We start from the raw sequence: 55,892 nt of genomic DNA on the forward strand, positions 1-55,892 counted from the left end.
CCTTCTTGCCGACAACCTTCTTGGCGGCGGCAGTCTTCTTGGTGGCGACCTTCCTGGTGGCGGCAACCTTCTTGCCGACAACCTTCTTCGCAGCCACGGCCTTCTTGGCGGCGACGGTCTTCTTGGCCACAGCCTTCTTGGCGGTGGCGACCTTCTTGCCAACCGCCTTCTTGGCGGCCGCAGTCTTCTTGGCAACGGTCTTCTTCGCGACAGCAGCCTTCTTGGTGGCGGCCTTCTTCACGGTGGCGACCTTCTTGCCGGCAGCCTTGGTGGTGGCCTTGGTGGTCTTCTTGGCAGCGGCGGCCTTCTTGGTCACGGCCTTGCCCGCAGCCGCCTTCTTCTTCGCCACTTCCTTCTTCAGGGCAGCAGCTTCGGCCTTGGCGTTCTTCTTGGCCGCTTCCAGCTTCTTCCTGGCGTTGGCAACCGTCTTGCCGACCGACTTGGCAGCCTTCTCGGCCTTCTTGGCAACGGTCTTCTCGACCTTGGCCACGGCCTTCTTGGCCTTGGCAACGCGGGTACCGGCAGCCTTGCTGGCGCGCTTGACGGTCTTCTTGACCGACTTCACTGCGTCTTCGGCGGCGTGGGCGATGGTCTCGCCGACGTTGGTGGCGGCTTCTTTCACGTTCTCGACAGCGTCGGTCACGACCGACACACCATTACCGTTGCTCATGTTGCCCTCCTGCGGGCCTTAAGTATCAAAACGGGGCGATGCTATACCGACATTGACGATCGTGGAACGGGGCATGTGCCGGCAATCGCATCTGTTGCGACGCCGATGGTGTACGCAGCAGCCCCTGTTGCCACCTGCGGTTCGCAGCAAACCCCTTTTTTTCAGTGCTGCGCTAAGCGAACCCAGCATTGTCTGGCCGTCGCCGCGCGCACGTGCACGGAGGCAGCGTCCGGCATCCGTCGTGGCGCATTGCGGCACCCGCCTGCGCGGAACTGCGCACGTATCCGCCTGTGCCAGTGCGGCGCGCGTTGGCCTTGAATGGCGCACCCATCACCTGCCCGGGTGTCGCCACAAGCGCGTTCTGGCCCCCGCGCTCCCCCCTTCGAGGCACCCGTTTTCATGGCGCATTTATCCAGATCGCGACACACTCATTCAGCTTGTTCTACCGTAGGGCCGTACCGCCCCCACCCACGCCAGCGAACCGACTCCCATGCGACCGCTTCCTACCCTGCTCACGCTCGCAATCGCCGCCGCCTTCGGTGGCTTCGTTGCCACCGGCATCAATGCCCACCTGGACAACCGTGCCGACGCCGCGCCGCTGCCGGCGGTCCTGCCGACCACTGCAGCGTTGCCGGCCTCGGTGGCCGGACAGGCGGTACCGTCGCTGGCACCGATGCTGGAGAAGGCGATGCCGGCGGTGGTCAGCGTCAACACCAAGCAGGTGATTCGCGTACGCAATCCCTTCTTCAACGACCCGTTCTTCCGCCGCCTGTTCCCGGATACCCCACAGGAACGCATCAACGAATCGCTGGGCTCGGGCGTGATCATCGACGCCAAGGAGGGGCTGGTGCTGACCAACCACCATGTCATCGACAACGCCGATGACGTCCAGGTGACACTGGCGGACGGGCGCACGGTCAAGGCCGAGTTCCTCGGTTCGGACCGCGATACCGACATCGCGCTGATCCGCATTCCGGCGCAGAACCTGACCGACATCAAGCTCGGCAACAGCGACCAGCTGCGCGTAGGCGACTTCGTGGTGGCCATCGGCAACCCATTCGGCTTCAGCCAGACGGTCACGTCCGGCATCGTCTCGGCGGTGGGCCGCAGCGGCATCCGCGGGCTGGGCTACCAGAACTTCATCCAGACCGATGCGTCGATCAATCCGGGCAACTCCGGTGGCGCGCTGGTCGACCTGCAGGGCCAGCTGGTCGGCATCAATACCGCCAGCTTCAACCCGCAGGGCAGCATGGCCGGCAACATCGGCCTGGGCCTGGCGATTCCTTCCAACCTGGCGCGCAGCGTGGTCGACCAGCTGGTCAAGCACGGCGTTGTGGTGCGCGGCACGCTGGGCGTGGAAAGCCAGAACCTGACCGCGCAGATCGCGCAGGGCCTGGGCCTGGGCGAAACCCGCGGTGCGCTGATCACCCGCGTGCTGGCCGGTTCGGCCGCTGCCGCAGCCGGGCTGAAGCCGGGCGACGTGGTGGTGTCGGCCAACGGCCAGCGCGTGGACAGCGCCGAGGCCCTGCACAACGTGGAAGGCCTGGCGGCCGTCGGCAGCGCGATGACGCTGGACGTACGCCGTGAAGGCAAGCCACTGCAGATCAAGGCGACGCTGAAGGAACAGGCGCGCGCGGTCACCGGTGAGAGCCTGGACCCGCGCCTGACCGGTGCGACCTTCGTCGACCTGCCCGAGTCACTGCGGCAGTCTGGCGTCGGCGGCGTGCTGGTCAGCGAGGTCAAGCGCGGCAGCCGCGCCGCCAGCAACGGCCTGCAGCAGGGCGACATCATCACCGACGCCACCGTGGGCGAATTCGCCGACCTGGCCAGCTGGCGTGCCAATTTCCAGCAGCGCCCGCCGACCCTGGTGGTGCGCGTGCTGCGCAACAATGGCCAGCAGCAGGGCCAGCTCGTGATGCGCTGATCGCCCTGCCGTAACACCCCCTATACCCCGGCAATGCTATTGCTGTCAGTCCAGGTCGGCACCGCCGACGCCCGTTCCCCCATCGCAACAGGAGTGATTCGATGAGCCCCACCAATACCGAGAACCTGAAGGAACACCTGGGTGAAGCCGGTTCCCACCTGAAGCAGGCCGCCAGCGCCGCCGGCGGTGCGATCAAGGGCGCCACCGGTGCGGCCACCGACGAACTGCGGATCGGCAAGGCCAACGTCAAGGCTGAACTGTCCGACAGCGCGCTGTCCGGCCTGGCCGCTGCCGAGTTTGGTGGTGCCGCCGCCAAGGAGCAGGTCGATGCGCTGATGGACAAGGGCAAGGACCTGATCGACAGCGCCGCCGAGCTGATCCGCGAACGTCCGCTGGCCTCGTTCGGCGTGGCCTTCGCTGCCGGCTGGATCATCGCCAAGCTGGCCCGCGGCAGCAGCGACAAGTAAGCCGCGGCGTGAGCGAAGACAACGCGCAAGCCCCTGATCCGGCGGCTACCCCGCCGCTGGATGAGAGCATCCGCCAGGTCGGCGCGGCCGGTCGTGCCGCTGCCGACTCGGCCAAGCACTCGCTGCGTTCGCTGCGCCGGTTGGCCTCGGCCGACTTCGCGCTGGCACGCAGTGCCTTCGGCCGCGCGCTGGCCTGGGCCGGCGTAGCGATCGTATTCGGAGCGTCGGCCTGGCTGCTGATGGCCGCCACCCTCATCGCCCTGCTGCAGAGCTGGGGCCTGAGCTGGCTGCAGGCCCTGCTGATCACCTCGCTGCTGAGCCTGGCCGTCACCGGTTATGCGATCTGGCGGGTGTCCTACTTCTTCCACCACACCGGCATGCACGCCACCCGGCGCCAGCTGTCCCGCCTGGGCCTGTTCGACGAGCCCAGCGAAGACGACCCCGATGCCGATGTGCAGCTGCCAGAGGGCAAGCCATGAAGTTCGGTGCGCTGCAGCGGCGGGTGAAGCGCTGCGAACAGGTGGTGACCGTACGCCTGGTCGAGACCCAGGACCACTGGTCCACGCTCAGCCAGGTCTGGCGCCAGGGCTGGTCGCCACTACGCATCGTGGTAGTGGGCCTGGCCGGTGGCTTCATTGCCGGCAAGCTGGAAATGCCGGGCAAGGTCAACGGTGCGCGCTGGCTGCAGATGGTGGGTTCGGTCTCGAACCTGTTCGCCAGTGCGCAGGCAGCGTTCGCCACGGCGATGGCGGCGCAGGCGGCGGCCACCGCCGACGATGCGGCCGAAGAAGCCGGCGATGCCAGCGAACAGGCACACGCAGCGGCCTCCGCCGCTGAAGCGCGGCCCGCAGCGGCGGCGCGAGCTGTGCCGGAGGCGGAACCGGACCTGCGCGAACCGCGCCCGGCCGAGGCGGCCACCGAACTGTCCGAACGTTGATCCATGGAATCCGCCGCGCCGATGGCGGCCGGCGGATAATGCGCTCCCCTTTCCGGCTGATGCGTCGATGAGCGAGTCCTCCCTGTCCCCGTCACCAGCCGATCCACAGGACCCGGAGGCACCGCTGCCGCCTCCGTCTCGCCCACGCGGGCCGATGTCGCTGGTGGTGCTGGCGACCCTGGCGGTGGGCTACACGCTGTGGGCGGCGCAGGACATCATCCTGCCGGTGCTGCTGGCGATGTTCTTCGCACTGGTCGGCAACCCGATCCTGCGCCTGCTGCAGAAACTGTGGATTCCGCGCGCGCTGGGCGCGCTGCTGATTCTCGGCGCCGGCCTGGGCGTGACCGGTTCACTGGCGGTGCAATTGATCGGCCCGGCGATGGAATGGGCGCAGGAAGCCCCGCAGCAGCTGCGCAAGGTCGCCCGCCAGGTGCAGGACCTGACCAAGCCGGTGCAGCAGGCCAACCAGGCGGCGGAGAACTTCGCCCGCGTGGCCGGTGGTGACAGCAACCACAAGGTGCAGGTGATCCGCACCCAGCTCGACGACCCGTACCGCATGCTGACCCGCGCGCCACGGCTTGCCGCCTCGGTGCTGGCCGTGGTGCTGCTGACCCTGTTCTTCATGATCTATGGGCAGAGCCTGCAGCGCGCGGCAATCGCGCTGTTCCCGAGCCGCCAGCAGCAGCGCTTCACCGCCGACATCCTGCGGTCGATCGAGCGCGAAGTCTCGCGCTATGTGCTGACCATCAGCGTGATCAACACCCTGGTCGGGCTGGTGTTCGCCGGCGTGCTGATGCTGCTCGGCATCGGCCTGCAGGAGGCGCTGCTGTGGGGCACGGTGGCCGCGCTGCTGAACTTTGCCCCGTACGTCGGTCCGCTGATCGGCGTGGCACTGATGCTGCTGATGGGCTTCGTGGAACTCCGCGACCCGCTGCAGGCGCTGCTGCCGGCGGCCGCGTACCTGGCCCTGCACACTCTGGAAGGGCAGATGGTGACCCCGATCGTGCTGGGCCGGCGCATGAAGCTGTCGCCGCTGGTGCTGATCCTGGCGCTGATGGTGTTCGGCTGGGCCTGGGGCATGATCGGCCTGCTGCTGGCGGTGCCGCTGCTGGTCTGCATCAAGCTGGTGCTGGCACGGCTGGAAGGCATGCAGGGCTGGGCACGGCTGCTGGAATGAAAGCCCGCGCGGGCAGGCGTAGAATGGAGGGGTGAATTTCCCCGTCCAAGCCATCACTCTCGACCTTGACGACACGCTGTGGCCGTTCGCTCCGATTGGCGCCCGCATCGACCTGGTCCTGCACGAGTGGATGCGTGAACACAGCCCCGCCACCGCCGCGATGTATCCGGTGGCGGCGATGCGCGAACTGCGCGAGCGCCTGTACCACGCCCATCCGCACCTCCACCACGACCTGAGCGCGCTGCGTCGGTTGACCCTGCACGAAGCGCTGCACGCCAGTGGCGCCAGCCTCGATCTGCTGGAGCCGGCGTACGAAGCGTTCTACGCCGCGCGCAATCAGGTCGAGTGCTATCCCGATGCGATCGATGCGCTGGCGAGGATTGCCGCGCGGGTGCCGGTGGCAGCACTGAGCAACGGCAACGCCGATCTGGAGCGGATCGGCCTGGCCCATCATTTCGCCTTCCAGCTGGGCGCGCGCGAACACGGCGCGGCCAAGCCGGAGGCAAGCATCTTCCACGCCGCCTGCACCCGCCTGGGTGTGGCGCCGGCACAGGTGCTACATGTCGGCGACCACGCCGAAATGGACGTGGCCGGGGCGATCGCCGCCGGCCTGCGCGGGTGCTGGATCAACCGCGAAGCAGCCACCTGGACCCATCCGAAACTGCAGCCGGACCTGCAGTTTGACACCCTCACCGGCCTGGCCGACTGGTTGGACGCCAACCTCGACGCCGCCGCATCCCGGAGTACCTGACGCATGAGCGAGATCACTGGTTTCACCGCCGACACCACCGCGGCGCTGCCGCTGTACGTGCTGGACCGCGAGCAGTTCGCCGCTTGGAAGGACGGCCAACCGGCCGCGACCCAGGCCTGGCTGGCCTCGCAGGGTTTCACTGCCGGTGCGCACAGCGTGGCCCTGCTGCCCGGCAGTGAGGGCCTGGCCGGCGCGGTGATCGGTGTCGGTGATCGCGCCGATGCCTACAGCTATGCGCATGCGCCGCACGCCCTGCCGGAAGGCAGTGTCTGGCAGCTGGCCAATGAACTGCCTGCCGCCGAACAGGCGCTGCTGCAGCTGGGCTGGGGCTTGGGCAGCTACCGCTTCGACCGTTACCGCAAGCGCAACCGCGCCCCGGCGCAGCTGGTGGCCGCACCGTCCGGCGAAGTGGCCGACCTGATCGCCGCCAGCCTGCGCGTGCGCGACTGGGTCAACACCCCGACCGAAGACATGGGGCCGCAGCAGCTGGAAGACGCCGCGCGTGCACTGGCCGATGCACATGGTGCGCAGGTCGAGGCGATCACCGGCGATGAACTGCTGAAGCAGAACTTCCCGGCCATCCACGCCGTGGGCCGCGCGTCGCACCGCGCGCCGCGCCTGGTGGTGCTGCGCTGGGGCAAGGAAACCGACCCGGCACTGGTGCTGGTCGGCAAGGGCGTGTGCTTCGATACCGGCGGCCTGGACATCAAGCCGGCCGACGGCATGCGCAACATGAAGAAGGACATGGGCGGCGCCGCGCACGCGCTGGCCCTGGCCGGCCTGGTGATGGCGCGCGGACTGCCGGTGCGGCTGACGCTGCTGGTGCCGGCGGTGGAAAATGCGATCGGTCCGGATGCGTTCCGCCCCGGCGAAGTGATCGCCACCCGCAAGGGGTTGAGCGTGGAGATCGACAACACCGATGCCGAAGGCCGCGTGATCCTGTGCGACGCGCTGACCTTCGCCGGTGAGCAGAAGCCGGACCTTGTGCTGGATTTCGCCACTCTTACCGGTGCCGCACGCATCGCGCTGGGTCCGGATCTGCCGGCGCTCTTCAGCAACGACGACACGGTGGCGCAGCAGTGGCTGCAGGCCGGCGACGCAACCCGTGACCCGGTCTGGCGCATGCCGCTGTGGCGCCCCTACCTGCGCTATCTGAGCAGCGGCATTGCCGACCTGGCCAATGCCGGTTCGCGCATGGCCGGCTCGGTGACCGCCGCGCTGTACCTGGAGCGCTTCCTGGAAGACGGCCAGCGCTGGGCGCACCTGGACGTGTACGCCTGGAACGACGGCGAACGCCCGGGCCGTCCGGCCGGTGGCGAAGCGCTGGCGCTGCGCTCGGCCTGGGCGATGCTGAAGGCGCGTTACAGCTGATCGGGTGGGTGCCGACCTTGGTCGGCACGCTGTCCCCGGCAAATCTGACGAAAAATTGAATTTCGGCCTCGGCCGGGTTCTGCGAGGATGTGTGGGTCGACCACCCACACGCTCCGTGAAGGCAGGACTCCGACCATGTCGCTCTTCGGCTACACCCGTGCCGGCCAGACGCCGGGCGCACCGCGCAAGCATTCCCCCCTGCTCTGGATCGCGCTGATCGCGCTCATCCTGGGTACCGTGGCGCTGGCCTTCGCCTGGCTGGCCGGCTGGATGGGCGACCGCCTCACCGCGCAGCGCTTCACCGACACCATCGAGGCCACCGGCCCGGCCCATCCGGGCTTCCGCCGTGCACACAGCAAGGGCATCTGCGTAAGCGGCTGGTTCGAACCCAGCGCGCAGGCCCCTACCCTGTCCAGTGCCCGGGTGTTCTCGCAGACACGTGTGCCGGTGATGGGCCGCCTGTCAATCGGTGGCGGCGACCCCTACGGCGCCGACAACACCGCACGCGTGCGCAGCCTGGCGGTGCAGATGGTCAGCGATGATGGCCAGGAATGGCGCATGGCGATGAACAGCTTCCCGTTCTTCGCGGTACCCACGGCCGAGGCGTTCTACGAGCAGACGCGCGCCTCGATTCCCGACCCGGCCACCGGCAAGCCGGACCCGCAGAAGATGGCGGCAGTGCTGGCGAAATACCCCAGTGCGCAGGCGTTCCAGCAGTGGGCGAAGACAGCGCCATGGACCAGCAGCTGGGCCGACACCACTTTCAACAGCGTCAACAGTTTCTGGTTCACCAATGCGCAGGGCCAGAAGCGTGCGGTGCGCTGGCGCTGGCAGCCGCTGGCGCCGGTGGTGGAGATGGATGCGGAAGCGCGCAAGCAGGCCAGCGTCGATTTCCTCAGCCAGGAACTGCAGCAGCGCCTGGCCCGCGGCCCGGTACGCTGGAACCTGGTCGTGACCACCGCCGAGCCCGGCGATGCCATCGATGATCCGTCGGTACCGTGGCCCGAGTCGCGTGACCAGGTAGTGGCGGGCGTACTCAGCCTGGACCGCATGCAGTCGCAGGAAGAAGGCGCCTGCGGCCAGATCAACTTCGATCCGCTGATCCTGCCCAGTGGGGTGCGCGGCAGTAATGATCCGATCCTGGCGGCCCGCTCGGCGGTGTACTCGCAGTCCTTCAACCGCCGTGAACGCGAGCGCGCCGCCGGCAATGTCGAACAACCGAAGGAGGCCGCACGATGAGCACCGGCAACGGCCACTTCAACCTGCTGGCGCGGGTGCTGCACTGGTCCATGGCGCTGATGATCGTCGCCATGCTGTTCATCGGCGTGACCATGGTCGCCTCGCTGCACCTGCGTCCCGCGCTGATCGACCTGCACCGCCCGCTGGGCATCGCGATCCTGTTGCTGGCGCTGCTGCGCCTGTACAACCGGCTGCGCCATCGCCCACCGGCGCTGCCTGCCGACCTGCCGGTCTGGCAGGGGGTAGCGGCCAAGGCCTCGCACTGGGTGCTGTACGCGCTGATGCTGGCGATGCCGTTGATCGGCTGGGCGATGCTGTCGGCCGGCGGATACCCGATCGTGCTGTGGGGTGGATTCCACCTGCCATCGATCGTTCCGCACACCCCGGCGCTGTATGCCGCGCTGCGCAATGCGCACAGCCTGCTGGCCTATGTGTTGTTCGCCACGGTGCTGATGCATGTGGGTGCGGCGTTGTTCCACCTGTGGGTGCGGCGGGACGGGGTGTTCCAGGCGATGGCGCGCGGGAAGGATTGAAAGGATTCGCCGGGCGTTCCCGGCGGATTGTTTCCGCGACCGCGGGGGGGGTGTCACTTTTCTTTTCGCGCGAAAAGAAAAGTAACCAAAAGAAACGCGCCGCCAGAGCGCGAGCCGGTGCTGCGCACCGGTGCCCTGTGCTTCTCGGTGAATCAGGGGACGGCGCCGAACTCGCTACGCTCAAACACCGGCGCCTCTTCGCCCCTGATTCCCCCGCGATGCTCGGCTCGCTCAAGGCGGACCCAACATCAAGAGCGACAGCTGCACCCAGTAGATCCACGCCATGCGTGGTTGCTGTTGCCGTTGATCTTGACCTTCCAGTCCGCCTTGAGCGAGCCGAGCACCGCAGGTCCGGCGAGGGCGAAGAGGCGCCGGTGTTTGAGCGCAGCGAGTTCCCGCGCCGTCCCTCGACGGACCGAGGAGCGCAGGGCACCGGCGTGCGACGCACGCCGGCTCGCGGCCGGCGGAGCGTTTCTTTGGTTACTTTCTTGATGGCCCACATCCATGTGCGCCACCCTACGGGCCGGCTACGCCGTTCCACGCTGCTCCTGCAGCGTGGTGCACGAGCAAAGAAAGTGACACCCACCCGCGGTCGCGGAAACGACATCACCAGGAAAGGCAGGCCGCCCCTACAGCCACCCTTTCTGCCGCGCCAGCCGGTACGCCTCAATGCGATTGGCTACGCCCAGCTTGCCGATGCACTCGGACAGATAGTTGCGCACCGTGCCGTGCGACAGCCCCAACTGCTCGGCGATCTCGCTGGCGGTACGGCCCTCGCCCGCCAGCCGCAGCACGCGGCGCTCGCGGTCGGTCAGCGGGTCGGCCTGCGACCACGCATCCAGTGCCAGCTGCGGGTCGATCGCACGGATGCCCTGCTTGACCTTGCGCAGTGCCTCGGCCAGGTTCTCAGCCGGTGCGTCCTTCAGCAGGTAGCCCAGCACGCCGGCTTCCAGCGCGCGGCGCAGGAAACCTGCGCGGGCGAAGGTGGTCACGATCACCACCTTGATCGGCAGCTCGTGACGCGCGATGCGCTGTGCAAGCTCCAACCCGGACAGGCCCGGCATCTCGATGTCGGTCACCAGGATGTCCGGCTGCAGCTGCTGCAGCATGCGCCACGCGGTTTCGCCGTCGGCGGCGCTGCCCAGCACTTCGATATCCGCTTCCAGGCCCAGCAGCGCCGACAGTGCGCCGCGTACCATCGCCTGGTCTTCGGCCAGCAGGATGCGGATCATGCGGCACCGTCCTGCACCAGCGACGGCGGCACGCCTGGCGGCAGCGGTGTGGTCGCAGCGGCCAGTGGCACGCGCACGATCAACACCGTGCCCTCGCCCTTTGCGGACTGCACCTGCAGGCTTCCACCCAGGGCGGCCACGCGTTCGCGCATGCCGCACAACCCATTGCCCTCGGCCTGCACGCCGCCACGACCATCGTCGCGGATCTGCATCGCCAGCATGCTTCCCTCCAGCATGAACTCCACCCGTGCCTGCGTCGCCTGTGCATGGCGCACGATATTGGTCGCGGCCTCGCGCAGCACCAGTGCCAGCCCGCGTTCGACATCCACCGGCATCGCCGGTGGTGGTGCGTACTGAAGGTGGACCTGCTGGCACTCCAGCAGCAGCCGCGCCGATGCCAGCTCGCCGGCCAGGTCGCTGGCGCGGATACCGGTGACCGCACTTCGGACCTGCGCCAGCGCCTCGCGGGCGATGGCCTCGGCCTCGCCGATCTCCTGCCGCGCGCGTGCATCACCGCGGTCCTGCAGCTTGCGCGCCAGTTCCAGCTTCAACGTGATCAGCGACAGGGTGTGGCCGAGCAGGTCGTGCAGGTCGCGGCCGATGCGTTCGCGCTCAGCGGTGGCTGCTAGCCGCCGCACCTCGTCCTGTGAAAGCTGCAGTGCCGCATCCTTCTGCTGGTTGAGTGCCTCCACGTTCACGACCAGGCCGACGATATAGGACACGGCGGGGATCCAGACCAGGCTCTGCCACGGGTACTGGAACAGCAGGGCGAGGCTGCAGAACAGGAGGTTCAGACCAGTGAGCTGCAGCAGATACTGCCACCAGCCGCCGCGACCGCTCACCCGCAGCAGCACGCAGCCGAACACGAAGTAGGTCAGCCCGGACGGGTACCAGGGCAGCAGCACCAGCGACATCGCGATCAGGCCCAGGGCATAGCGCGGGGCGTGATGGCGCGGCGCCACCATCACCTTGGCGTACAGCAGCAGGAACACCGGATAGCTGGCCAGCGTCAGCAGCAGCCAGCGCAGGGTGAAGCCATGGCCAAGCAAGGGCGTCAGGAAGATCCACACTGACCACAGCAGGTGGATTGCCTCGCCCCAGGGGGACTTTCCCCGGCGCAGCGTCTCGGCCACCGCCGAGTCCGGCGCGGGGCGCAGCAGCGAGGCAAGCCAGATGGACGGCACGGGCGGTTCCAGGCGGGGACGATCGCCGCCGATCATGCCAGTTCAGCCGCCTGCGCGCAGGCGCCACCGTCGGCTGGGCGGCACCGGCGCAACCGGGCGCAGATCACGGTACGCTTGGCGGCGCCGCTGCGGCGGGCCGGCAATGGGGCGATCGGATCCATGGGCAGTACCGGTAGCGGGGACGTTGCCATCCTGTGCCGCCGTGGTCACATTTCGCAGTTGCCGCCGTCAGTGTCATCGGATGACAGCTGTCACTGCCGTCTTCGCTGTGCCTGCCTTCATGCTGTGCCGCACGCTCCACCGCCGGAACCGCCGTCGTCCGCGCTTCCGGCCACACCCGCCCGAACGCATGTGATGGAACGAATGAACGCTTCTGCCGAGCTGTTGAAGGAACTCCGTATCGACCGCAAATCTCCCCCGCCGGCCTCCGGAGGCAATGGCGGTGGCCGCCGCGGGTTGTGGATCGCGATCATCGTGGTCGTGCTGCTGGTCGCCGCGGCCGTGGCCTACCTGTTCGGTCGCGCACCGGCCGTAGAGGTGGAAACCGCTCCCGCCGTGGCCATCCAGCAGGGCAGCGCCAGCAGCTCGGTGCTCGACGCCAGTGGCTACGTGGTCGCCCGGCGCATGGCCACGGTATCGGCCAAGATCACCGGCAAGGTGCGCGAGGTGATGATCGAAGAAGGCATGCGGGTCGAGGCTGGCCAGGTGATGGCCACGCTCGACCCGATCGATGCCGACGCGCAGCGCAGCCTGTACGCCTCGCAGCTGCAGGCCGCACGCAGCCAGGTCGCCGGGCTGGAGGCGCAGCAGAGGCAGGCCGCCGCTGAAGCCAGCCGCCTGCAGGCGCTGGTTGGCCAGCAGCTGGTCTCGCGCTCGCAGTACGACCAGGCCGTGGCCCAGCGCGACAGCCTGCGTGCGCAGCTGGATACCGCGCAGCGCAACGTCAAGGTTGCCAACGACCAGCTGGCCATCGCCGATCTGGGCGTGGACAACAACATCGTGCGCGCGCCGTTCTCCGGCGTGGTCACCGCCAAGGCGGCGCAGCCCGGCGAGATCGTTTCGCCGCTGTCGGCGGGTGGTGGGTTCACCCGTACCGGCATCGGCACCATCGTGGACATGGACTCGCTGGAGATCGAAGTGGAGGTCGGCGAGGCCTTCATCGGCCGCGTGCAGCCGAAGATGCCGGTGGAAGCCACGCTCAACGCCTACCCGGAATGGAAGATTCCCGGCGAGGTGATCGCCATCATCCCCACCGCCGACCGCGGCAAGGCCACGGTGAAGGTGCGCGTGGCGCTGAAGGTGAAAGACCCGCGCATCGTGCCGGAGATGGGCGTGCGGGTCAGCTTCCTGGAACAGGCGCAGCCGCAGGCGGCCGCCAAGCCGCAGGGCGTGCGCGTGCCGGGCGGCGCCGTGGTCCAGCGCGACGGTGCCTCGGTGGCCTTCGTGCTGGGTGACGGGAACCGCGTTCAGCAGCGCACGGTCGAGGCCGGCCAGGCGATGGGCAAGGACCGCCAGATCCTCAAGGGCGTGAGCGCAGGTGAGCCGGTGGTGGTGAACCCACCCGACACCCTGCGCGATGGCGCCAAGGTGCAACAGAAACAAGCGCAGTAACGGCCTGGCGCCCGTGGGCGCGGCCGGCAGCATCGCTCGACGCACGCCTGCGGCCACCGCAGGTGCGCTTCCCCGTTTCCCGCTTCCCGTGGAGAACCACCCATGTCGACCCTGGTTTCACTGCGCAACATCACCAAGACCTACCAGCGTGGCCCCGAGCAAGTGCAGGTGCTGCACGGCATCGACCTGGACATCGCCAGCGGCGACTTCGTTGCGCTGATGGGCCCGTCCGGTTCGGGCAAGACCACCCTGCTCAACCTGATCGGCGGCCTGGACAGCCCCACTGGCGGCGAGATCAGCATCGAGGGCGAGCGCATCGACCAGATGAGTGGCGGCCAGCTGTCGACCTGGCGCAGCCACCATGTCGGCTTCGTGTTCCAGTTCTACAACCTGATGCCGATGCTGACCGCGCAGAAGAACGTGGAACTGCCGCTGCTGCTGACCCACCTCAGCGCGGCGCAGCGCCGCCGCAATGCCGAGATCGCGCTCACCCTGGTCGGCCTGGCCGACCGCCGCAGCCACCGCCCGAATGAACTGTCAGGCGGCCAGCAGCAGCGCGTGGCGATCGCCCGCGCGATCGTCTCCGACCCGACCTTCCTGATCTGCGACGAACCGACCGGCGACCTCGACCGCCAATCGGCCGAGGAGATCCTCGGCCTGCTGCAGCAGCTCAACCGCGAGCACGGCAAGACCATCATCATGGTCACCCATGACCCGAAGGCCGCCGAGTACGCCACGCACACGGTGCACCTGGACAAGGGCGAGCTGGCCGACGCGCCGCTGGCCCACTGACGGAGGCCACAGCGATGAAATACTTCTCGTTGGTGTGGGCACAGCTGTTCCGCAGCCGTACCCGCACCCTGCTGACCCTGCTGTCGGTGGTGGCCGCGTTCCTGCTGTTCGGCATGCTCGATTCGGTGCGGGTGGCGTTCTCGTCGGGTGGCAGCGTGGAAGGTGCCAACCGGCTGATCGTGGCCTCGCGGCTGTCGATCACCCAGTCGCTGCCGATCCGGCTGGAAGCACAGGTGCGCCAGGTAGCCGGTGTCCGTGACGTGGCTTATGGCATGTGGTTTGGTGGCATCTACCAGGACCCGAAGAACTTCTTCCCGAACTTCTCGGTGTCACCCAACTACTTCGATGTCTACCGCGAGCTGCAGATCGATCCGGCACAACTGGAGGACTGGAAGCAGACCCGCACTGGCGCCATCGTCGGCGAAACCCTGGCCAAGCAGTTCGGCTGGAAGATCGGCGATACCATCCCGCTGCAGGCGACGATCTTCCCGCGTGGCGGCAGCAATGACTGGCCACTGGTGCTCAAGGGCATCTACCGCTCCAAGGACCGCGCGCTGGCCGCCAACGAAGAACGCCAGTTGATGATGAACTGGAAGTACTTCGACGAATCCAACGACTACATCAAGAACCAGGTGAGCTGGTACACGGTGACGCTGGACAACCCGGACCACTCTTCGCGGGTCGCACAGGCGATCGATGCGATCTCGGCGAACTCCGACCACGAGACCAAGACCCAGACCGAATCGGCGTTCCAGCAGGCCTTCGTCAAGCAGTTCGCGGATATCGGCATGATCGTCACCTCGATCATGGGCGCGGTGTTCTTCACCCTGCTGCTGTTGACCGGCAACACCATGGCGCAGGCCGTGCGAGAGCGCGTGCCGGAGCTGGCCACGCTGAAAACGCTGGGCTTCAAGGACAGCACCGTGCTGACCCTGGTGATGGTGGAGTCGGTGCTGCTGATCGGCCTGGGCGGCCTGATCGGCATGGGCCTGGCCGCCCTGATCCTGCCGGCGATCGGCCCGAAGAGCATGGGCATGCTGCCGCCGCACGTGCCGACGCCAACCTGGCTGATGGGGTTGGGCCTGATCGTAGTGATCGGCATCATCGTCGGGCTGCTGCCCGCGCTGCGTGCCAAGCGCCTGAAGATCGTCGATGCACTGGCCGGCCGCTGAGGAGGATTGCAGATGAACAAGCTCAAGAAGTGGCTGGGCAACGGCGTAACCGTGCTGCTGCTTGCGATCGGCCTGGTGTTGTGGATCGGGCTGCCGTGGTTTGGCGTGCTGGCCGTGGCCGTGCTGGTAACGCTGTGGCTGCTGCTGACCCGCGGTGGACGGCTGGCGTTGGCCGCCACCCGCATCGGCGTGGCCAGCCTGCCGCAACGCTGGGGCGCGTCCTCGGTGATCGTGGTCGGCATTGCCGGCGTGGTCGGCGTGCTGGTGGCGATGCTGGCGATGGGCGAAGGCTTCCAGGCCACGCTCAACAACACCGGTGATGACACCACTGCCATCGTGCTGCGCGGTGGCTCGCAGGCCGAGACCAACTCGGTGATCACCCGCGAGCAGGTACCGATGCTGTCCACCCTGCCCGGCATCAGCCGCGATGCGCAGGGCCGGCCGTTGCTGTCACCGGAACTGTCGCAGGTGGTCAACCTGGTATCGAAGTCCGACGGCACCGACGTCAACGCGCAGTTCCGCGGCGTCGGCCCGCAGGCGTGGGCGGTGCATGACAAGGTCAGGATCGTCGAGGGCCGCAAGTTCGCCACCGGGCTGCGCGAGATCGTGGTCGGCCAGGGCGCCAAGGGCCAGTTCCGCGACATGGAGGTCGGCAGGACGCTGTCGCTGGGCAACCAGACCTGGACCGTGGTCGGCGTGTTCGCCACTGGCGATGCGCATGATTCGGAACTGTGGACCGACGCCGATACGCTGGCCACCACCTACCAGCGCAGTGCCTGGCAGTCGATCAGCGTGCGTACCGATGGCAAGGCCGGCTTCGATCAGTTCAAGGCGGCCGTCGCTGCCGACCCACGCCTGAAGCTGGACGTGGAAACCACCCGCGTCTACTACAGCAAGCAGGGCGGCGGGCTGACCAAGCTGATCGACATCCTGGGCAAGGTGATCGGCACGATCATGGCGGTCGGTGCGGTGTTCGGCGCGCTCAACACCATGTATGCGGCCGTGGCCACGCGCGCCCGCGAAATCGCCACCATGCGTGCGATCGGCTTCCGCGGCCTGCCGGTGGTGACGGCGGTGATGCTGGAAACGATGCTGTTGGCGCTGCTCGGTGGCCTGCTCGGCTGTGCGGTTGCATGGCTGCTGTTCAATGGCTACAGCGTGTCCACCATCGGCAGCAACTTCAGCGCGGTGGTGTTCAAGTTCCACGTATCACCGGAACTGCTGTGGACCGGCCTGAAATGGGCACTGGGCATCGGCCTGGTCGGCGGCCTGTTCCCGGCGCTGCGCGCGGCGCGTTTGCCGATCACTACGGCGCTGCGCGAAACCTGAGCATCATGCAGCGGTGGACTGCGCATCACGCAGGGGGACGGAGCGAAGGCTCCGTCCCTTTTCCGTTGCTGAACTCAGGCATCCATCGCCGCAACATCGGATGGTGGGTGCCGCAGGGCCAAATGCCGGCGAACAGCCTCCTCCGGCGCGTACGCCGTGCCCAGCGCGTGCTGCTCACCCGTATGCCTGTCGACGAAGATCGGGCCATTGCCGGCCAGCGCGTCCGAGATCTCACCAGATTGCAGGTAGCGCAGCGACTGGAAGCAGAACAGCCAGCCTTCGACCATCTCATGCTCGTGCGTGATGGCAACCGGCTCATCGTCGCTGGCAAGTGCAGCCTGCACGCGACGGCGTGCTTCGTCGAGCTGGATCATTCCTTCGCCTCTTGTTTTCGATGACAGCGCGAAGAGCATTTCATGCGGGTGGATGCATCGCAACGGATAGGCACCTGCGTACAAGTGCGCACTGCGGCGTGTTGCCGCAACCGCTCAAGCGTGGCGGTTCTGTGCCGCTATCGATGCCTCTACTCATCGCAAACGCAGTGCGCGTGACGCTGCGCACAGTGCATCTGTGGATTGTTGGTTGCGATTCATCTTCGCGCACTTCCAGCGGCGTCGAGACAAACAGGTACGAATGGAAACATTCTAGAATCGCGCCCCCCACGTTGGTTTGCAGCACCCCACGCGCCCATAGAACGGGCGCATGTTTTTACTGAAACACGAGATTTCACGGATGTCCCTGAAAACCAATCCGCTGCGCAACGCGATCGTCATCGCGCTGGCCGCCAGCTGCACCACCCCCGCCTTCGCACAGAGCGCCGGCGATACCCCGACCAACCTCGACCGCATCGAAATCACCGGCTCGCGCATCCGCCAGGCCAGTGTCGAAACCGCACAGCCGGTGGTCGCGCTCAACCGCGCCGAGATCGAGAAGAAGGGTTACGTCAACGTCGCCGACATCCTGCAGGACATTCCTGCCGCCGGGGCGCCGAGCATGAGCCGCGCCTCGTCGCTGACTTCTTCGCGCGATTTCGGCGGCATGTACGTCAGCCTGCGCAACCTTGGCCCGGAACGCAGCCTGGTGCTGATCGACGGCCGCCGCATGGGCGTCAGCGCCGGCGGCTACTCCGACCTGGCCTCGATCCCGTCGTCCATCGTCGAGCGCGTGGAAGTGCTGACCGACGGCGCCTCCGCGCTGTACGGCTCCGATGCCATCGCCGGTGTGGTCAACATCATCACCCGCAAGAATTTCGATGGTGGCGAAGCCAGCGTCTATGTCGGCCAGTACGGCCAGGGTGACGGCCAGAAGCGCGCATACAGTGCAACTTTCGGCAAGACCTTCGAGCGCGGCTGGTTCAGCGTGGGCGCCGAGCGCACCAAGGAAGACGAGGTGCTGGGCAAGGACCGCGAGTTCAGCCGTTACACCAACGGCCCGCGCCACCCGAACGATGGCCTCAACGGCAACACGCCGTGGGGCTACGTCACCGTCGGTGGCAAGAACCTGACCGTGGGTCCGGGCGGCGACCCGAGCAAGGCCGGCAACTTCCATGCGCCGGACCCGGCCGATGGTGCCAACACCAAGTCGAACATGAGCCTGCTGACCGGCCTGGAGCGCACCTCGGTGTTCGCCAACGGTGGCTTCTCGATCACCGACAACCTGCGCATCGTCGCCGACGCGCTGTACAGCAAGCGCGAGTCGACCAAGCACCTGGCCGGCTACCCGTACTCGGTCAGCGCCGCGCAGGCCCGCAATGGCAGCCGTGCCGCCCTGTCCAAGGACAGCGCGTTCAACCTGTGGGGCCAGGATGCGCTGTTCGCGCACCGCACCGAGGAACTGCCGCGCGGCACCGAGAACAACCTGGAAACCAAGCGCGCCAGCATCGGCCTGGAAGGCAGCTTCGAAACCGGTTCGCGGTACTGGGACTGGAACATCAACTACATGTACAACCGCAACGAAGGCGAGCGCATCGGTACCGGCAGCATGTACCAGCCGCACGTCAACCTGGCCGTCGGCCCGTCCTTCATGGACGGCAACGTGGCCCGTTGCGGTGCGCCGGGCGCGGTGATCGCCGGCTGCGTGCCGTGGAACCCGGCTGCCCCGATGGGTTACACCGGCCCGGGCTCGCTGAGCAACCAGGACGTGCAGGACTACCTGTTCACCCGCTTCGTCGACAAGATGCAGAGCACCACCAAGGTCGCCAGCGGCAACATCTCCGGTTCGCTGTTCACCCTGCCGGCCGGCGACATCCTGGCCGCGATGGGCTTCGAGCACCGCAGCGAGGAGGCCAGCTACACGCCGGACATGAAGGTGCAGAAGGGCGAGATCGCCGGCACCAGCGGCCAGCCGACCCGCGGCAACTACTCGCTCAACGAGGCCTACCTGGAACTGCAGGTGCCGTTGCTGGCCGACCTGCCGTTCGCCCGCGAACTGTCGCTGGACGTGGCCGGTCGCTACTCGGACTACAACAACTTCGGTTCCACCACCAACAGCAAGTTCGGCCTGAAGTGGAAGCCGATCGACAGCCTGCTGGTGCGCGCCACCTACGGCACCGGCTTCCGTGCGCCGACCGTGGATGACCTGTATGGCGGCACCGTCAGCAGTCGCGACTCGTTCACCGACCCGTGCGATACCTCCTTCGGCACCGCCGCCAGCAGCCCGGCCGTCGCTGCCCGTTGCCAGGCGCTGAAGGTGCCGGCCAACTTCCGCCAGCTCAACAGCGATGGCAGCGTGGCCACCAAGCCCGGCCAGCAGGCCACCACCGATTTCAGCTCGGGTTCCAACCCGGACCTGAAGCCGGAAACCGCCAAGACCTGGACCGTGGGCCTGGTCTACAGCCCGGACTTCGTGCAGGGCCTGGACGTCAGCCTGGACTGGTGGAAGATCCGCATCGACAACGCCATCGTCGGTGAGTCGGCCACCAACATCCTGGAACAGTGCTACGTGCAGGGTTCGGATGCTGCCTGTGGCCGCTTCACCCGTGGCAGCAACGGCCAGGTCAACTCGCTGGACCGCTCGCTGGTCAACGCGGGCTACCGCGAAACTGCCGGCTATGACATCAACGTGCGTTACCGCCTGCCGGAAACCGCGTTCGGCAAGTTCGCCGTCAACTGGAACACCACCTACACCGATTACCTGGAGCAGCGCAACGACAGCGCCGCCACCACCCCGGTGGAACAGCGTACCGGTTGGGCGGGCGACTTCCGCGTGCGCTCCACCTTCAACCTGGATTGGCAGTATGGCGACCTCGGCATCGGCTGGACCGCGCGCTACTACTCCAGCATGAAGGAGAAGTGCTCGTACATGGACGAGTGCAACATGCCGGGCTTCAACTCGTCGTACACCAGCGCCTCGCCGACCAACAGGGTGGGCTCCAACACCTTCCACGACCTGCAGGTGCGCTACAGCCTGCCGTGGGATGGCACCGTGTCGCTGGGCGTGAACAACGTGTTCAACCACCAGGGCCCGATCATGTACAGCCAGCCGAACAGCAGCTTCACCTACTACGGTGGCTTCGACATCGGCCGCTTCATGTACATGAAGTACCAGCAGCGCTTCTAAGCCTGCAACCGCGTTCCCGCCACGGCCATCCCTCTCTCCTGGCCGTGGATGGAAGCAGAACGGCGCCCCTCGGGGCGCCGTTCTTTTTTTCGTGGAAGCGGGGTCGGATCCCCGCCGGCGCTAGCGCTTGGCGCGCATCGTGCGGATGTTGTCGCCGACGAACAGCACCAGGCCAGCCCAGATCGCTGCAAACCCGATCGCCTTGGCAGTGTCGAATGCCTCATGGAAGAAGAACACACCCAGCAGCAGCTGCAGGCTCGGCGCGATGTACTGCAGGATGCCGACCAGCGACAGCGGAATGCGCTTCACGCCGTAGGCAAAGCCGATCAGCGGTACGGCGGTGACCGCGCCGCCGAAGATCAGCAGCAGGTCGTTGCGCCAGCCCCAACCATGGAAGAACGCACCGCCGTGGCCGTTCTCGGCCCAGATCGCAAACGCCAGCGCCGGCAGGAACAGGTACATGCTCTCCACGCCGAGGCCGGCCACCGGGTCGACCGAGACCAGCTTGCGCAGCAGGCCATACAGGCCGAACGAACAGGCCAGGCCCAGCGCGATCCACGGTGGCGTACCTGCATCGATGGTCAGCCAGGCCACGCCCACCGCCGCCATTGCCACCGCTACCCACTGCAGCCGGCGCAGCCGTTCCTTCAGCACCAGCACGCCCAGCAGCACGTTCACCAGCGGGTTGATGAAGTAGCCCAGGCTGGTCTCGATGACATGACCGGCGTTGACCGCCCAGATGTACAGGCCCCAGTTGAAGGCGATGGTCAGGCTCGACACCAGCAGGATCGGCAGCGCGCGCGGCTGCGCGGCGATCTTCCGCCACCAGCCCAGGCGCGCACTGATCAACAGCCAGCCCAGCACCAGCACCGTGCTCCAGATGATGCGGTGGGCGATGATCTGGAACGAGGGCACCTCGTTGAGCAGGTGCCAATAGACCGGCACCAGGCCCCAGATCACGAAGGTGGATGCGGTGACCAGCAGGCCCCGGCGTTGTTCTTTCTCGTCCATGCTCACTTCTTTCTCGTCCTTGCCATTGTCAGCACCACCACACCCAGAAGAATCACCGCCATCGCCAGCAGGTCGCGCCAACCGAAGCGCTCACCGTTGAGCAGCGCGCCCAGCAGCACCGCGATCACCGGATTGACATACGCGTAGCTGCCCGCGAGCGCCGGGCGCACGTTCTGCAGCAGCCACACGTAGGCAGTGAACGCGACCATGGAGCCGAACACGCACAGATAAGCCATTGCCAGCAGGCCACCGGTATCGGGCAGCGTGGTCGGGCGCTCGCCCACCGCCAGGCCGATCAGCACCAGCAGCACGCCGCCGCAGATCATCTGCCCGGCCGCGGTCATGAACGGGCCCGGCAGGTCCAGGCCGCGTGCCCACACAGAACCGAACGCCCAGCCGATCGGCGCGATCAGCAGCAGCACCAGCCCGGTCGGCGAGCCGGTCAGGCTGCTGCCGGCGTTGAGCCAGACCACGCCGAGGAAGCCGATGGCGATGCCCAGCCACTCACCACGGCTGGCATGTTGCCCGCGCAGCGCCGAGAACAGCGCCATCCACAGCGGCACCGAGGCCACCGCCGTGGCGGCCAGGCCCGAGGACACCTCGCGCTCGGCCAGCACCACCATGCCGTTGCCCAGCACCAGCATGGTCACGCCCATGATGACCAGGTTGCGCCACTGCCGCAGCGTCGGGTTCGGCAGCTTCCAGAACAGGCGCAAGGCCAGGAACATCAGGCCGCCGGCAATGATGAAGCGGCTGCCGGAGACCATCGTCAGCGGCAGTGCGCCGCCGTGCAGGGCCTTGGCGATGCCCAGATAGGTCGAGCCCCAGACCACGTAGACCAGCAGCAGTGCCAGCGCGACAAGGCCACCCCGGGGGGCAGCCGCAGACGAAGAGGGGGGAGCCGACATGACACACCAGGGAGCCGGGGGAAGGCGGATTCTAGGACGTTTTGAGTATGGTCCGGGACCCCATACGGTGGCACGCTGTCATCCATCCATGCACCCTGCTCTGGTCTGCTACCCCGTGTTGACGGCCGATGCAGTACCAAGAAGGCTGCCCGGCCGCGCCGCCCCACGGCCGGACGCCGTTTTCCCTGCGCACGGACGCGCCGCATCGAGGATTTCCACCCAGATGAGCACCACGTCCCAACCTGTTGTCCCCGCGAACGACCGCGCCGCCTTGCGGCGGTCGATCTCCAACACCCTCAAAGGCTCCGCCGGCAACCTGGTGGAGTGGTATGACGTCTACGTGTACTCGGTGTTCGCCGTGTACTTCGAATCGCAGTTCTTCTCGCCGGACGACAAGAACTCCACCCTGTACGTGTGGGCGATCTTCGCGGCGACCTTCCTGATGCGCCCGATCGGCGCCTGGTTCTTCGGCCGCTTCGCCGACCGCCACGGCCGCCGCCTGGCGCTGACCGTCTCGGTCACGTTGATGGCGCTGTGCTCGTTCCTCATCGCCATCACCCCCACCGCCGCCAGCATCGGCATCTGGGCCGCCGTGATCCTGTTGTTCGCGCGCCTGCTGCAGGGCTTCGCCACTGGCGGCGAGTATGGTGCCAGCGCCACTTACATGTCCGAGGCCGCCATTCCGGGCCGTCGCGGCTTCCTGTCCTCGTTCCACTACGTCACCCTGGTCGGCGGCCACGTGCTGGCCCAGCTGACCCTGCTGCTGATGCTGACCTTCTGGGGCAAGCCGGAGATCTCCGAGTGGGGCTGGCGCATCGCCTTCGGCATCGGTGGCATCGCCGCGGTGGTGGTGTTCTGGCTGCGCCGGGGCATGGACGAGTCGCTGTCGGAGTCGTCGATCGAGGCCGCGCGCGAGGGCAAGGCAAAGAAGTCCGGTTCGATGTACGAGTTGTTCGTGCACCAGTGGCGGCCGCTGCTGCTGTGCTTCCTGATCACCGCTGGCGGCACCGTGGCCTTCTACACCTACTCGGTGAACGGCCCGAAGATGATCCAGAGCGCCTTCGCCGGCAACGACCCGATGACCGGCACCCTGATCAACCTGGGCGTGCTGGCCTTCCTGATGGTGCTGCAACCGGTCGGCGGCTGGCTGTCGGACATCATCGGCCGCAAGACCCTGCTGGTGTTCTTCGGCGTCGGCGGCGTGCTGTACAGCTGGTACCTGATCACCCAGCTGCCGCACCAGCATGACGCCACCCTGGCCTTCCTGACCCTGGCGCTGGCATTCGTCATCCTCACCGGCTACACCTCGATCAACGCGGTGGTGAAGGCCGAGCTGTTCCCCACCCACGTGCGTGCACTGGGCGTGGGCCTGGGCTATGCGCTGGCCAACTCGCTGTTCGGCGGCACCGCCCCGCTGCTGTACCAGGGCGCGCTGAAGACCGGCCACGTCGATTGGTTCGCCATCTACGTGACCGCCACGATCGCGGTATCGTTGGTGGTCTATGTGTTCTTCCTTACCAACAAGGGCCCGAACTGGCTCGACGGCACCCGCAAGTAAGCGCGTTGCCCTGATCGCGGCCACTGGTGCAATGCCGGTGGCCGCTACGTCTCCCGCCACCGCGCTGATGTGGATCGCGGTGACGCTGGCCGCAGCCACGGCATTGGCCTGGGTGCTGCGCCGCCCCAACGCGCAGGCCACGTGGCCGCGCACGGGGTTCGGGGTCGCCCTGCTGGTGTTCTGCGCCGCGCTGGCGCTGCAGCTGGCGATGGACCTGGGCAGCGGCCACAGCTCGCTGCACCTGCGGCTGCATCGCGGCGTCAACGCGGGGCCGCTGGTCGGCCTGCGCACGATGGCGGCGTGCTATCTGGCCGCGCTCGCCGCCGGCGGCTGGGGCGCGTGGAAGCTGCTGCGACGGCGCGGGTAGTGCCGGCCGCTGGCCGGCAAAGCCGCCGTCTTTCGGTAGTGCCGGCCGCTGGCCGGCAACCTCATGAACCTCCGGAAAGAGCAGGGAGTTGCCGGCCAGCGGCCGGCATTACTCAACGGCGGGCCGCTTCGCTCTTGTCGCGCGCGCCGCGGAACTCCGATTCCTTTTCCCACGTCGGCCAGCGGCGGCTGTTGGCCAGCTCGGCGCCCAGGTCGTAGACCAGCAGGGTGTCGGCAGCGTGGCCGCTCGGGTCCCAGCTCGGCGTCCAGGCATCGCAGGTCTGGTGATAGCAGTCGGCGAAGTACTTTTCGCGCAGCGCGCGGCCGGCTTCAACGCCACCGTCCAGCTTGTCCAGGCCCGGGCCGATGGTGATCGCCGGCACGCCCAGGCGGGCAAAGGCGAAGTGGTCGGCGCGGTAGAAGAAGCCGGCTTCCAGGTTCGGGTCCGGGCTGTAGCTGCGGCCACGGGCCTTGGCCACGCGCTCCAGATCGCCTTCCAGCGACACCCGGCCCTTGCCCCACGAGGCAATGTCGCGGGTCGGGCCATCCGGGCTGAACATCTCGATGTTCAGCACCGCAGCGGTCTTGTCCAGCGGCGCCAGCGGATGGGCGGCGTAGTAGCTGGCGCCCAGCAACCCTTTCTCTTCGGCGGTCAGTGCCACGAAGTACAGCGTGCGCTGTGGCTGCGGGCCAGCGGCGAACACACGGCCCAGTTCCAGCACCGTTGCCACGCCGGTGGCGTTGTCGATCGCACCACGGCGGATGCGGTCGCCCTTGGCGTCGGGCTGGCCGATACCGAACGCATCCCAGTGCGCGGAGAAGATCACGGCCTCGTCAGCATGTTCACCACCGGGCAGCTTGGCGACCACGTTGCGGGTCACCACCTGCTCGCGCTTGAGCGCGAAATCCACGCTCAGTTTCGCGTTGTCCAGTGCCACCGGGCGGAAGTCGGCACGCATCGCCTTGCGCTTCTCCGCATCGAAGTCGAGGCCGGCGTCGGCGAAGATCGCTTCGGCCAGCTCGCGCTGCATCCAGCCGCGCAGCGGCGTGTGCTGCGCCATCGCTTCGGCCTGGCCGCGCTCGATGTCGAACAGCGGCGAAGTGCCCGAGCTCTTCACCGTGGCCCAGCCATACGCGGCCGGCGCGGTCTCGTGCACGATCAGCACGCCTTCGGCACCCCGGCGTGCGGCTTCCTCGAACTTGTACGTCCAGCGGCCGTAGTAGGTCACCGCCTTTCCATCGAACGCGCCCGGCGCATCGGCCTCGAAGTCGGCGTCGTTGATCAGCACCACGGCGATCTTGCCGTGCAGGTCCACGTCCTTGTAGTCGTTCCAGTGGCGTTCCGGTGCGTCGATGCCGTAGCCGACGAACACCAACGGTGCATCCTTGATCTGCACGCGCTTGCGCGGCTGCAGGCTCTGCAGGGTCACGTCCACGCCATTGGCCAGCGCACGCTTGCCCTGCTTCAGCGACAGGCTGGCTTTGGCCTCACCCTCCAGCTGCGCGCGCACCAGCGGCACCGGCTGCACCCAGCTGCCGTCCACGCCGCCCGGCTGCAGGCCATAGCTGCGGAACTGCTCGATCAGGTACTGCACCGTGCGCTCTTCGCCCTCGGTGGCCGGTGCGCGGCCCTCGAACTCATCCGACGCCAGCACGCGCACATGCCGCGACAGTGCCTGCGGATCGATGCCGCCACCCGGCAGGTCGTTGGCCGCATGGGCCAGGCCCCCGACGAACAGGCAGGACGACAGCAGCAACACGCGCATCGGATTCACGGCAGTACCACGGCTAGCTTGGAAGTCACCAGAGTGTAACGTGGTCGTGACATCACGGCGCAGCCTGGGCCCACGTCATCCACGCAGGGCGTGACTCTACCTGCTGATGCGGTCCAGCCAGCAGGCCAGGCCCTGCGCGTTGAGTTCGATGTCCATCGCCAGAACAGTGATCACCGCCGCATCGTCCAGCGCACAGCCATGCAGCTGTGCGCGTTCCAGGTACAGCGCCTGCAGTGCGGCCAGCAGGCAGCGGTGGCGGTCCGGCCGGCCATCGCACTGGCGGCCGATGGCGGCCATCGCATCGATCTGTTCGAACAGGTCGTTGGCCAGTTTCTGCACCTGCTCCACGCGCCCATAGTGGGTCAGGTACATCGCCTGCGGGCCGTAGCCCAGCATGCGTCGGATCGAGGCCTTCATCGCCTCCGGGTCGAACTGCACCGGCGAGGAAGTCGGGAAGATGAAAGCGCCCTGCGCGCTGTCCAGCTCGCGGTAGGAGATGCCGAACGTATCGCCAGTGAACCAGCTGCGGCTGCGCGCATCCCACACGCAATAATGGTGCAGTGCGTGGCCCGGCGTGTGCAACAGCACCAGCTCGCGGCCAGCGAGATCGATGCGGTGGCCGTCTTCGGCCACCACCACGCGGTGTTCGGGAATCGGCTCGATGCGGCCGTAGCTGCGCGCGATCTCTTCGGCGCCGTACACCGCCGTCGCACCCGCAATCAGCCGGGTCGGGTCGATCATGTGCGGCGCACCGCGCGGATGCAGCACCGCCTTCGCATTCGGCAACTGCTGCATCAGCAGGCCTGCACCACCGGCGTGGTCCAGGTGCACGTGCGTGAGCAGCAACCAATCCACCGCTTCCACACCCAGGTCGGCATCCGCCAGCGCCTGCAGCATCGCCCGCACAGACAGGCCGGTGCCGCAGTCGACGAAGGCCGCGCGGCCGTTTTCAACGATCAGGTAGGCCGCGTCGAAGTCCGGGCGCTGGAAGCCCGTATCGATCGTGTGGATGCTGGGGTCGGCGGTCATCGGCACGCACCTGGCAGTCTCGTGAACAGACGCCCATGGTAGGCGCGCAGGCGGCCCGGGTTCGATGCGGCTTTGGTCGGGTAGTGCCGGCCGCTGGCCGGCAACCTCGGGATGGCCGGGAGAATGCATGTGCCGGCCAGCGGCCGGCACTACCGATCAGCCAGAACGCAATCCGAACCGCGGCCGCAGCAGCAACGCCAGCACCAGCACCGCCAGGAACGCGCCATAGGCATACAGCACCGCCAGCACCTGCGGCCAGATCGGGCCGGCGCCGGGCTGCACCACGCCAATGCGGTAGCCCCACAGCATCGACACGATGCTCAGCGCGAACGCCACGACCAGGGTGGTGCCATCGAACAGGCGCCGCCGCGCGCTGCGCGGCTGGCGCGGAAACAGCCAGTACAGGCTGCCCAGCAGCAGGAACCAGGGCAGGAACAGCAGCAGCGACAACCAGGCCATCGCAGACTCCATGTCATCGCGCCAGAGGCGCGCGGACATCATGCCATGGGTGCTGTGCCACGGTCGTGCCGGCGGGGGGCTTCCCTGTAGAGCCGAGCCCATGCTCGGCTGGGTAGCAAAGCAGCCGAGCGTGGGCTCGGCTCTACAGAGGCGGAGCCGAGTCGAGCATGGCTCGACTCTACGCCCGGCGATCAGGCCGCTTCGCGCAGCGCGGCCAGGGCGGCCAGTACCGCGTCCACCTCGGCGCCCAGCTTGAACAGCTCGCTCTGCAGCTGGTCGCCCTGCTCTGCCTGCTTGATCACCGCGATCAGCTGGCCCGCATCACGTGGCGAATCGAAGCCTTCGCTCTGGATCAGCAGCGTGCCGTCACCAGCGGTCAGCTTGAAGTAGAAACGCCCATCCTTCTCGCGGTACTGCTTGAACTGCGGCGGCGCCACGCGGGCCACGCCGGCATCTTCGCTGGCGATGTCGCCCGCCGTGGACAGGTCGCGCAGGCCCACGGCGTGGCGCAGTTCTTCCAGCAGCGGTGCCGCCAACTGCTCGCGCAGCTGCTGGCCACGGCGCTTGAGCAACGCTTCGATCTTCTCCGGCTCGGCCATCAGCGCGTTGTAGCGCTCGCGCAGCGGCGACAGCTCGCTGTCGATACGCTCGAACAGCTGCTGCTTGGCGTCGCCCCAACTGATGCCGGCGGCGAAGGCCCTGGCGAATTCCGCGGTCTGTTCCGGCGTGGCGAACGCCTGGTACATCTGGAACAGCGCCGAGCCCTCGGTGTCCTTCGGCTCGCCCGGTGCGCGCGAGTCGGTCAGGATCGAGAACACCAGCTTCTTCAGCTCCTCGCGCGGCACGAACAGCGGAATGGTGTTGTGGTAGCTCTTGCTCATCTTGCGGCCATCCAGGCCCGCCAGCGTCGCCACCTGCTCGTCGATCACCACGTCCGGCAGCGGGAAATACTCCTTGCCGTACACGTGGTTGAAGCGCTGGGCGAAATCGCGCGCCATCTCGATGTGCTGGATCTGGTCACGGCCCACCGGTACCTGGTTGGCCTTGAAGATCAGGATGTCGGCCGCCATCAGCACCGGGTACATGAACAGGCCGGCGCTGACGCCTGCGTCCTCGTCCACGCCTTCCTCGCGGTTCTTGTCCACCGCCGCCTTGTAGGCGTGCGCGCGGTTGAGGATGCCCTTGCTGGCGATGGCGGTCAGGAACCACATCAGCTCGGTGGTCTCGCGGATGTCGCTCTGGCGGTAGAACCACACGTGTTCCGGGTCCAGGCCACAGGCCAGCCAGCTGGCCGCGATCTCCAGGGTCGCGCGCTGGGTGCGCTGCGGGTCCTGCGACTTGATCAGGCTGTGCAGGTCGGCCAGGAAGAAGAAGCTCTCGATGCCCGGCGCGCGGCTGGCCGCGATGGCCGGACGGATGGCGCCAACGTAGTTGCCCAGGTGGGGCGTGCCGGAGGGGGTGATGCCGGTAAGGACTCGGGTCGTCATGACTGCGTGGGGTAACCTTCGATGAACGGGGCCAGTTTACCTTGCACGCCACCAACCCCGTCAGGGCCCGCGGCGCGTTCATTCACCCAACCCCGCTGGAGACGCCCGATGAAACGCCTGCTGCCCCTGCTGCTGATCCTGCCCCTGGCCGGCTTCCGCCCGGCGCCCATGCCGCCACCGGTGTACGACGGCGGCCCCGTACGCATGGCCCTGGTCGACCGCGACCGCGGTACCGAACTGCGCAGCTACTCCGCCGAGGGCCAGCGCTGGGTGGCCGGCGAGCGCGGCCACCGCTACGCCGTGCGCCTGTACAACGACAGCCCGCGTCGGGTGCTGGTGGTGCTGTCGGTGGACGGCGTCAACGCCATCTCCGGCGAAGATGCCGATCCCTCGCAGACCGGCTACGTGCTCAATCCCGGCCAGCGCGCCGACATCACCGGCTGGCGCAAGAGCCAGGACGAAGTGGCGCAGTTCGTGTTCAGCAGCCCCAGCGGCAGCTATGCCAGTCGCACCGGCCGCCCGGACAACATCGGCGTGGTCGGGGTGGCGGTGTTCGAGGAGGCGCGTCGCTGGTACCCGCAGCCGATCCTGCGACGTGGCGTGCCGCTGCCGGCACCGACCGCGCAAGCCGAGGCTGCCGCCGACGCCAGTGCCAGCCGCATCGAGGGCTATGCCAGCAAGTCGCAGGCGCCAGCGCTGGGCACCGGCCACGGCGCACGTGAACACTCTTCGGTGCGCGATACCGACTTCGAACGGGCCAGCCGCAGCCCGGCCCAGGTTCTGCAGCTGCGCTACGACAGCGCCCGCAACCTGCGTGCGCGCGGCATCCTGGTCGATGCGCCCTCGCGCCTGCCGCGCGAACCGCAGGCGTTCCCCAACCGCTACGTGCCGGACCCGCCGGCCCGCTGATCGTCCCGCGCAGACAACACGACGCCCGCTACCTCACGGTGCGGGCGTCGTGTTGTGGGGGAAACCAAAGCGCTTACTTGTAGTCCGGGTAGTCCTTGCTCACCGCGTCCTGGAACTCACGCACTTCCTTCTCCGCGCGGTCCTTGGCCCAGCCATAACGTTCCTGCAGGCGGCCGGCCAGATACTCGGCGTTGCCTTCGGCCACATCGAAATCGTCGTTGGTCAGATCGCCCCACTTGGCCTGCGCCTTGCCCTTCAGCTGCGACCACTTGCCGGAAATGATGTCTTTGTTCATTGCTGGGAGTCCTTGATTGCAACGGCGTTCTTACCGTGGCTCCAGCTTCGCGCAGCCGCTGTTGAATGCCGGTCAACCGCCAATGAAATACACGCTCACCTGCTTGAATGGTTCACTACGCTTCGACACGTAGGCTGCAGAGAAACGCGCAAGCAAAAAGGCCGGGGAGATCCCCCCGGCCTTTTTGCTTTCCGTTCCACTTCAGGCTCAACGGCCCTTGGCGGCATCCTCAACCTTTTCACCGGCCTTCTGCACGTCCTTGCCGGCACCGGCCACGGTGTTGCAACCGGCCAGCAGGGCCACCGAGAACATCGACAACAGCATCAGGGCAACTACGCGCTTCATGGGCTTCTCCTTGGGTTCGCCGCTATACCGCTTCATTCGCGGATGGGATTCTTTCGCTCGGCGGGAGGGCACCAATGCCCACTGCCGCCGCGTGAAGTGCAATCTGGCGGCAGGGGCGTGGAGCGGGCGTGAACGGTTCGGCGATCCGTTCAGCAGGGGACGGTCAGTCGCGCATCAGGGTGGACTTGCCGAACAGGCTTTCCACCAGGTCCACGGCCAGTTCGGCGGTGGCATTCTGCTTGTCCAGCAAGGGGTTGAGCTCGACGATGTCCAGCGAACCCATGCGCCCGGTGTCGGCGATCATTTCCATCACCAGCTGCGCCTCCCGATAGTTCACCCCACCCGGCACCGTGGTGCCGACGCCCGGCGCGATGCTGGGGTCGAGGAAGTCGACATCGAAGCTGACATGCAGGTGGGTGTTCTCATCGATGCCGGCCAGCGCCGCTTCCACCGCGCGTTTCATGCCGTTCTCGTCGATGTAGCGCATGTCATAGACATCCACCTTGTGGGTCTTGATCAGGCGCTTCTCTTCCGGGTCCACCGAACGGATGCCGATCTGGTGCATCTGCGCCGGGGTGATCGCCGGTGCGCTGCCGCCCAGACGGGTCAGCGCGTCCGGGCCGAGGCCGCACAGGCAGGCCACCGGCATGCCGTGGATGTTGCCCGACGGCGTGACATCGCTGGTGTTGAAGTCCGAATGCGCGTCCAGCCACAGCACGCGCAGATTCTTCCCCTGCTCGCGGCACCAGCGCGCGACGGCGGTGATCGAACCGATGCCCAGGCAATGGTCGCCACCGAGCATGATCGGCATGCGCCCGGCCTGCAGCTCGGCGTAGCTGGCTTCCATCAGTGCGCGGTTCCAGGCCACCACCTCATCCAGGTGGCGGTAGCCCTCCACCGGCGCGGTCCACGGGTTGCGCGGGCCATCCAGGTTGCCCACGTCGCGCACGTCCACGCCGCGCGCTTCCAGCGCCTCCGGCAGGCCCGCCACGCGCAGCGCCTCCGGCCCCAGCCGTGCGCCGCGATGGCCCGCACCGACATCGGTGGGAACGCCAATCAGGGATACGGAAATGGGATGGGCCATGGGTGCCTCCTGCGGTGCGGAAAAAGAAGCACAGTCTAGCCAGAGCTGTGTGACACCACTCGCGGCGGTGCAGCAGGGCATGGGTCAGATCGCCGCGGCCTGCCAGCCGTATCCGGTCAGGCATTCCAGCGCTGGGTCGTCAGGAATTGGACCTTCCGCGATCCACCTCACATCCCGGTCGGTTTCGCCTCTTACGCAAGGCTGTTGTTGTGTCCACGCTGCGCAGGCACCCTGAAGGTGCCGCCTCACTTCCTCAATCATGGAGCTCCACGCGCATGAAACATGCACTCAATGGACTTGCGGTACTGGCAATTGCCCTGGGCGGACTGTTTCCCGCCGCTGCCAGTGCACCCTCGCAACGCATCACGCATACGGTGACCTCCGATGCGTATCCCATGCAGACGGCAGGCGCACGCCAGGTACTCGACTGGGTGGCGCAGCGGGTGAAGCCGTCGTTCGCCCCGCAGGGCTACGGCAACGTACAGGTGGAACGACAGGCAGTCTCCGTAGGCCGTGCGTCTGCACGCTCGGACGAATCGATTCCCGGCAAGCTGCCGGACCAGGGCATTCCCGGTGAGATCTACCGGGTGGAAAACCTGCTTCCCGACGGCTCCATCCAGACGTGGGAATTCACCTGGGTGGAACCCTCATCCGGCCATGGCGGCGGCTGGGACGTAACCGGCTACACCTACAAGAAGGGAAACGACCCGGTGAACCAGCAGTAGCGGGACGGGGGGCAACGCGCACCGCGCTGCCCCCTTAGACACGCCGCCGCCGCGCCTCAACCGCCGCGGCGGCGAACCGGCGTCAGGCTCTGCACCTGGCCGCTGTTGCGCATCATGCACAGGAAGCGGCCATCCGGATAATCGATGATGAGTTCCTGGTAATCGCTGCCCACCGGCATCTGGGTGACCAGCGCGCCCTGAGCGCCCTTGCGCATGTTGCAGGCGCCCAACGCGGTATCGCCTGCCGGCGCCGGGGTGGTCACCGAAGACACATTGCGGAACACCGCGCGGCAGCCGCCATTGACCCACACCGAGTGCCGCGACAGGCCCCAGTTCTTACCTTCCTCGCATCGGGTGTGGCTGAGCTGGCGCACGATTTCCACATTGCCGCGGGTATTCAGATCGCACGACACCTGCTGCTCGTCAGTGGATTCGCAGGTGACTTCGCGCGGTAGCGCGGCGTCGCCGGTAGCAACCTCGCGCGGGTGTGCGCCATTTGCGGCGGGCGCAGATGTTCCACTGGCGCTGACCTGGCAGATGCCGTTGGCGCCGCCACGGCCGGTATAGCTGATCTGCGGCGTACCGTCATCGCTGCGGCTGATCGACAGGGTGATGCCGCTGTTGGCGTCGCGGGCTTCGAAATAGCGGTCGTTGAAACGTTTCAGCGTGGCCTCGCGGCCCTGCACATAGACCGACCCGCCATCGTCTGCGTGAACATCGATGTCGCCCGGGCAGCTGGCGTTGAAGAACGGCACGGCGGCCATGGCCGGGGCCACGAAAGCGGCGGACAACAATGCGGAGGTGAGCGACAGGGCATGGCGACGCATGTGCGGCTTCCGAAGGGCATGTATCCCCAGTATGTGTCGGGGGTCTGCAAATGGTCTGTGAGGAGAATCAAAAAAGCCGGCAGCGCATTCGGGCGTTTGTGTTTGCTATGGTAGCTGTGGAGCCTTGCCCGGGCTGTTAAGTCACCTTTACTTCGTGGGCCAGCTCAGGGCATACGGCAGCGATGGTTCGGGCAGATTTCTCGCTGATGGCGCCACTGCGCAATCTGTCGCTTCTGGCCTTGCGATGCCCGAAACGGGCCAAACGCGATAATTCATTTTTCCTTTCAGATCTCCCGATGCCATCGAAACAAACGACTGGCAGGCGGTGATTTCACGTGCGCATGATGAATCGCCACCTGCAAAGGTGGCCGGGTCTTCCAAGCCCGCGTAATCGATGCTGTATACGCTTGCCAGCCGGCGCCGTCTTCCCAAGCGGCGCCGGCTGGCAATCCGTTCGCCGATCGACGGCGGGCGGTGCGTGGGGGCCCCGTGCCCGCCGGCTCATCGATTCCCGGTCTTGGAAGCCACGCATCGCCCGCCACCCTGCCGTGGCGGCACCTCTGTTCCTGCCGAGGATGCCCGCATGTCCAGAACCTACCACCCGTACCTGACCGCCACCCTCGGCGAGGCGGCTCTGCGCCTGCCACCTGAACTGGCGCAGCCATTGGAAGCCGCTTTCGCCGCTGCGAACGAAGCGCCTGCGTCCATCAACCTGCCCAGCTGCCTGCAGCGCATCCGCGCCGGTGATGCCGCCGATGGACAGCCGTGGACGGGGCCCGCCAGCACACCCGGCCAAGCGGTGGCCGCCGCGCGCCGGGATCGCGCCGCGGTTGGCCTGGTGTCGTTGTTGGAGCTGTATCACGCCACCGAGCGCGTGCGCGTGGACGGGGAAGAGAAGGACGACATCGGCGACGGCACCCGCGAAGGGCTGATGCTGGCCTGCCGGGGGCTGGCGGAGTATGTGGCGTTGCAGGTGGGTGGGAGGTAGCTGGCGAGAGCATCTGCACAACCACTTGGATTCTACTTCGTTGTGGAATGTTTCCTTGCACTCGCACACGCGCGACTCGTTACCGAGGGTGATACTCGACGACACCGACAGATACTCAATACCAAGACCGAAGTCACATCCACCCCTGTCGATCTCATGTCAACTGCTCCGCGTGGTTTCGAAACCACGGTGCACCACGCATCCTTCTAGACCAAGGAGAGATCTAGCATGAGAATGAATTCCAAGAGCATATTGGCCGCCTCCACTATCGCATTGGGAAGCGCACTCCTGTTCACAGGTTGCAATCTGAAGAGTGTTCGAGCTTATGGCGAGTGCAGCGGAAAACAAACAGGTGGAGGGGAATGCAAGGCGGGTATGGAAGTTATCTGGGAAGGGGACGGTGGTGGGAAGAAGAGCATTTACAACTCCCTGCTGTCGTCTCTTAGCGTGCTTCCAGATGCCGCGATGTTTGAGCTGGATACATCCGGATCAACCATACCGTATCCTGCCACGGGCAATGCGGTACTTCGGGTAAAGAACGTCGCTACGGGCGCAATCAGCGCGTCCCAGACGTTTTCATGGGTCAGGACAGGCACAGTGATCCGAGTTGCAGACCCAAACGCCGTGAATGCTTGGATTTACGCCAATGTGGGTAATGGTGATGCCTTGAGCTACGACCTGCTCCCCTTCCATTCGGCATACGGTAGTGGCCCGCAGGTTATCGCTGGGCAGGCCAAACAGGAGGGCATTATCAAGGCGAGCTACTACCTGGAGTTCGAAGGACGGGATTGCGTCAACCACCCGTCGCCGCACTTGTGCATGGAGATGTAGTAAACAACAGAAGATGCGGGTGCGCCTTAAGCGCCCGCGCCTTTGGGAGAAAGGATGAAAGGAGTCGTACTCGCCGCATTCGCAACCTCCCTCCTGGCAGGCTGTGCCACACCGATCGGATTGCCACAAGGCATCCCGCCGGATGGCTACACCGAGCTGGTGTCCACGCCTCTCGGGCCATTCCGCTACTTCCGGTCCCTGTCCATTGTTCCGGGGCACAGAAGCTTGCCGCCTCTGGAATCGTTTCAGTGCACGCATACCCAGCACGAAATCGTGCTCATGATGGCTGCAGGATCACAGGTTGATGCTGCAGATACCTGCAAGCGCATTGATGCAGCAGCAAGGTTCTCCGAATCATGGATAGAAGCAAAGGCGAACAGATACAGGATCCTTCTCGCGCCAACGGATACCGCCGCGACTATACAGTCGCGTACTTTTGGATCGTTCTCGGGTGGGAAGACGTTGGCACTTGCGGCTTCGATACATGACGACCGCGAACGGACTGTTGCGAACCTTGTCGATCTGGTCGCACACGAGACATTCCATGCGCTAGGTCATGCCACAAGACACCCTCAGGCGCTTGATGAACGCATCGCCTACTACGCCGGCATCTGCGCACAGCTTCAGGTGAACGGCGTTGTTCGAGAAGATTCGCTGCCTGGAGCCGCCATCGGCACGGACGACGATGCAGTGCAGCTGTCTTCGCAAGCGGCCTATCGCGTCCGTCTCGAGACCTATCCCCTTCTCGCTAATGGCGGCATTCAACTCAAGGAGCAATCCGGCGAACGTATGCTCCAACGTTGCAGTCAACTCAAAAGGGGCATTGCGGTGCCACGGTGAGCTTGTCTGCAGGCCCCCATTCTTCCCCAGAACGGCAACGCACAAAAAAACCCGCCATTGCAGCAGGTTGATTGTTCTCCGTGGACATGTGCGGATGCCAAGGGATCGAAGATGGTGCCGCTTATCCGAATCGAACGGATGACCTACTGTTTACAAGACAGTTGCTCTACCAACTGAGCTAAAGCGGCATGGGTGGTGCACCGGCGGCAGCGCCGCGGTCAGGGGATTCTAGCGCAACCGCGTGCATTCCAGCGACCGGCTCTGCGCCGCGCCGCTGCGCTGCTGGGCCTGGGCCGGCTGCGTGCCCGCCGCCAGCTGCCCTTCCAGCCACCATTGGCCGGCGTCGCCGCTGGCGACCAGGCGCGGCTGGAAGCCGGCGGCCTGCACCGCCGCCATGCGCCGTTCGGCGCCTTCGCGGTTGCGGTACTGGCCCAGCGCCACGGCGTTGGCCTCCTCGCCCTGGCTGATGATGTAGTAGTCGCTCAGGCCGGCGGCGACGATGCGCTTCACGGTGGCCTGGGCTTCGTCACGGTTGGCGGCGGCCGGCAGCATCACCCGGTAGCGGGCACTGCCGCTGGCAGCGGGCTGTTCGCGCAGGCGCGCTTGGCTGAGCAGCGTGCCGGCCTTGTCCTGCGCGCCGCTGGCGGCAGCGCGGTCGGCGAACGGGCCCAGCGCGACGCAGCGCGGCGGCTCGGCGGCCGCGGGCGGGGTTACGGGCTTTTCCGCTGCCGGAACGGGTGCAGGCGGTGTTCCCGGCTTGGCAGCGTCAGCAACCGGCGTAGCGTCAGCCACCTGCGGCCTGGCGATCTCCGGCTTTGCCGGCGCAACGGGCGCGGGCGTCGCAGCCACCGCGGTCTTCGCCGCCGGTTCGCGCTCCATCAGCGGTGCGGTCGGGGCGGCCGCAGTGGCCTCGGCTGCGGCATTGGCATCCGCGCCACCCGGCACCCACCGCAGCTCGGCGACGCCAGCCGGTTGCGGCGCAGGCGCAGGCTTCTGCGGCGCATCGCGCAGCAGCCACCAGCAGGCGACGCCGAGATTGAGAATGGCCAGTACGACGATCAGGGCACGGGTCAGCATGCGCGGATACTAGCGCGCGGGCTGGTGCACCGCCCAGCGGGCGAGGCCATCCAGCACCAGCGAGGGGTGGTAATCGGCAGCGGGCAGCAACGGCATCAGCGCCGGTGCGCCGCCACCGTGCACGAGCAGCGACGGTGCCACGCCCAGCAGCGTGTGCGCGTGCTGTGCGCTGCGTTCAATCAGCGCCACCGCAGCGCCATCGCAGCCGGAGGCCAGCGCGTCGGCGGTGTCGTTGGCGAACTCACTGTAGCCGCCACCGGTCGCGGGCAGCTGCACGGCACGGGCATGCAGTGCTTCGCGCATGGTGGTGGGCGATGCGGAGATGCGGCCACCGTGGTGCTGGCCGTCGGCGTCGAGCAGATCAATCGTCAGTGCGGTGCCCACGCCGACCACCAGCACCGGGCGCTGCGCCTTGGCCGCAGCCAGCAGGGCGAGGAAGCGGTCGACGCCGAACTTTTCCGGCCTGGCATAGGCAATGCGCACGCCGGCGCATTCGGCGCTGGTGCGCACTACATGCACATGCTCGAAGCGACGCTGCAGCTGGTCCAGCATGGCGCTGGTCAGCGATGGTGCGGCCACGCTGGCCACGAACGCGGTGCGGCCGCTGGGCAGGCTGTGCGGCGGCTGCCCGGCCATGCCTTCGGCGCCATGCGCCCAGGCCTGTACGTCACCGGCACGGTCACCCTGCAACGGCGCGAACTTGAAGCGCGAGTTGCCGAGGTCGAACAACCAATCGCTCATGCCGCCCTCACGCTGACTTCGCCGGCGTGCAGCAGGCGTTCCTGGCCATCGATGCGCACGCGCAATGCGCCGTCATCGGCCAGGCCAAGCGCAGTACCGTGCTGCCACTGCCCATCCAGTTCCACGCGCACTTCGCGGCCGGCCAGCATGTCGAAGGCAGCGTAGCGCGGCAGGAACGGAGCGAGGCCTTCGCGATCGAATTCTTCCAGCGCCGGCAGCAGGCGCGCCAGCACGGCAGCAACCACCCCATTGCGGTCCACCGGCTTGCCGGCCAACGTGTCCAGGTCCACCCACGGCTGGGTGATCTGCTCGCCGAACGACGGCGGCATGTGGGTGTTGATGCCGATGCCGATCACCGCGCGCGCCGGGCCGGCGTATTCGCCACCGCCCTCGGCAAGCAGGCCGACCAGCTTGCGCTTGCCATCGATGATCAGGTCGTTCGGCCACTTCAACTGCGCTTGGGTGTAGCCCAGGTCGTGCAGCGCTTCGGCCACGGCAATGCCGGCCACCAGGCTCAACCCGGCCAGGCGGCCGAGGCCGCCGGAGTACAGGCGCATCACCGACAGGTAGATATGCGCGGCCAACGGCGAGGCCCAGGTGCGGCCACGACGGCCGCGGCCACCGGTCTGGCGTTCGGCCAGCAGCACGCTGACCCCGCGCTGGGGCGCGCTGCACCGCAGCAATTCAGCATTGGTGGAGTCCACCGTCCAGGCCACCTGCAGGTCGTGCAGCAGGGCCTGGGCATCGGCGGGCAGGCCGGCGCGGATCGCCGCCGGGTCCAGCAGGTCGACCGGGCGGGTCAGGCCATAGCCCTCGCCAGCACGGCCCTCGATGTCCACACCTGCGGCCCTAAGCCCTTGAATACGCTTCCAAATAGCCGCCCGGGTCTGGCCCAGCTCTCGGGCCAGGGCGTCGCCGGACAGGCGACCGGCAGCGAGTTTGCCCAGCAATTGGCGATCGTCCACGGCAGCTTCCACGAAGTCAGGCAGGAATTATGCGGGAAAGCCGCCAGCGACGCCTGCCACGCTGGGTTCCGCAGGGGCTTCCAACGAGGCGCCGGGTTCGGGCTAGAATCGGGAACTCACCCTCCCTTAACGTGGATGTCGTCAATGCGCCGTTATGCCCATTGCCTGATCCTGCTGATGATGCCCTTCACGGCGTCTGCAACGGCAGCGCTGGACGACAGCCGGGGCGCCTGCGTGTCCTCCAACGGTGATGCCGCCTCGCAGCGCGCGCCGACCGCGACCGCCTCGGCTGCGACCACCAAGCCGGCACCGGTACGCCCTGCGGCCAGCAGTGCCACCAGCACCGGGGGCGGCGGCAGCGACGACGACGTGCTGCAGCGCATCCGTGCGCCGAAGTGGCACAGCTACCTGCCGGGAATGTTCCGCTGATCAAGTCGTTGCTGCAGTGGCTGCGGCCCTCGCCGCGGCCGATCGATGATGCGCTTTGGGAAGACGCCTGCCGCCGTGCGGCCTGGCTGCACGGACTGGACGACGAACGCCGCGCGCGACTGCGCGTGCTGGCCACGCGCTTCCTGCATGAGAAGACCATTACTCCGATCGGTGAGCTGCAGTTGCAGGCCGGCGACGGCGTGCTGCTGGCCGCGCTGTGCTGCCTGCCGCTGCTGGAGTTCGGCGCGGTGGGGCTGGAGGGCTGGTCGCAACTGATCGTCTACCCGGATGCGTTCCGCGTGCACCGCAGCCACATGGATGCGGCCGGCGTGCTGCACGAGTGGGATGACGAGCTGATCGGCGAGTCGTGGGACAGTGGTCCGTTGATCCTGTCCTGGGCCGACGTGCAGGCCGACCTGGCCGCGCCGCACGACGGCTACTGCGTGGCGGTGCATGAGATGGTGCACAAGCTCGATGCACTGGATGGCGCGATGGACGGCACACCGCCACTGCCGCGGCAATGGCAGCGTGAGTGGGCAGCCACGTTCCAGCGCGCCTACGACGCCTTCTGCGCGCAGGTGGACGCCGGCGAAGAGACGCTGATCGATCCGTATGCGGCCGAGGCGCCGGAAGAGTTCTTCGCGGTAGCCAGCGAGTACCACTTCTCGGCACCGGATCTGCTGCAGCAGGCGTTGCCCGAGGTCGCCGCGCAGCTGCGGCGGTTCTATGGCGAGCCGCCGAAGATCGAAATGCCGTAGTGCCGGCCGCTGGCCGGCAACCTCATGATCTTCGATGGCATTGCTTGGTTGCCGGCCAGCGCCCGGCACTACCGATCAACGAGGTTTACGGCCCCGGCGGCAAGCGCACTTCGAAGCGGGCGCCACCCAGTTCGGCCGAACGGCCCACGCTCAGTTCGCCGCGGTAGTCCTTGATCAGGTCCTGCACGATCGACAGGCCGATGCCGTGGCCCTGCACGCGCTCGTCGCCACGCACGCCACGCTGCAGCACCTTGCCGATGTCATCCGGGGCGATGCCCGGGCCATCGTCGTCCACCGCCAGCAGCAGGCCGGCACGGCGCGCGTTCGGCGCCGGCAGCGGCTGCGCGGTCAGCAGCACGCGGCGGTTGGCCCACTTGAAGGCGTTCTCCAGCAGGTTGCCGAGCAGTTCCTGCAGGTCACCCGGCTCGCCGTGGAAGCGCGCGGCCGGGTCGATATCGAATTCGCACAGCACGCCCTTGGCGGCGTAGACCTTTTCCAGGCCACGCACGATTTCCTCGGCGTTGGACTCGATCGGCAGCGGCGCGGAGAACAGCTTGTGGCCCGACGAGGCCGCGCGTGCCAGCTGGTACGAAACCAGGTTGTTCATGCGCTGCAGCTGCACGTCCAGTTCTTCGCGCAGCGCACCGTCGCCGGCGCCGCTGTCCATCTGCGTGCGCAGTACCGCGATTGGCGTTTTCAGGCTGTGCGCCAGATCGGCAAGGGTATTGCGCTGGCGCTCGAGGTTCTCGCGCTCGCTTTCGATGAAGGCGTTGATGCTGTCGGTCAGCGGTTCCAGCTCGCGCGGGTGGCGCTCGCTCATGCGCTCGGTCTCGCCGCGCTGCACCTTGGTCAGCTCGGTGATCACCCGGCGCAGCGGGCGCAGGCTCCACTGCAGGATGACGGTCTGCAGCAGCAGCAGGATCAGGCCGATGCCGCCCAGGTAGAACCAGACGCGGCCACGGAACACGCGCAGCTGCGCACCCAGCGCGCGCGAGTCTTCCATCACATAGATGGTGTAGGGGAATTCGGTGGCGGGGTCGGCGTCGGCGCCCCACACCAGGCCCAGGCCATAGCGGTACACCGAGCCCTGGCTGCCATCGATCTGGATCATCGGCAGCGGGCCTTCGAACACCTCCTGGCGCGGCGCCAGCAGGCCGCCACCGACGGTGGGCAGCATCGGGCCTTCGGCGGACATCGAATTGCCCTTGCCGTGCGGCATCACCACCTGCAGGTACAGGCCACTGCCAGGTACGTCGAAGCGCGAATCCGGCGGCTGCTCGCGGATGTACAGCGAGCGGTCGCGGGTGAAGTCGATGCCGGCCGCGTAGGAGGTGGCGTAGTTCTTCAGGCGCTCACGCAGGTTCGCCTTCGCCGTATCGGCGAAGGCGGCGTCGAGCGCGTAACCGGCCAGCGCCAGGAACGCGACCAGGCCCACGGACGCGGCGAGCATCTGGCGCGCCTGCAGTGAGCGCGGCCGCCAGCGTCGGAAGAACCACAGACGGCCGGACATCGTGTTATCGCCAGGGTGAGCCGGCTCAGCCCTCGTTGCGCGGGATCGCGAAACGGTAGCCGCGACCGCGCACGGTCTCGATCGGCTTCAGTTCGCCATCCGGGTCCAGCTTCTTGCGCAGGCGGCCGATGAAGACCTCCAGCACGTTGGAGTCGCGGTCGAAGTCCTGCTGGTAGATGTGTTCGGTGAGGTCGGCCTTGGAGACCAGTTCACCGGCATGCATCATCAGGTACTCCAGCACCTTGTACTCGTAGCTGGTCAGGTCGACATTGCTGCCGGCCACGCTGACCGTCTGGGCAGCAAGGTCCAGGGCGACCGGGCCGCATTCCAGGGTCGGCTTGCTCCAGCCGGCGGCGCGGCGCAGCAGCGCGTTGACGCGGGCCAGCAACTCTTCGACGTGGAACGGCTTGACCAGGTAATCGTCGGCGCCCTGCTTCAGGCCCTCGACCTTGTCCTGCCAGCTCGAACGCGCGGTCAGGATCAGCACCGGGAACTTCTTGCCTTCGTCACGCAGGGCCTTGATCAGCTCCATGCCCGACATCTTGGGCAGGCCGAGGTCGATGATGCCGACATCGAACGGAACTTCGCGCCCCATGTAGAGGCCTTCTTCGCCGTCCTGCGCAGCATCGACGGCAAAGCCTTCGCGCTTGAGCCGGGCTGCCAGGGTCTCACGCAGCGGGGCTTCGTCTTCGACCAGAAGGATACGCATGAACTCTCCCTAGTGTCCTGGGTGTGGCCCGGAGGCCTGTGGGGTACGGGTTGATAGCGACGACTATCCCTGTTCAGGGGTTATCGCCGCGTAGTGATGACATATCCGACCGCGGCGTGCGCGGCTGTGAACGCGACGGGGCGGGGTCGTCCATGTAGCGGACCCGGCCCCGGTCGTCCATGTACTTCACCCGGTTGATATCACGACCATCGAACGGCACGCGCTCGGCGCCGAGGATGTGGCCGCCGGTGCTGCGCTGCACGCGGCGCACGGCATCGGACAGCGAACGTTCGTCGCCACGGTTGCCACGCTCTCCCCGATCCATCATTTCCGCCCGCGCCTGCTCGCCGCGCGGCGGCTGTTGCGCCAGCGCCGAAGACAGCGGCGCAGCCGACAGCACCACGCAGGTGGCCAGGGCAATGCGGCAATGGAAGGGAGCGGAAGACATCGATGCGATCCTAGCCGAGCACGGCGATTCGTTCAAAAGTCGTAAATCCGGATGCCGGGTTCGGGACACGGCGCTTTACAAATCCTTTGCAAATTCTTGGTTTGGGGCAGTGAATCCGGTCTGAACTTTTCCGGTCGCAGCCCGCGATGTTCAGCTAGGTGAACATTCGGGACGAATCGCCGTCCCTTGTCAAGTCAGGAACGTGACTGCGGTCACGCTGCGGCGCGATCAGCTTCGCGCTCGGTGACCAACAGCGCCTGCTCGACCAGGCTCCAGTCGGCGCCCGGGCGGTGTGCGCCCTCGCTCAGCACCTGGCGGAACGCGCGGCCACCGGGCTGGCCGTGGAACAGGCCGAGCAGGTGGCGGGTGATGTGCTTCAGCGCCAGGCCTTCGCCCAGGCGCGCTTCCACGTAGGGACGCAGCGTGCGCAGCAGGTCGCCACGGGCCTGAAGCGGGGCGCCGGTCTGCAGCGCCTCCAGCTGATGCAGCAGGTAGGGGTCGTGGTAGGCCGCGCGGCCCAGCATCACGCCATCGACGTGCGCGGCCTGCGCCTGCACCGCCTCGATGGTGGCCAGGCCGCCATTGAGCACCACCGGCAGCCCCGGGCGCTCCTGCTTCAGGCGGTAGGCCCAATCGTACTTCAGCGGCGGAACCTCGCGGTTCTCCTTCGGCGACAGGCCCTTCAGCCACGCGTTGCGCGCATGCACAACCACCATTGCGGCACCGGCGGCGACCTGGCGGTCGACGAAGGCGGCGAACACGTCGTAGTCGTTGTCCTCGTCCACGCCCAGGCGGCACTTCACCGTCACCGGGATATCAACCGCGTCGACCATCGCCGCCACGCAGTCGGCCACCAGCGCCGGCTCGCGCATCAGGCAAGCGCCAAAACGCCCGGCCTGCACGCGGTCGGACGGGCAACCGCAGTTGAGGTTGACCTCGTCGTAGCCCCACTCGGCGGCAATGCGCGCAGCCTGCGCCAGCAGGGCCGGATCGCTGCCGCCCAGCTGCAGCGCCAGCGGCTGTTCGCTGACATCGAAACCGAGCAGGCGCTGGCGATCGCCATGGATGACCGCATTGGCGTGCACCATTTCGGTGTACAGCCGCGCACCCGGCGCCAGCAGGCGGTGGAACACCCGGCAATGGCGGTCGGTCCAGTCCATCATGGGCGCGACGGACAGGCGCAGGGAATCAGCGTAACGGGCGGTGGCGGACGTCATCGGGGTGTTGATCGGGGAGACCGGCATTGCCAGTGAGATCAATAGTTTACACCGGACGGCTGAACGGCGGCGGGTGGCGCCGGGACTGGCCGCTCGACCGGCCCCGGGGTCGCCGCGTGGCCTACAACCCGCGGTTGCGCACCTGTTCCTGCTGCTGCTCCTGCGCACGCTGGTTGAACTGGCTGTCCAGCGCTTCGCTTTGCCGGCTGCTGGCCTCGACCGAGTGCGATACCGCCTGCTGGCGGTCGACGAAGGTCCGCTGCGCCGCCGGGTCGCCCAGCTCGCCCTGCACCGCAAACAGACCGGTGCCGTCGGGGCGGGCCACGACATGGTCGATCTGGCGCATCCCGGACACCTTGCTTTCGTACGCCAGCTGGCCGGCCGCCCGCTCAACCTCCTGCGGGTTGGCGAACAGTGGCTTCAGGCCGGCCTGGGCACGCTGCTGCTCCAGCGCCTGCAGCTTGCCCAGCGCCTGGCCGAAGCGCGCGTTGTCGGCGTGCCCGGCGTCGCGCATGCTGGCCGGCTCTGCGGGCTCGGCCCGGGCCGGTGCCGCCGGCGCGGTACCGGCCTTGACCGCGTTGGGGGCATCGACCTGCGCCAGGGTCTTGCGGCCTGCCTTGCCATCGTCGTCCAGGCCGTTGTTGGCCTGGAACTGCTTGACCGCCGCAAAGGTGTCCTTGCCATACACACCATCGGCGTGCAGCGGCTTGCCATCGGCCCCGGCATAGCCCAGCGCCGCCAGCTTGCTCTGCAAGGCCTTGACCTCATCGCCGCGCTCGCCCTGCTTCAGCACGCCATCGGCCATCGGCGCCTGCTGTGCACTGCGTGCCGCCTGCGCGGCCTCGGGGCCCTGCGCGTGGACCTTGCCGCCCAGGGTGATGCGGTCGTTGAGGATGTCGCCCAGATAGCGACGGTACTGGTCCGGCTCGACTTCGATGTGCGCGTGCACTGCACCCGGCGAGCCCACGTCCGACTGCCGCACCAGCGGCGCACCGTATTCGACGAAATCCCCGGTCTTGTATGGAATGGACCCGCGCGCGCCGTGCAGCACCTGGCCCACCAGTTCGCGGCGCGCGTCGCCGACCGGATGGCTGTAGATGCTGATGGAGTTGGTACCGTCGTTGTTGAGCTGGACGTAGCCGGCGACCGGACTGGGAACCATCAGATTGCGCCCGCCTGACCGGTCGGTCAGGATCAGGTCCTTCTGCACCAGCGGAATGTTGTTGACGTCACCACGCCGGCGCACGGCCTCCAGCTCGCCCTCGACCATCTCCGCGCTACGGTCGACCCGGCTGGCATCGCCCGCGCGAACGGCAGCCGCGTTGGTGTTGGGGTGGTGGATCTTCAGTTCGCGGAACGCTTCTTCGCCACTGATGCCGTGGCGCAGGATGCGGTTACTGCCGCCATTGCCGAACGGCTCTACCACCGAGATGCGCTCGCCGCCGGGTGCAGGTGCCGCGGCCGGTGCAGCAGGCGCAGCGGATGCGGACGGTGTCGGCGTTGCAGGGCGGTGCTGTGCCGCTTCGGCCTGGATCGCACTGCGTGTGCCTGCGTCGGCCATGCCAGTGACCGGCAGATGGTGCTGTTGCTGGAACGTGTTGATGGCGTGCTGGCTCCCTGTCCCCAGGTAACCATCGGCGGTAATCGCTTTGCCCTGTGCATCGGTCAGCCCCAACGCCACCATGTCAGCCTGCAGCGCGCGTGCCTCGCGATCGATCGCACCCAGCGTTGCCGGACCGGCCTTGCCATCCACCGGGGTCAGGCCATGATCGCGCTGGAACGCTTCGACGGCCTTCCGGGTAGTGGCATCGAACTGTCGGTCGGGATGGATGGCCTGCGCGCCTGCGCCGCCATAGCCCAGTGTGTGCAGGTTGTGTTCCAGCTTTTCCACCGCGCGGCCGCTTGAGCCCTCCTTCAATACCTGCGGACCACCGCCACCGTGCCCGTGCGCTCGCGCCTGTTGCAGCGCCACCTGGATATCCGGGTCGCTGCCTTCGGTGGCGGGCGCGAAATCCCGGCGCCCCACCTTCAGGTGCGCGCGATCCATTTCGGCGGAATGCTGCGCATAGGCATCTTCATACCTGGCAGCGACATCGGCAGCAGCCAACCCGGCATAGGAAGGGGTGCGCTGGCGGATGGCAGCGGCCTGGTCGCGCAGTTCCTGGTAGTCACCACCGCGCTTAAGCACCGCTTCCAGGTCATCCAGCCGACCCGGCAGCTGGTTGGCGGTCTTGGCAATCAATGCGATGGCCTCGAAGCGCTTGTCTTCGGCAATGCCGCTGCCATGCTTGTCCAGCATGGTCATGGCGATATTCGTGGCATTGCGCACCTGCGGGTAATCGATGTGGGTGTGAATCCACTGCTTGCCTTCCGCCGAGCCGGCCCAAGCATTGATGCTGTCACGCGTTGGTGCATCGATGAAGCGGATGGATGAGCGCTTTCCCTCGCCATTGCCGTGGCTGAGCAGATCCGCACGCAGGTCAGTGCGATCATGCGTGAAGGGCAGGTTGTGTGCCTTGGCGTAGGCGCTGGCCTGGTCAATGACCCCATCGACATACGTTGTCTCGCCCGGCTTCAGTTTGCGCGCCTGCGTCGCGCCCAGCGGCCACTCGCCACGTTGGCCGAAATCCACCTGAATGGTGCCCAGTGAATAGCCGCTGTTGTCCCTTACCGCACTGACCGTGCCCCATTGCGGCTCGTTCAGGTGCTTGGTGATGCCAGCAATGCTGAGGTGGTACGACGATCCACCACCTTCGGTGCCGCGTCCGACAGCAAAGAACACCGCGCCGGCAGTGGCGTCCAGGTTGCGGGTGTCAATATTGTTTGGCATGTCTTACTTCCTTGTCCGTGGAGGATTGACCGGTTGCAGTTGCCTGCTGGCGACCGTGGATCAGGGCGTCAGCACCCGCGTGTGCAGCTCGACAGCGCGGTTGGCATACCGGTTGATGCGGCACGACTGAGCATCCAGCATCGGCCCCACATGGTCGCTGGAAGGTGCACAGCGCTTTTCGGTATCTGCAGCCCAGTTGGCCTGCTCGTCCATCCAGCGGTCCTTGGCCGGGCCGTCGGGGCCGTCCATCAGTCGCGCGACCTGTGCTTCCAGCAGCGCCTTGTGGTGGGCGAGCTCGGCCGTATCGCAGGCTTCCAGCTGGTCGTCCATGCCGCGGGCGTCCTGCACGCAACGGGTGTATTCCGGACGCAGCGTTGCCTGGGTAAACGAGGTATCCGGCGGCGCGCTCTGCGCCAGCAACTGGTCGGCACGGTTGGCAACACGGTACAGGCGGCATTCCTGCGCGCCCTGCAGCTGCTGCACGCTGCCGTTGGGAACATCGCGGCAATAACGGTCTGTATCGCTGCGCCAGCTCGCCTGGCTGGCCTGGAACGCCATCTGGGCAGCAGCGTCGAGCCCGGCCAGCGCCTTGCTGGCCGCCGCTTCGAGACGCGCTTCCTGGTAGGCAAGTTCGTCCTTGCCGCAGGCCTGGAGCTTGCCTGCATCTTCCACCCCATCCACACACCAGCCATAGGCTGGGCGCAGGCGACCCTCGGTATAGGACGCATCCGGGTAGTGGGGGGATTCTGCCGATGCCGGGCCGGAAGGGGCTGTCGGCGATGCCGCAGCAATCGACGCGGGGGCCGCCGTTTCGGTCGATGCCTGGGAAGAAGGCGCCTGGCATGCGGTGAGCGCCAGGCACAGGGCCAACACCTTCCAACACCCACGGCCGACGCCGACCCGTTCGTTGCGCCCAAGCGCGTCCATTGCCTGCATTGCCTGTTTCTCCCTTGCGTGTCGCCAGCGGGTGCCGGCAGGGAGGGGCCGTCCATCGACCCCCATCACGCGGGCAATGCTACGACAGCGCCGGTTTCAGGTGCCTGACCGGATTCAGAATGCGTGCACCTCGTCGCAGAAGCAGGAAGCGTAAGCCTCAATGCCCGCCCGCGCGCCCGCCCACCTGTTCGATCAGCGTCTGGCTAGCCACATTGAGGCCCACCACCACCACCTCCGCCCCATGTGCGGCCAGCTTTTCCTGCGCACGTTCCAGCGCGGCCACTGCGGTCAGGTCCCACAGGTGGGCGTCACGCAGGTCGATCTGCACCTTCGGCGCGACGTGCTGGTAGTCAAACGCCGCGCCCAGCTGGCCGGCGGACGCAAAGAACACCTGCCCGCGTACGCGGTAGACCTGCGTGTCTCCGGCATCCTCGCGCTGCACCTCCAGCATGCGGCCCACCTTGCGGGCGAAGAACAGGGCAGACAACAGCACGCCGCTGAGCACACCCTTGGCCAGGTCGTGGGTGGCCACGGTGACCACCACGGTCAGCAGCATCACTGCCGACGAGCTGCGCGGATGCGTGCGCAGGTCGCGCAGCGAGCGCCAGCTGAAAGTGCCGATGCTGACCATGATCATCACCGCCACCAGCGCAGCCATCGGGATCTGCCGCACCAGGTCGCTGCCGTACACCACCAGCACCAGCAGCAGCACGCCGGCCACCAGGCAGGACAGGCGGCCGCGGCCACCAGACGTCACGTTGATGACCGACTGGCCGATCATCGCGCAGCCGGCCATGCCACCGAGGAACCCGGTGACCGTGTTGGCCACGCCCTGGCCGACGCATTCGCGGTTGCGCTCGCTGGGCGTCTCGGTGATGTCCTCGACGATCTGCAGGGTCATCATCGATTCGAGCAAGCCGACCACGGCCAGCGTGGCCGACACCGGCAGCAGGATGCGCAGCGTTTCCCAGCTGAGCGGTACATCGGGGATGAGGAACTGCGGCAGGCTGTCCGGCAGCTGGCCCATGTCACCAACACTGCGCACGTCCACGCCAAAGCCGATCACTACGGCGGTGAGCACGACGATTGCCACCAGCGGCGAAGGCACAGAGCGGGTGAGGCGCGGCAGCAGGTAGATGATCGCCAGTGCGGCGGCACACAGCACGTAGACGGTGGGGCCGTGGCCGATCAGTTCCGGCATCTGCGCCAGGAAGATCAGGATCGCCAGCGCGTTGACGAAGCCGGTGATGACCGAGCGCGAGACGAATCGCATCAGCGACCCAAGCTTGAACACACCGGCCAGCACCTGCAGCAGGCCGGCCAGGATGCTGGCGGCAAACAGGTACTGCAGGCCGTGGTCCTTGACCAGGTCGACCATCACCAGGGCCATCGCGCCGGTGGCGGCAGAGATCATGCCGGGGCGGCCGCCAGCGATGGCGGTGACCACCGCGATGGAAAACGCGGCGTACAGGCCGACCTTGGGGTCGACGCCGGCGATGAGCGAGAAGGCGATGGCCTCGGGAATCAGGGCCAGGGCGACGACCATGCCGGACAGCAGATCACCACGGATGTTGCCGAGCCATTGCTGGCGCAGGGGGTAGGACGTTTGCATGGAAAAACTCCGCGCGCACGCGGGCGTGGCCGCATGGCGCTGCAGTGGAAAGACGCGGGTTCCTGAGCCGGGCGGGCCGGCTGCCGAGGTGCGGCAAGGGTCAGGGTGGCGTGATCACTGCAGGCGGGAATCGGTACGTGGGGGGGACGCAGTCTACGGCACAGGGCTGCCAAGGGACAGCGTCGACAGCCCGCAACGGCAGCGGAGCATGGCTCCGCTCTACAATCGCGCCATGGCCACCGACCACGCACAGTTCTTCGATCCCGCCACCGAACAAGGCGTGCTGCGCCTGTCCATCGCCGCCTCACTGCTGCTGGCCGCGGCAGCGGTGGTGTTCGGCCTGCTGGCCAATTCCTCGCTGATCATCTTCGACGGCATCTACGGCCTGATCGATGTGGTGATGACCTGGCTGTCACTGCTGGTCGCGCGGCTGATCGCACTGTCCACCAGCACCGACGCGCTGCAGTCGCGGCTCAACCAGCGCTTCACCATGGGTTTCTGGCACCTGGAGCCGATCGTGCTGGGGGTGAGCGGCACGCTGATGATCGGCGCGGCGCTGTATGCGCTGGTCAATGCGGTCGACGCGCTGATGTCCGGCGGTCGCCACATCGCGCTCGGTCCGGCCATCGCCTTCGCCGGGTTGTCGATCGTCGGCGAAGGTGCGCTGGCCTGGTTCGTGCTGCGCGCCAACCGCCGCATCGGTTCGGAGTTCATCGCACTGGACGCGAAGAACTGGGTGATCGCCGCCAGCATGTCGGCCTGCTATCTGCTGGCCTTCCTTGGCGGCGTGCTGGTGCAGGGCACCTCGCTGGCGTGGGTCGGGCCGTACATCGACCCGGCGATCCTCGCCTTCGTCTGCGTGCTGGTGATGATCGCCCCGCTCGGCACCGTGCGCCGGGCGCTGGCCGGCATCCTGCTGGTCACCCCGCCGGAACTGCAGGCGCATGTGGATGCGGTGGCACGCGCGATCGTGGCCAGGCACGGCTTCGTCGAGCACCGCAGCTACGTCGCGCAGGTGGGGCGTGGCGAGCAGATCGAGCTGTTCTTTGTGGTGCCGGAAGACGACCCGCCGCGGCCCCTGGTCGAATGGGACCGGCTGCGCGACGAGATCGGCGAAGCGCTGGGCGAGGCCTCGCCGGACCGCTGGCTGACCATCATGTTCACCACCGACCGCGAGTGGACGATCTAGGCCGGCAGGACGATCGATCAAGTTTTTCGTACGCGTTGCAACCCAACGTACGCGGAAAGCGGGCAAAGTAGGCTCCAACGCAACACCCACCCACTGACCAGGAGCATCCCGATGTCCATCGAAAAGGTTCTGTACACCGCCCAGGCCACCTCTACCGGCGGCCGCGAAGGCCGTTCCGTCTCCTCCGACAACGTGCTGGACATCCAGCTGTCGACCCCGCGCGAGCTGGGCGGCGCCGGCGGCCCGGGCACCAACCCGGAACAACTGTTCGCCGCCGGCTACTCGGCCTGCTTCCTGGGCGCGTTGAAGTTCGTGGCCGGCCAGGCCAAGGTCGCGTTGCCGGCCGACACCACCGTCACCGGCAAGGTCGGCATCGGTCAGATCCCGACCGGTTTCGGCATCGAGGCCGAGCTGACCATCAACGTGCCGGGCGTGCCGCGCGAGCAGGTCGAAGAGCTTGTGCAGAAGGCGCACATCGTGTGCCCGTACTCGAATGCCACCCGCGGCAACATCGACGTGACGCTGATCGTTGCCTGATGCGGTGCTGCCGGCCAACGGCCGGCACTACCCGCGCGCGGTGAAAAAAAATGGGCGGATGCCGGTAGAAACCGAGCATCCGCCCATCCCACCTCGGGTGGGCCCCGGCACGTGGCCGGGGACGCATTCGCTACGGCGCGCATCCATCCTTCTGGAGGAGAGCCCCCTTGTTGTTCAAGGGGGTGCGCCAACGGCGCGGGGATAAGGTGGAATGCGCGGACCAGCGACCGGTTACCGGTCGCTGGTGATGAGCTGCACGACGCTGGAGAAATCCAGCTTGCCGCGGCCGGCCTGGTGGTTCATCGAGTACAGGTTGCGGGCCACTTCGCCCAGCGGGATCGAGGCGCCGACACTCATCGCCGCTTCCACCGCCAGGCCCATGTCCTTCAGCATCAGATCGCTGCCGAAACCGCCGCTGTAGCCGCGCGAGGCCGGCGCATTTTCCAGCACGCCCGGCCACGGGTTGCACACTTCGGTGGCCCAGCTGCGGCCGGTGCTGACCGCCATCATCTGCGACAGCACCTTCGGGTCCAGCCCGTGCGCAACACCCAGCGCGATGGCTTCACCGGTCACCGCCATGATCACGCCCAGCGCCATGTTGTTGCACAGCTTGGCGACCTGGCCGGCACCGCTGGCGCCGACATGGAAGATGTTCTTGCCCATCGCCTGCAGCACCGGGCGAGCGCGTTCCAGCGCGTCCTCTTCGCCACCGACGATGAAGGTCAGGGTACCGGCCTGGGCGCCCGCGGTACCGCCGGAGACCGGCGCGTCGATCATCTGCAGGCCACGCGCGGCGGCCGCTTCGGAAACCTTGCGGGCACTGGCCGGTGCGATCGTGCTGCAGTCGATGACCAGTGCACCCGCTGGGATGGCGGCGAGGATGCCGTCATCGCCCAGGTACACGCCTTCGACGTGGCGGCTGGCCGGCAGCATCGAGATCACGACTTCCGCATCGGCCAGGGTGTCGCGTGCCGACGACGCCGCGCTGGCACCGGCATCGACGGCGGCCTGCACCGCAGCCGGGACCAGATCGAACACGCGCACGGTGTGGCCGTTCTTGACCAGATTGGCGGCCATCGGGCCACCCATGTTGCCCAACCCGATGAATGCAATGCGGCTCATGCAAGGCTCCTTTCAACAAGGGGAGTGCCCAGGTCGGCCAGCGGATGCGCGGCAGCGGCCCAGGGGGAAGCAAAGAAGGTGTCGGCCCACGCGCCGGTGGCCTCGGCCAGGGTGGCCGGGTTCCACTGCGGATTGCGGTCCTTGTCGATCAGCAGTGCGCGGATGCCTTCGGCGAAATCGCCGTGGGCGGCGCAGTGCAGCGCGGTGATGTACTCCAGCCGGTAGACGCTGGCCAGGTCCTGGCCGGCGCTGCGGCGCTGCAGCTCGAACGCCAGACGTGCCGAGCCGGGCGCGCCGGCGGCAAGCGTCTTCTGTGCCGCCTGCAGCCAGGCATCGTCGGTCTGCAGCGCGCTGATGCGTTTGATGATCGCGGGCAGGTCATCGCCTTCGCACAACGCATCGACCTGCGCCGCGTTGGCCAGCAGCGGACCGGTCGCAGCATCACTGGCATGCGACTGCAGCAGATGGGTCAGGCGTTCGTGGTTGTGTGCGGAATCACTGGACCAGGCCACCTGCAGCAGCGCATCGAACACAGCGCTGCGGCGTTCTTCAGCCACGTGCACATCGGCCAGGCCGGCATAGATGGCATCGCCCGGATTGAGCAACGCGCCGGTCAGGGCCAGGAACAGGCCGCCCTTGCCCGGCACGCGCGGCAGCAGCCAGCTGCCACCGACATCCGGGAACAGGCCAACGGTGATTTCCGGGAAGGCCAGCTTGGAGCGCTCGCTGACCACGCGGTGGCTGGCGCCGGACATCAGGCCGATACCGCCGCCCATCACGATGCCGTGGCCCCAGCACAGGATCGGCTTGGTATAGGTGTGGATGAGGTAATCGACGCGGTACTCGACGTCGAAGAACTCGGCGGCGTAGTCGTTCTCGCGGATGTCGCTGCGGCCGGCCTCACGGAAGGCGACCATGGCCTTGTACAGGCTGTGCAGGTCGCCGCCAGCGCAGAATGCCTTTTCGCCAGCACCCTGCAGCACCACCATGGCGATGCCGTCGTCGTCGGCCCAGGCGTTCAACTGCTCCAGCAGCAGGTGTGCCATCGGCAGCGAGAAGCCATTGAGCGTGCGCGGCGCGTTGAGCGTGGCGATGCCGATGCGCATGCCGTTACCGGCCACGCGCTCCTCGAACAGCACCGGTGCGTCGTCGGCAGCGGTGTCGGTGCTCATGCGTTCTTCCACTGCGCGGCGCGCTTTTCCAGGAAGGCAGTCACGCCCTCGACCTGGTCGGCGGTGTCGAACAGGTCGACGAAGGCTTCGCGCTCGGCCACCAGCGCCGAGGCGTGGGTGCCGGTGCGGGTGGCCTGTACCAGCGTCTTGCAGGCGGCGATGCTGGTCGGGCTCTGCTTGCCGGCCTTTTTCGCCCATTCCAGCGCCAGTGCCTTGGCTTCGCCCTTGCCGACCTTTTCTTCGGCCAGGCCGATGCGCAGCGCGGTCTCGGCGTTGATGCGCTCACCCAGCAGGATCATGCGCTTGGCCCAGCCCTCGCCGACCAGGCGCGGCAGGTTCTGGGTGCCACCAGCGCACGGCAGCAGGCCGACGGTGGCCTCCGGCAGCGCCACCTGGGCGTGCTCTTCGATGATGCGCAGGTCGCAGGCCAGTGCGCATTCCAGGCCTCCGCCCATCGCGTAGCCGTTGATCGCGGCGATCGACACGCCACGGAAACCGGACAGCGCCTCGAACGCTTCGCCGAAACGGCGCGCGGCTTCGCGCGCTGCGGCCTTGTCGCCGGAAGCAAACTGGTTGAGGTCGGCACCGGCGGAGAAGAACTTCTCGCCGTCACCGGTGATCACCAGCGCGTAGATGTCGCGGTCTGCGTTGAGCGCGCCGACCAGGTCGCGCAGCGCCGACAGGCTGTGCACGGTCCAGGTGTGCGCCGGCGGGTTGTTCAGGGTGACCACGGCGGTATGGCCGTCGGCCTCGACCTTCAGGCCCACGTGCTCCTGGGTACGCCAATCCTTCATCGCAGTTCCTCTTCGGTGTTGAGCAGGTGACGGGCAACGATCACCCGCATGATCTCGTTGGTGCCTTCCAGGATCTGGTGCACGCGGCAGTCACGCAGCAGGCGCTCGATCGGGTACTCGCGGATGTAGCCGTAGCCACCGTGGATCTGCAGCGCCTCGTTGCAGACGCTGAAACCGGCATCGGTGGCGAAACGCTTTGCCATCGCGCACCACACATTGGCATCGCTGGCACCGGCATCGAGCTTGCGTGCGGCGGTGTGCACCATCTGCCGCGCGGCCACCAGCTGGGTGACCATGTCGGCCAGCTTGAACTGCAGCGCCTGGAACTCGGCCAGCGCCTTGCCGAACTGGCGGCGCTCGCCCATGTAGCGGCGCGCGGCATCCAGCGCGCCCTGCGCGGCACCCAGCGAGCAGGCAGCAATGTTGATGCGACCACCATCCAGCCCCTTCATCGCCAACTTGAAGCCGCCGCCTTCCTCTCCCAGAAGGTGGCTGACCGGCACGCGGACGTTTTCGAAGGTGATGCCACGGGTGGGCTGGCTGTTCCAGCCCATCTTCTCTTCCTTGCGGCCGAAGCTGATGCCCGGCAGGTCCGACGGCACTGCAATGGCGCTGACGCCGCCGGCACCGGCACCGCCGGTACGTGCCATCACCACCAGCAGTTCGGTGGCACCGGCGCCGGAGATGAAGGCCTTCGAGCCGTTCAGCACGTAATGATCGCCGTCGCGCACGGCGGTGGTTTTCAGCGAGGCCGCATCGGAACCGGCACCCGGTTCGGTCAGGCAGTACGAGGCCAGCCTGTTGCCCGAGGACAGGTCAGTGCACCACGCATCGCGCAGTGCTGGCTGGCCCCACGTGGACACCATCCACGAGGCCATGTTGTGGATGCTGATGTAGGCCGCAGTCGACGGATCGATGTTGGCGAGCTCCTCGATGACGACGGCGGCGTCCAGCCGGCTCAGGCCGCTGCCGCCCACGTCCGGGTCCATGTACAGACCGCAGAAGCCCAGTTCACCGGCCTTGGCGATCGCCTCGCGCGGAAAGATGCCCTCCGCATCCCATCGCGCGGCGTGCGGCGCCAGTTCGGCCTGTGCGAAGTCGCGCGCCGCCTCGCGGTACGCCTGCTGCGCTTCTTCCAGTTCCGTCGTCATCGAGTGGCTCATGGCTGCTCCTGCCGTTACTTCAGGCTGATCGTGGTGTTGACGCCGTGGCTCAGCGTCTCGTCATCGAACCAGCGCGCGGTGACCGTCTTGGTCTGGGTGTAGAACAGCACCACCTGCTTGCCATACGGGCCCAGGTCACCCAGCTTGGAGGCGCGCGAACCGGTGAACGAGAACAGCGGCACCGGCACCGGGATCGGCACGTTGATGCCGACCTGGCCGACGTCGATGTCTTCCTGGAACTTGCGCGCGGCCGCGCCGGACTGGGTGAACAGTGCGGTGCCGTTGCCGTTCGGGTTGCTGTTGACCATCGCGATGGCGTCTTCCAGCGTTTCTGCTTCGAGGATGACCAGCACCGGCCCGAAGATTTCTTCCTGGTAGATGCGCATGTCGGTGGTGACACCGGCAAAGATGGTCGGGCCGACGAAGTTGCCCTTCTCGAAGCCATCGACCTGCGGGTTGCGGCCGTCGAGTACCAGCTTGGCGCCCTGCTCCACGCCCGAGGCGATCAGGCCTTCCACGCGCTCGCGGGCGCTGCAGGAAATGACCGGGCCGACGTCGGTGCCGGACACGGTGCCGGCGCTGACCTTCAACGTCTTGGCCTTTTCGACCAGGTCCTGCACCCAGTTGCGCGCCTCACCGACGAGCACCAGGGTGGAGGCGGCCATGCAGCGCTGGCCCGCGGCACCAAAGGCGGCACCGACCATCGCGTTGAGGGTCTGTTCCTTGTTGGCGTCCGGCAGCACCACGGCGTGGTTCTTGGCACCCATCATGCACTGCACGCGCTTGCCGGCCAGCGAGGCGCGGTTGTAGACGTGGGTGCCGACGCGGGTAGAACCGACGAACGACACGGCCTTGATGTCCGGGTGGTCGCAGATCGCGTTGACCACTTCCTCGCCGCCGTGGACGACGTTCAGCACGCCCTTCGGAATGCCGGCTTCCAGGGCAAGCTCGACCAGGCGCATGGTGACCATCGGGTCCTGCTCGGACGGCTTGAGGATGAAGGTGTTGCCCGTCGCAATCGCCATCGGGAACATCCACAGCGGGATCATCGCCGGGAAGTTGAACGGGGTGATGCCAGCGCACACGCCCAGCGGCTGCATGATCGTGTAGGTGTCCACGCCATTGGCCACGTTGTTGGCCAGCTCGCCCAGCTGCAGGTTGCCGATGGCGGCGGCGTGCTCGACCACTTCCAGGCCGCGGAACACATCGCCTTCGGCGTCGGGCAGAGTCTTGCCCTGTTCGGCGGTGAGGATGTGGGCCAGCTCGCTCATGTTCTCGCGGATCAGCTGCTGGTACTTC

Annotated in this window: 54 protein-coding genes and 1 tRNA gene (1 of these 55 running past the window's edge); 25 read left to right on the top strand and 30 right to left on the bottom strand. The window is 67.1% G+C overall.

All coding sequences use genetic code 11. The features are described from left to right. Nucleotides 1-670, bottom strand: a 670-nt coding sequence (locus A7X97_RS01965) for a histone (protein ID WP_111007546.1), incomplete at its 3' end; no start/stop codon positions are given. A gap of 490 nt (nt 671-1,160) precedes the next feature. Between A7X97_RS01965 and A7X97_RS01970 the strand changes: the two genes are divergently transcribed. The 9 genes from A7X97_RS01970 to A7X97_RS02010 all read left to right on the top strand — a co-directional run bounded on the left by A7X97_RS01970 (nt 1,161) and on the right by A7X97_RS02010 (nt 9,069). Then, nucleotides 1,161-2,594, top strand: coding sequence for a Do family serine endopeptidase (locus A7X97_RS01970; RefSeq protein WP_111007547.1), 1,434 nt, complete (start codon nt 1,161-1,163; stop codon nt 2,592-2,594). 101 nt (nt 2,595-2,695) lie between these two features. Continuing rightward, nucleotides 2,696-3,061, top strand: a complete 366-nt coding sequence (locus A7X97_RS01975) for a hypothetical protein (RefSeq protein WP_010486932.1) — start codon at nt 2,696-2,698, stop codon at nt 3,059-3,061. Nucleotides 3,062-3,069: 8 nt separating this feature from the next. After that, nucleotides 3,070-3,540, top strand: coding sequence for a phage holin family protein (locus A7X97_RS01980; protein ID WP_004153834.1), 471 nt, complete (start codon nt 3,070-3,072; stop codon nt 3,538-3,540). Continuing rightward, a complete protein-coding gene (locus tag A7X97_RS01985; RefSeq protein WP_069138037.1) occupies nt 3,537-3,998 on the top strand; it encodes a protein sip-5 in 462 nt (153 codons plus the stop codon). The genes A7X97_RS01980 and A7X97_RS01985 overlap by 4 nt, the downstream gene beginning before the upstream one ends. Nucleotides 3,999-4,065: 67 nt before the next feature. Continuing rightward, nucleotides 4,066-5,175 (top strand): AI-2E family transporter, encoded by a 1,110-nt coding sequence (locus A7X97_RS01990; RefSeq protein WP_111007548.1) that lies wholly within the window; start codon nt 4,066-4,068, stop codon nt 5,173-5,175. 31 nt (nt 5,176-5,206) lie between these two features. After that, complete coding sequence (locus A7X97_RS01995) at nt 5,207-5,926, top strand: HAD family hydrolase (protein WP_053499497.1); 720 nt, start codon at nt 5,207-5,209, stop codon at nt 5,924-5,926. A gap of 3 nt (nt 5,927-5,929) precedes the next feature. Continuing rightward, the gene (locus A7X97_RS02000) at nt 5,930-7,297 is read left to right on the top strand and encodes a leucyl aminopeptidase family protein (protein WP_053499499.1); all 1,368 of its coding nucleotides are present in this window, start codon (nt 5,930-5,932) and stop codon (nt 7,295-7,297) included. A gap of 135 nt (nt 7,298-7,432) precedes the next feature. After that, entirely contained in the window at nt 7,433-8,536 is a 1,104-nt protein-coding gene (locus A7X97_RS02005; protein WP_065178988.1) for a catalase family peroxidase, read from the top strand. Next, nucleotides 8,533-9,069 (top strand): cytochrome b, encoded by a 537-nt coding sequence (locus A7X97_RS02010; RefSeq protein WP_072168719.1) that lies wholly within the window; start codon nt 8,533-8,535, stop codon nt 9,067-9,069. Before A7X97_RS02005 ends, A7X97_RS02010 begins: the two co-directional genes overlap by 4 nt. 629 nt (nt 9,070-9,698) lie before the next feature. On the opposite strand, the gene A7X97_RS02015 is transcribed toward A7X97_RS02010, so the two are convergent. After that, entirely contained in the window at nt 9,699-10,301 is a 603-nt protein-coding gene (locus A7X97_RS02015) for a response regulator transcription factor (RefSeq protein WP_005420563.1), read from the bottom strand. After that, entirely contained in the window at nt 10,298-11,521 is a 1,224-nt protein-coding gene (locus tag A7X97_RS02020; RefSeq protein WP_111007549.1) for a sensor histidine kinase, read from the bottom strand. Before A7X97_RS02020 ends, A7X97_RS02015 begins: the two co-directional genes overlap by 4 nt. Before the next feature lie 327 nt (nt 11,522-11,848). On the opposite strand from A7X97_RS02020, the gene A7X97_RS02025 reads away from it, so the two are divergent. From A7X97_RS02025 to A7X97_RS02040, 4 genes are all read left to right on the top strand, one after another. Continuing rightward, nucleotides 11,849-13,096 (top strand): efflux RND transporter periplasmic adaptor subunit, encoded by a 1,248-nt coding sequence (locus A7X97_RS02025; RefSeq protein WP_111007550.1) that lies wholly within the window; start codon nt 11,849-11,851, stop codon nt 13,094-13,096. Nucleotides 13,097-13,198: 102 nt separating this feature from the next. Next, complete coding sequence (locus A7X97_RS02030; RefSeq protein ID WP_005420572.1) at nt 13,199-13,888, top strand: ABC transporter ATP-binding protein; 690 nt, start codon at nt 13,199-13,201, stop codon at nt 13,886-13,888. Nucleotides 13,889-13,902: 14 nt separating this feature from the next. Further along, entirely contained in the window at nt 13,903-15,060 is a 1,158-nt protein-coding gene (locus A7X97_RS02035) for an ABC transporter permease (RefSeq protein ID WP_072168722.1), read from the top strand. Nucleotides 15,061-15,072: 12 nt separating this feature from the next. Further along, nucleotides 15,073-16,389 (top strand): ABC transporter permease, encoded by a 1,317-nt coding sequence (locus A7X97_RS02040; protein ID WP_088497250.1) that lies wholly within the window; start codon nt 15,073-15,075, stop codon nt 16,387-16,389. Nucleotides 16,390-16,463: 74 nt separating this feature from the next. Here A7X97_RS02040 and A7X97_RS02045 read toward each other — a convergent pair whose 3' ends face one another. Beyond that, nucleotides 16,464-16,763 (bottom strand): YrhB domain-containing protein, encoded by a 300-nt coding sequence (locus tag A7X97_RS02045; protein WP_005420578.1) that lies wholly within the window; start codon nt 16,761-16,763, stop codon nt 16,464-16,466. A 358-nt stretch (nt 16,764-17,121) separates the two neighbouring features. Between A7X97_RS02045 and A7X97_RS02050 the strand changes: the two genes are divergently transcribed. Then, a complete protein-coding gene (locus tag A7X97_RS02050) occupies nt 17,122-19,947 on the top strand; it encodes a TonB-dependent receptor (RefSeq protein ID WP_111007551.1) in 2,826 nt (941 codons plus the stop codon). A 120-nt stretch (nt 19,948-20,067) separates the two neighbouring features. On the opposite strand, the gene rarD is transcribed toward A7X97_RS02050, so the two are convergent. Both rarD and yedA read right to left on the bottom strand, forming a co-directional pair. Continuing rightward, nucleotides 20,068-20,964 carry an EamA family transporter RarD gene (rarD, locus tag A7X97_RS02055; protein ID WP_065178981.1) on the bottom strand — a complete coding sequence of 299 codons (897 nt, stop codon included), beginning with the start codon at nt 20,962-20,964 and terminating at the stop codon, nt 20,068-20,070. Further along, entirely contained in the window at nt 20,961-21,866 is a 906-nt protein-coding gene (gene yedA / locus A7X97_RS02060; RefSeq protein ID WP_111007552.1) for a drug/metabolite exporter YedA, read from the bottom strand. The genes rarD and yedA overlap by 4 nt, the downstream gene beginning before the upstream one ends. 223 nt (nt 21,867-22,089) lie before the next feature. On the opposite strand from yedA, the gene A7X97_RS02065 reads away from it, so the two are divergent. Together A7X97_RS02065 and A7X97_RS02070 are read left to right on the top strand one after the other, a co-directional pair. Next, complete coding sequence (locus tag A7X97_RS02065; protein WP_005420583.1) at nt 22,090-23,424, top strand: MFS transporter; 1,335 nt, start codon at nt 22,090-22,092, stop codon at nt 23,422-23,424. A gap of 31 nt (nt 23,425-23,455) precedes the next feature. After that, a complete protein-coding gene (locus A7X97_RS02070) occupies nt 23,456-23,791 on the top strand; it encodes a hypothetical protein (RefSeq protein ID WP_227836902.1) in 336 nt (111 codons plus the stop codon). Between the two features lie 112 nt (nt 23,792-23,903). On the opposite strand, the gene A7X97_RS02075 is transcribed toward A7X97_RS02070, so the two are convergent. The 4 genes from A7X97_RS02075 to A7X97_RS02090 form a co-directional block, all read right to left on the bottom strand. Then, on the bottom strand, nt 23,904-25,556 hold the full coding sequence (locus A7X97_RS02075) for a M28 family metallopeptidase (RefSeq protein WP_072168727.1): 1,653 nt from the start codon (nt 25,554-25,556) through the stop codon (nt 23,904-23,906). Nucleotides 25,557-25,661: 105 nt separating this feature from the next. Next, nucleotides 25,662-26,594, bottom strand: a complete 933-nt coding sequence (locus A7X97_RS02080; RefSeq protein WP_088497252.1) for an MBL fold metallo-hydrolase — start codon at nt 26,592-26,594, stop codon at nt 25,662-25,664. A 156-nt stretch (nt 26,595-26,750) separates the two neighbouring features. Continuing rightward, entirely contained in the window at nt 26,751-27,053 is a 303-nt protein-coding gene (locus A7X97_RS02085) for a hypothetical protein (RefSeq protein WP_032954673.1), read from the bottom strand. Between the two features lie 191 nt (nt 27,054-27,244). Beyond that, nucleotides 27,245-28,540, bottom strand: a complete 1,296-nt coding sequence (locus A7X97_RS02090; RefSeq protein WP_088497253.1) for a tryptophan--tRNA ligase — start codon at nt 28,538-28,540, stop codon at nt 27,245-27,247. A 108-nt stretch (nt 28,541-28,648) separates the two neighbouring features. Here A7X97_RS02090 and A7X97_RS02095 point away from each other — a divergent pair, with 108 nt between their 5' ends. After that, nucleotides 28,649-29,449: a hypothetical protein gene (locus A7X97_RS02095; RefSeq protein ID WP_061478774.1), complete on the top strand. Its 801-nt coding sequence runs from the start codon at nt 28,649-28,651 to the stop codon at nt 29,447-29,449. A 73-nt stretch (nt 29,450-29,522) separates the two neighbouring features. Here the strand turns inward: A7X97_RS02095 and A7X97_RS02100 are convergent, their stop codons facing one another. The 3 genes from A7X97_RS02100 to rocF all read right to left on the bottom strand — a co-directional run bounded on the left by A7X97_RS02100 (nt 29,523) and on the right by rocF (nt 31,173). Continuing rightward, nucleotides 29,523-29,744 (bottom strand): CsbD family protein, encoded by a 222-nt coding sequence (locus A7X97_RS02100; protein WP_004153772.1) that lies wholly within the window; start codon nt 29,742-29,744, stop codon nt 29,523-29,525. Between the two features lie 207 nt (nt 29,745-29,951). Then, a complete protein-coding gene (locus tag A7X97_RS02105) occupies nt 29,952-30,089 on the bottom strand; it encodes an entericidin A/B family lipoprotein (RefSeq protein ID WP_005407710.1) in 138 nt (45 codons plus the stop codon). A gap of 163 nt (nt 30,090-30,252) precedes the next feature. Next, nucleotides 30,253-31,173, bottom strand: coding sequence for an arginase (gene rocF, locus A7X97_RS02110; protein ID WP_005420594.1), 921 nt, complete (start codon nt 31,171-31,173; stop codon nt 30,253-30,255). Nucleotides 31,174-31,448: 275 nt separating this feature from the next. Here rocF and A7X97_RS02115 point away from each other — a divergent pair, with 275 nt between their 5' ends. Beyond that, nucleotides 31,449-31,898, top strand: coding sequence for a hypothetical protein (locus A7X97_RS02115; protein WP_053498765.1), 450 nt, complete (start codon nt 31,449-31,451; stop codon nt 31,896-31,898). A gap of 56 nt (nt 31,899-31,954) precedes the next feature. Here the strand turns inward: A7X97_RS02115 and A7X97_RS02120 are convergent, their stop codons facing one another. Next, the gene (locus A7X97_RS02120) at nt 31,955-32,725 is read right to left on the bottom strand and encodes a DUF3011 domain-containing protein (RefSeq protein ID WP_111007553.1); all 771 of its coding nucleotides are present in this window, start codon (nt 32,723-32,725) and stop codon (nt 31,955-31,957) included. A 583-nt stretch (nt 32,726-33,308) separates the two neighbouring features. On the opposite strand from A7X97_RS02120, the gene A7X97_RS02125 reads away from it, so the two are divergent. From A7X97_RS02125 to A7X97_RS21655, 3 genes are all read left to right on the top strand, one after another. Beyond that, nucleotides 33,309-33,713 carry a hypothetical protein gene (locus tag A7X97_RS02125; RefSeq protein WP_088497255.1) on the top strand — a complete coding sequence of 135 codons (405 nt, stop codon included), beginning with the start codon at nt 33,309-33,311 and terminating at the stop codon, nt 33,711-33,713. A gap of 228 nt (nt 33,714-33,941) precedes the next feature. Continuing rightward, complete coding sequence (locus A7X97_RS02130) at nt 33,942-34,544, top strand: hypothetical protein (RefSeq protein ID WP_143592544.1); 603 nt, start codon at nt 33,942-33,944, stop codon at nt 34,542-34,544. A gap of 54 nt (nt 34,545-34,598) precedes the next feature. Continuing rightward, nucleotides 34,599-35,384 (top strand): hypothetical protein, encoded by a 786-nt coding sequence (locus A7X97_RS21655; RefSeq protein ID WP_143592545.1) that lies wholly within the window; start codon nt 34,599-34,601, stop codon nt 35,382-35,384. A 112-nt stretch (nt 35,385-35,496) separates the two neighbouring features. Here A7X97_RS21655 and A7X97_RS02140 read toward each other — a convergent pair. The 4 genes from A7X97_RS02140 to birA all read right to left on the bottom strand — a co-directional run bounded on the left by A7X97_RS02140 (nt 35,497) and on the right by birA (nt 38,167). Continuing rightward, nucleotides 35,497-35,572, bottom strand: a tRNA-Thr gene (locus A7X97_RS02140). 40 nt (nt 35,573-35,612) lie between these two features. Continuing rightward, the gene (locus A7X97_RS02145) at nt 35,613-36,461 is read right to left on the bottom strand and encodes an SPOR domain-containing protein (RefSeq protein WP_088497257.1); all 849 of its coding nucleotides are present in this window, start codon (nt 36,459-36,461) and stop codon (nt 35,613-35,615) included. A 9-nt stretch (nt 36,462-36,470) separates the two neighbouring features. After that, on the bottom strand, nt 36,471-37,202 hold the full coding sequence (locus tag A7X97_RS02150; protein ID WP_053498757.1) for a type III pantothenate kinase: 732 nt from the start codon (nt 37,200-37,202) through the stop codon (nt 36,471-36,473). After that, complete coding sequence (birA, locus tag A7X97_RS02155; RefSeq protein ID WP_111007556.1) at nt 37,199-38,167, bottom strand: bifunctional biotin--[acetyl-CoA-carboxylase] ligase/biotin operon repressor BirA; 969 nt, start codon at nt 38,165-38,167, stop codon at nt 37,199-37,201. Before birA ends, A7X97_RS02150 begins: the two co-directional genes overlap by 4 nt. A gap of 144 nt (nt 38,168-38,311) precedes the next feature. Here birA and A7X97_RS02160 point away from each other — a divergent pair, with 144 nt between their 5' ends. Together A7X97_RS02160 and A7X97_RS02165 are read left to right on the top strand one after the other, a co-directional pair. Next, nucleotides 38,312-38,596, top strand: coding sequence for a hypothetical protein (locus tag A7X97_RS02160; protein ID WP_072168732.1), 285 nt, complete (start codon nt 38,312-38,314; stop codon nt 38,594-38,596). Next, nucleotides 38,563-39,354, top strand: a complete 792-nt coding sequence (locus A7X97_RS02165) for a M90 family metallopeptidase (protein WP_172412141.1) — start codon at nt 38,563-38,565, stop codon at nt 39,352-39,354. The genes A7X97_RS02160 and A7X97_RS02165 overlap by 34 nt, the downstream gene beginning before the upstream one ends. An 85-nt stretch (nt 39,355-39,439) precedes the next feature. On the opposite strand, the gene A7X97_RS02170 is transcribed toward A7X97_RS02165, so the two are convergent. From A7X97_RS02170 to A7X97_RS02200, 7 genes are all read right to left on the bottom strand, one after another. Continuing rightward, nucleotides 39,440-40,864: an ATP-binding protein gene (locus tag A7X97_RS02170; protein WP_065185596.1), complete on the bottom strand. Its 1,425-nt coding sequence runs from the start codon at nt 40,862-40,864 to the stop codon at nt 39,440-39,442. A gap of 25 nt (nt 40,865-40,889) precedes the next feature. After that, complete coding sequence (locus A7X97_RS02175) at nt 40,890-41,573, bottom strand: response regulator transcription factor (RefSeq protein WP_004136763.1); 684 nt, start codon at nt 41,571-41,573, stop codon at nt 40,890-40,892. 73 nt (nt 41,574-41,646) lie between these two features. Next, the gene (locus A7X97_RS02180) at nt 41,647-42,021 is read right to left on the bottom strand and encodes a hypothetical protein (protein ID WP_005420623.1); all 375 of its coding nucleotides are present in this window, start codon (nt 42,019-42,021) and stop codon (nt 41,647-41,649) included. 212 nt (nt 42,022-42,233) lie between these two features. Then, nucleotides 42,234-43,265: a tRNA dihydrouridine(20/20a) synthase DusA gene (gene dusA, locus A7X97_RS02185; protein WP_088497259.1), complete on the bottom strand. Its 1,032-nt coding sequence runs from the start codon at nt 43,263-43,265 to the stop codon at nt 42,234-42,236. Nucleotides 43,266-43,359: 94 nt separating this feature from the next. Beyond that, a complete protein-coding gene (locus A7X97_RS02190; RefSeq protein WP_088497260.1) occupies nt 43,360-46,068 on the bottom strand; it encodes a peptidoglycan-binding domain-containing protein in 2,709 nt (902 codons plus the stop codon). Nucleotides 46,069-46,128: 60 nt separating this feature from the next. Continuing rightward, entirely contained in the window at nt 46,129-46,740 is a 612-nt protein-coding gene (locus A7X97_RS02195; RefSeq protein WP_088497261.1) for a lysozyme inhibitor LprI family protein, read from the bottom strand. Between the two features lie 421 nt (nt 46,741-47,161). Further along, nucleotides 47,162-48,616, bottom strand: a complete 1,455-nt coding sequence (locus A7X97_RS02200) for a SulP family inorganic anion transporter (RefSeq protein WP_111007558.1) — start codon at nt 48,614-48,616, stop codon at nt 47,162-47,164. 208 nt (nt 48,617-48,824) lie between these two features. On the opposite strand from A7X97_RS02200, the gene A7X97_RS02205 reads away from it, so the two are divergent. Then, nucleotides 48,825-49,805 carry a cation diffusion facilitator family transporter gene (locus A7X97_RS02205; protein ID WP_072168736.1) on the top strand — a complete coding sequence of 327 codons (981 nt, stop codon included), beginning with the start codon at nt 48,825-48,827 and terminating at the stop codon, nt 49,803-49,805. Nucleotides 49,806-49,916: 111 nt separating this feature from the next. Continuing rightward, nucleotides 49,917-50,342, top strand: a complete 426-nt coding sequence (locus A7X97_RS02210) for an organic hydroperoxide resistance protein (RefSeq protein ID WP_004153735.1) — start codon at nt 49,917-49,919, stop codon at nt 50,340-50,342. A gap of 231 nt (nt 50,343-50,573) precedes the next feature. Here A7X97_RS02210 and mmsB read toward each other — a convergent pair whose 3' ends face one another. The 5 genes in view from mmsB to A7X97_RS02235 are tightly spaced (at most 14 nt apart) and all read right to left on the bottom strand, a layout consistent with a single transcriptional unit that may run on beyond the window. Next, nucleotides 50,574-51,464 carry a 3-hydroxyisobutyrate dehydrogenase gene (gene mmsB / locus A7X97_RS02215; RefSeq protein ID WP_005420650.1) on the bottom strand — a complete coding sequence of 297 codons (891 nt, stop codon included), beginning with the start codon at nt 51,462-51,464 and terminating at the stop codon, nt 50,574-50,576. Next, nucleotides 51,461-52,636, bottom strand: a complete 1,176-nt coding sequence (locus A7X97_RS02220) for an enoyl-CoA hydratase/isomerase family protein (protein ID WP_072168737.1) — start codon at nt 52,634-52,636, stop codon at nt 51,461-51,463. Before A7X97_RS02220 ends, mmsB begins: the two co-directional genes overlap by 4 nt. Beyond that, nucleotides 52,633-53,430 carry an enoyl-CoA hydratase gene (locus A7X97_RS02225; RefSeq protein ID WP_072168738.1) on the bottom strand — a complete coding sequence of 266 codons (798 nt, stop codon included), beginning with the start codon at nt 53,428-53,430 and terminating at the stop codon, nt 52,633-52,635. The genes A7X97_RS02220 and A7X97_RS02225 overlap by 4 nt, the downstream gene beginning before the upstream one ends. After that, nucleotides 53,427-54,593 (bottom strand): acyl-CoA dehydrogenase family protein, encoded by a 1,167-nt coding sequence (locus A7X97_RS02230; RefSeq protein ID WP_088497263.1) that lies wholly within the window; start codon nt 54,591-54,593, stop codon nt 53,427-53,429. Before A7X97_RS02230 ends, A7X97_RS02225 begins: the two co-directional genes overlap by 4 nt. 14 nt (nt 54,594-54,607) lie before the next feature. Then, a protein-coding gene (locus A7X97_RS02235; protein WP_005420657.1) for a CoA-acylating methylmalonate-semialdehyde dehydrogenase crosses the window boundary here: on the bottom strand, nt 54,608-55,892 show its 3' portion. It continues 221 nt past the right edge of the window; the window shows 1,285 of its 1,506 coding nt (coding positions 222-1,506); the start codon falls outside the window, past its right edge — the gene reads right to left on this strand; its stop codon occupies nt 54,608-54,610.

This window comes from Stenotrophomonas sepilia, assembly GCF_003244875.1.
In the GTDB taxonomy this organism is placed as follows: Bacteria; Pseudomonadota; Gammaproteobacteria; order Xanthomonadales; family Xanthomonadaceae; genus Stenotrophomonas; species Stenotrophomonas sepilia.

What these genes read in the sequence shown, in the direction of transcription:
- A7X97_RS01970 (WP_111007547.1), top strand. Translation starts at nt 1,161, where the DNA reads ATGCGACCGCTTCCTACCCTGCTCACGCTCGCAATCGCCGCCGCCTTC.
- A7X97_RS01975 (WP_010486932.1), top strand. Translation starts at nt 2,696, where the DNA reads ATGAGCCCCACCAATACCGAGAACCTGAAGGAACACCTGGGTGAAGCC.
- A7X97_RS01985 (WP_069138037.1), top strand. Translation starts at nt 3,537, where the DNA reads ATGAAGTTCGGTGCGCTGCAGCGGCGGGTGAAGCGCTGCGAACAGGTG.
- A7X97_RS01990 (WP_111007548.1), top strand. Translation starts at nt 4,066, where the DNA reads ATGAGCGAGTCCTCCCTGTCCCCGTCACCAGCCGATCCACAGGACCCG.
- A7X97_RS02000 (WP_053499499.1), top strand. Translation starts at nt 5,930, where the DNA reads ATGAGCGAGATCACTGGTTTCACCGCCGACACCACCGCGGCGCTGCCG.
- A7X97_RS02005 (WP_065178988.1), top strand. Translation starts at nt 7,433, where the DNA reads ATGTCGCTCTTCGGCTACACCCGTGCCGGCCAGACGCCGGGCGCACCG.
- A7X97_RS02010 (WP_072168719.1), top strand. Translation starts at nt 8,533, where the DNA reads ATGAGCACCGGCAACGGCCACTTCAACCTGCTGGCGCGGGTGCTGCAC.
- A7X97_RS02015 (WP_005420563.1), bottom strand. Translation starts at nt 10,301, where the DNA reads ATGATCCGCATCCTGCTGGCCGAAGACCAGGCGATGGTACGCGGCGCA.
- A7X97_RS02020 (WP_111007549.1), bottom strand. Translation starts at nt 11,521, where the DNA reads ATGATCGGCGGCGATCGTCCCCGCCTGGAACCGCCCGTGCCGTCCATC.
- A7X97_RS02025 (WP_111007550.1), top strand. Translation starts at nt 11,849, where the DNA reads ATGAACGCTTCTGCCGAGCTGTTGAAGGAACTCCGTATCGACCGCAAA.
- A7X97_RS02030 (WP_005420572.1), top strand. Translation starts at nt 13,199, where the DNA reads ATGTCGACCCTGGTTTCACTGCGCAACATCACCAAGACCTACCAGCGT.
- A7X97_RS02035 (WP_072168722.1), top strand. Translation starts at nt 13,903, where the DNA reads ATGAAATACTTCTCGTTGGTGTGGGCACAGCTGTTCCGCAGCCGTACC.
- A7X97_RS02040 (WP_088497250.1), top strand. Translation starts at nt 15,073, where the DNA reads ATGAACAAGCTCAAGAAGTGGCTGGGCAACGGCGTAACCGTGCTGCTG.
- A7X97_RS02045 (WP_005420578.1), bottom strand. Translation starts at nt 16,763, where the DNA reads ATGATCCAGCTCGACGAAGCACGCCGTCGCGTGCAGGCTGCACTTGCC.
- A7X97_RS02050 (WP_111007551.1), top strand. Translation starts at nt 17,122, where the DNA reads ATGTCCCTGAAAACCAATCCGCTGCGCAACGCGATCGTCATCGCGCTG.
- yedA (WP_111007552.1), bottom strand. Translation starts at nt 21,866, where the DNA reads ATGTCGGCTCCCCCCTCTTCGTCTGCGGCTGCCCCCCGGGGTGGCCTT.
- A7X97_RS02065 (WP_005420583.1), top strand. Translation starts at nt 22,090, where the DNA reads ATGAGCACCACGTCCCAACCTGTTGTCCCCGCGAACGACCGCGCCGCC.
- A7X97_RS02070 (WP_227836902.1), top strand. Translation starts at nt 23,456, where the DNA reads ATGCCGGTGGCCGCTACGTCTCCCGCCACCGCGCTGATGTGGATCGCG.
- A7X97_RS02075 (WP_072168727.1), bottom strand. Translation starts at nt 25,556, where the DNA reads ATGCGCGTGTTGCTGCTGTCGTCCTGCCTGTTCGTCGGGGGCCTGGCC.
- A7X97_RS02080 (WP_088497252.1), bottom strand. Translation starts at nt 26,594, where the DNA reads ATGACCGCCGACCCCAGCATCCACACGATCGATACGGGCTTCCAGCGC.
- A7X97_RS02085 (WP_032954673.1), bottom strand. Translation starts at nt 27,053, where the DNA reads ATGGCCTGGTTGTCGCTGCTGCTGTTCCTGCCCTGGTTCCTGCTGCTG.
- A7X97_RS02090 (WP_088497253.1), bottom strand. Translation starts at nt 28,540, where the DNA reads ATGACGACCCGAGTCCTTACCGGCATCACCCCCTCCGGCACGCCCCAC.
- A7X97_RS02095 (WP_061478774.1), top strand. Translation starts at nt 28,649, where the DNA reads ATGAAACGCCTGCTGCCCCTGCTGCTGATCCTGCCCCTGGCCGGCTTC.
- A7X97_RS02100 (WP_004153772.1), bottom strand. Translation starts at nt 29,744, where the DNA reads ATGAACAAAGACATCATTTCCGGCAAGTGGTCGCAGCTGAAGGGCAAG.
- A7X97_RS02105 (WP_005407710.1), bottom strand. Translation starts at nt 30,089, where the DNA reads ATGAAGCGCGTAGTTGCCCTGATGCTGTTGTCGATGTTCTCGGTGGCC.
- rocF (WP_005420594.1), bottom strand. Translation starts at nt 31,173, where the DNA reads ATGGCCCATCCCATTTCCGTATCCCTGATTGGCGTTCCCACCGATGTC.
- A7X97_RS02115 (WP_053498765.1), top strand. Translation starts at nt 31,449, where the DNA reads ATGAAACATGCACTCAATGGACTTGCGGTACTGGCAATTGCCCTGGGC.
- A7X97_RS02120 (WP_111007553.1), bottom strand. Translation starts at nt 32,725, where the DNA reads ATGCGTCGCCATGCCCTGTCGCTCACCTCCGCATTGTTGTCCGCCGCT.
- A7X97_RS02125 (WP_088497255.1), top strand. Translation starts at nt 33,309, where the DNA reads ATGTCCAGAACCTACCACCCGTACCTGACCGCCACCCTCGGCGAGGCG.
- A7X97_RS02130 (WP_143592544.1), top strand. Translation starts at nt 33,942, where the DNA reads ATGAGAATGAATTCCAAGAGCATATTGGCCGCCTCCACTATCGCATTG.
- A7X97_RS21655 (WP_143592545.1), top strand. Translation starts at nt 34,599, where the DNA reads ATGAAAGGAGTCGTACTCGCCGCATTCGCAACCTCCCTCCTGGCAGGC.
- A7X97_RS02145 (WP_088497257.1), bottom strand. Translation starts at nt 36,461, where the DNA reads ATGCTGACCCGTGCCCTGATCGTCGTACTGGCCATTCTCAATCTCGGC.
- A7X97_RS02150 (WP_053498757.1), bottom strand. Translation starts at nt 37,202, where the DNA reads ATGAGCGATTGGTTGTTCGACCTCGGCAACTCGCGCTTCAAGTTCGCG.
- A7X97_RS02160 (WP_072168732.1), top strand. Translation starts at nt 38,312, where the DNA reads ATGCGCCGTTATGCCCATTGCCTGATCCTGCTGATGATGCCCTTCACG.
- A7X97_RS02170 (WP_065185596.1), bottom strand. Translation starts at nt 40,864, where the DNA reads ATGTCCGGCCGTCTGTGGTTCTTCCGACGCTGGCGGCCGCGCTCACTG.
- A7X97_RS02175 (WP_004136763.1), bottom strand. Translation starts at nt 41,573, where the DNA reads ATGCGTATCCTTCTGGTCGAAGACGAAGCCCCGCTGCGTGAGACCCTG.
- A7X97_RS02180 (WP_005420623.1), bottom strand. Translation starts at nt 42,021, where the DNA reads ATGTCTTCCGCTCCCTTCCATTGCCGCATTGCCCTGGCCACCTGCGTG.
- dusA (WP_088497259.1), bottom strand. Translation starts at nt 43,265, where the DNA reads ATGCCGGTCTCCCCGATCAACACCCCGATGACGTCCGCCACCGCCCGT.
- A7X97_RS02190 (WP_088497260.1), bottom strand. Translation starts at nt 46,068, where the DNA reads ATGCCAAACAATATTGACACCCGCAACCTGGACGCCACTGCCGGCGCG.
- A7X97_RS02200 (WP_111007558.1), bottom strand. Translation starts at nt 48,616, where the DNA reads ATGCAAACGTCCTACCCCCTGCGCCAGCAATGGCTCGGCAACATCCGT.
- A7X97_RS02205 (WP_072168736.1), top strand. Translation starts at nt 48,825, where the DNA reads ATGGCTCCGCTCTACAATCGCGCCATGGCCACCGACCACGCACAGTTC.
- A7X97_RS02210 (WP_004153735.1), top strand. Translation starts at nt 49,917, where the DNA reads ATGTCCATCGAAAAGGTTCTGTACACCGCCCAGGCCACCTCTACCGGC.
- mmsB (WP_005420650.1), bottom strand. Translation starts at nt 51,464, where the DNA reads ATGAGCCGCATTGCATTCATCGGGTTGGGCAACATGGGTGGCCCGATG.
- A7X97_RS02220 (WP_072168737.1), bottom strand. Translation starts at nt 52,636, where the DNA reads ATGAGCACCGACACCGCTGCCGACGACGCACCGGTGCTGTTCGAGGAG.
- A7X97_RS02225 (WP_072168738.1), bottom strand. Translation starts at nt 53,430, where the DNA reads ATGAAGGATTGGCGTACCCAGGAGCACGTGGGCCTGAAGGTCGAGGCC.
- A7X97_RS02230 (WP_088497263.1), bottom strand. Translation starts at nt 54,593, where the DNA reads ATGAGCCACTCGATGACGACGGAACTGGAAGAAGCGCAGCAGGCGTAC.